The sequence below is a fragment of the Mesorhizobium sp. LNHC209A00 genome, from assembly GCF_000502915.1.
Classification (GTDB): Bacteria; Pseudomonadota; Alphaproteobacteria; order Rhizobiales; family Rhizobiaceae; genus Mesorhizobium.
In genome coordinates this window covers 1-54,844 of the sequence record NZ_AYWT01000019.1, presented here as the reverse complement: position 1 = coordinate 54,844, position 54,844 = coordinate 1, and the positions used below count along the sequence as shown (strand labels likewise).

The window sequence follows — 54,844 nt, the reverse complement described above, 5'->3', positions numbered from 1 at the left end:
CAGTAGGGCGCGACCTTGTAATATTCGTATGACTCGTCGCGCGCGCTCTCGCCATCCGCGCCGGCCAGTTCGTTGATCGAATGGGCAGGCGCTGCCTTCAGCTGTTCCTTGGAGAATGGTATGACATAGCCGCCTCTTGCCTCATCATAGTCGAGGCTTGCCCAGGGGATGGCGTGGTACTTCTCGCCAATGCCGAGAAAGCCGCCAAATCCGATCACCGCGAACATGATGCCGTTCGACGTCTTGTCGAGCATCACGTCCTCAATGCTGCCGATGCTGTCGCCTTGGGTGTTGTAGACGGTCGTGCCGATGACTCGTGAAGCGGCAATGGCTTCGGTGTGACCTGTTTGCGTCGTCATTGTTTGCTCCTCGTTGTCGTTAATCCGCACTTTGACAATGAGGGGCGCGGGCGAAAGTTCCCGACTTTTTTGGCGGGCTGCCCAATCACTCCGCGAGGATGAAAGTCACCTTCATATTGACGCGATAGGCTGCGATCTTGCCATCCTCGACGACGATCTTCTGATCCTGGATCCAGGCGCCTTCGACGTTCTTCAGGGTCTTCGCGGCGCGCGCAATCCCCTTCTCGATGGCGTCTTGAAAGCTTTTCCTGGACGACGAGGTGATTTCGGTGACACGGGCGACGGACATTGGCTTGCTCCTGCCAAAGCGCTCATTTGCCGGACAAGCCTACAACCGGGGCTTATTCGCTACACTTTGCTATCCTGTCGAAGGCCATGAGCCTTTCCAGCAGTGCCGGCATATCCTTCAGCGGCAGCATGTTGGGACCATCGGAGGAAGTCGAATTGTCCGGGTCCTGGTGGGTCTCGATGAACACGCCGGCAACGCCCACGGCAACGGCCGCGCGGGCCAGCGTCTCGACAAAGCGGCGCTCCCCGCCAGACGATCCGCCCTGCCCGCCCGGCTGCTGCACCGAATGGGTGGCGTCGAAGATCACCGGGGCGCCGATCTCGGCCATGACGGGCAGAGCGCGCATATCCGACACCAGCGTGTTGTACCCGAAAGAAGCGCCGCGCTCGGTGGTCAGCACATTGGCATTGCCGGAGCCGGTGATCTTGGCGACCACGTTCTTCATGTCCCAGGGTGCGAGGAACTGCCCCTTCTTCACATTGATGACCTTGCCCGTCCTCGCGGCGGCGACGAGCATATCGGTCTGGCGCGACAGGAAGGCCGGAATCTGCAGCACGTCGACATGCGGCGCCACGATCGCGCACTGTTCCTCGGTGTGGACATCGGTCAGCACGGGAAGCGAGAATTCCTTGCGCAACTCGTCGAAGACGGGAAGCGCGGCGTCCATGCCGGCACCCCGCGTTGCTGACAGCGAGGTGCGATTGGCCTTGTCGTAACTCGTCTTGTAGACGAGGCCGATGCCGAGCCTGCCGGTCAGCTCCTTCAGCGTGCCGGCCATATCGAAGGCGTGCTGGCGCGATTCGAACTGGCAAGGGCCGGCGATCAGCGCCAGCGGTCCGGTATTGTCGAAGACGACGTTGCCGACGGTTACCGACGAATTGGGCGCCAGGGGGTTGCTCATGGGATCTCCCGAAAGATGAAAGCCGCGCCCTGCCCGGATGCCGGCCGCACGATGATGTCATTGCCCGACATATCGTGCTGGATGGCATTGGCCGCAAGCAGGCGTGCGGTGGCGCCAATGTCGGGGATCGAAAAAACCACGGCGGCGAAGTGCAATTCTGATGGCGTACCGGCCGTTATTCCGAAGCGCGCCGTGAAAGCAGCGGCGTCCAGCACGGTCAAGCCCGCGTTCGGCAGATGAAAAACGCCGTCGTGCGCATCGGCGGCCTGATCATTGACCGCCACTGAAATCAGCCGATGCTGCTCGGCGGAAGCGCTGCTGATTGCAATCACCTCGACAATTCCGTCGACCCCATTGGGGTGAGCCTGCAAGGCTCCTCGGTCTACTCTCGGCGCGTTGATGCGCTGACAGGCAAAAAGAAATGCGTCCGTTTGGCCAGGAGCCGCGGCAAAGGCGAGCTTGAACGACGCCGTACGGCTATTGCCCGCCGAATCGGTGAAGGCTCGGGAGAAGCTCAGCTTGTCTCCCGCCGACAGACCCGCTTCGACATAGCGTTCATGGTCGCCATCCGCATTGTCCGTGCCGAGGACCACCGCGGAAAATCCCTCGTTGCCACGACTTTCGCGATAGAGGCGATCCCGCGCAACGAAGACATTGCCCTCGGCAGCCGCCTCTGTCGCAGCCTGTTTACGGCCAATCGCAAGCGGCTCCAGATAGGAGCCGTCGGCGAGGAAAACGCAGCAGTTTTCCGTGCCAAACGGATGGATTCCGGTCGGAGCGACGACGAAGCCAAGGGCGTTAAGCCGGGCACGCGCCGCATCAAGGCTCTGCGTCGGCAGAACCAGATGATCGAGCGGATGAATGCCTGACGAGGTCATGGAAGCGCGATGTGCATCATTCGGAAGAACGGTTCAAGACTTGATCGCAATGCCGCCGGCGGCGGCCCCGCAACAACCACCTGGAAGAGTCTTGGACATTCGCTTCCGCCGCTATTGGACTTGACGTGAGGCTATCCCCCGCACGGAATCAGCTTCGGGCCACGACATCAGCGGAATAGCGCAGCTCGCGCAATGGTTTGACCTTGCTGGTGGTCTGCGCATAGAGCGGGTGCGCCTTGTAGGCTGCCAGCGCCGTGTCATCGGCGAATTCCGCGTAGACGACGACATCGACTTCATCCGAGAGCGGGTCGACCTTGGTGTTCAACGTGACCTCGAAGAGGCTGGAATGAGGAATGTCACCAAGCGCCAGCAGTCCGGTGCGAACTGCTTCCACATCTTCCTTGCGCCGCGCGCTGAAGAAAACGATATGCCGGATCAATCCCGCCTCCTCGATCTGAAATGTCGAGCTCTTTTGTGACGGCGGTCTCTTTGCGTCAACCGGTCATGGCGCCACGCGTCCTTGCGACGCGCCTCGATCGGGCTGGCCCTCGTCTCACCGCGGTTAGCACCCCAACTGAGGCGCCAGGCTGCTATCTCAAGAAGGATATCAGGCTTTTCCGGTGACGTAGCGCACTACATGGGAGAGTTCTCTGACCGTGACGTCAAGATACCGGCCCTGATTGTAGAGACCGTCCCAGATCAGAAAGAACGCGATGGCGGCAATGACAATCACATAACGCATGGCCAAAGCTATCGCACTAGCGCTGCGGCTGCCATAGACGTTTTCGATTTCGGGCAGCAGCCTGACGCAAGGCGGCGGATGCCAGCCACCCGCGTGGCACAGTCCAGCTCTTGGCATGCCTCTTGAAGTTCCGCCTCATGGCGTGGAAGATTGGCGCAGGCATTCATCGGAAAGCGCTGAAGCTCGGGCTAAGGGTCGCGCGCTTCGTTTGAGCGCGCCTGTCGCCGGATCCGCAGGCTACCCGGTACAAGGCAACGGCGTTCGAACCCGGCGAATGAACCAAGAGAACCGCGGCTCGGCAATTGCGCCGGCACCACGGAGATCCAGGGGCATGGAATGGCACACGGGGAACAGGATGGCATAGCGCCGGGCGACGTGGTCAGGCTCGACGAGTTCAATTTCGCCGAGAGCGTCAAGGGCCTGCCGGCCAAAGCGCGCATGGTGCTGTCGGCGGCGATGAACCTGCCGCGCGGTTCGCTGAAAGTCTGGATGCCGGACGGCCGCGCCGTTCTCGTCGGCGGCAAGGCGCCGGGGCCCGATGCCGAACTGGTGCTCAAGAACTGGCGCCTGCCGGGCCGCGCCTTTTCCGGCGGCACAATTGGTGTTGCCGAATCCTATATGGACGGCGATTGGGAAAGCCCTGACGTCACCAGCTTCCTGGAATTGTTCGTGGTCAACTCCGCCTTCGGTGAGAGGGTTGCCGGCGGCGCCAGCTGGCTCATCAACACAGTCCAGCGCATCCGTCACTGGTTCAACGAGAACACACGCACGGGATCCAAGCGTAATATCTCGGCGCACTACGATCTCGGCAACGCCTTCTACAAGGAATGGCTCGACCCGAGCATGACCTATTCCTCGGCGCTTTACGCCAATGGCGTCAACGATCTCGAGAGCGCCCAGGCCGCCAAATACCGGGCGCTGGCCAGGGATACGGGCGTAGGCGCGAAGGATCATGTGCTGGAGATAGGCTGCGGTTGGGGCGGCTTTGCCGAATTCGCCGCACGCGAAATCGGTTGCCGAGTCACCGGATTGACCATCAGCCGCGAGCAGCACGACTTCGCCAAGGCGCGCATCGCCAAGGCCGGCCTTGCCGAGAAGGTCGACATCAAGTTGCAGGATTACCGCGACGAAATGGGCACCTACGATCGCATCGCCTCGATCGAGATGTTCGAGGCGGTCGGCGAGAAATACTGGCCGGTGTTCTTCTCCAAGATGAAGGACTGCCTGAAGCCCGACGGCATGGCTGGACTGCAGATCATCACCATCAACGAAGCCGCCTACGACACCTATCGCGCCAGGCCGGATTTCATCCAGCGCTACGTTTTCCCGGGCGGCATGCTGCCGACGCCGTCCATCTTGAAATCACTTGGCGCCGCGCACGGCCTTGCCCATCTGCGCGAACGCGTTTTCCCCGAGGACTATGCCCGTACGCTTGCCGAATGGCGCCAGCGTTTCCGAGGGTCGTGGGAGAAAATCGTACCGCTCGGTTTCGACGATCGCTTCAAGAAGCTCTGGGAGTTCTACCTGCACTATTGCGAAGCCGGCTTCCGAGCCAGCTACATTGATGTGCGCCAGGTGGTCTACAAGGCGTAGCCTGTGCGGGCGGCATTTCCACCGATGCGCTGGATCTTGTCATGCCGGTAGTCAAGGGGCGATTCGTGCCGCCGGCCCCTCCAAGGATCTGACATGCGGCCAAGGCTGACCGCACCAGTTTTTGACGGCCTGATCAGAGAAGGATGCGATATCTGGCAAAGCCAGCTTCGCCCTCGCCGGCAGGTTCGATCTTAAGCGACTTCACATCGGCGATGAAGTCCTTTGCCTTGACGCCGGTGTCGAAGACGACGCTGGTTCCCGGCAACGGCGCGAACGACCAGTTATCGTCGGCCGACGGGTTGATGGTGCCCTGGCTGACGATGTATCGAACGATGACATCGCGGTTGGTGTCCGGCGCCTCGTAGATGATCTTCGAGGCATTGATGTCAGGGAAATTGCCACCGCCGCCGGCCCGGTAATTGTTGGTCGCGACAACGAATTTCGCTGCCGGATCAATGGGTTTTCCGTCGAACATAAGCTCAACAATGCGATTGGAACCGGCATTGGCGATGCCGCCCTTGGAATCGTATTTCGGCGGCTGCGACAGGTCTATCCTGTAGGTGACGCCGTCGATCACGTCGAAATTGTAGGATGGAAAATCAGTGTTGATCAGAACCTGGTCGGCCTTCCCGGCCTCGATTCGGTTGAAAATGCCGGCCGACATTTCCAGCCATTCCTTGACCTGAGCCCCCGTAATTTCCACGGCGCGCACCGTGTTGGGATAGAGGTAGAGGTCGGCGACGTTCTTGATCGCGATGTCGCCCGCCGGCACGTCGGTATAGTAGTCGGCGCCGTTGCGTCCACCGGCTTTGAACGGGGCCGCCGCCGATAGCAACGGCACGTCCTTCCACTGTGTGCTTTTCAATATGTCCTTCAGGTACCAGGTTTGCGCCTGGCTGACGACCTGTACCGACGGGTCGTCCGCGACCAGCGCGAAATAGGAATAGAGCGGCGCGGACGTCTTGCCGACAGGGCGGCGTACATAGGCGAGGGTCGCTTGGTGGTCTTGCTCGAGAGCGGCGATGATGCGCTTGTCGTCCGGGACGGTCGGCTTGTTCTTGCTGTCGACACGCTCGAAGATGGGCCGCGCCTCCGATGTCGCCGAGACCACTTTCCACTTCGACCCGTCGCGCTCCAGCATCAGGTCGATCAGGCCCATATGCGAGCCCCAGAAACCGCCCATGACGGCGGGCTTGCCCTGCAGCGTCCCCTTCTGTGCGTCAACGCCCTCGAGCGCCTGGAAATCTTTCTTGCCGGGGAAGACCAGATGCTGGTGTCCGGTGAAGACCGCGTCGATGCCTTCGACGCCTGCGACAAAGAACGAGGCATTCTCCATCCTGTCACCCTGCTTGACGTCGATGCCGGAATGCGAGAGCGCGATGACGATGTCGGCGCCCTCCTCCTTCATCCGCGGCACCCACGCCCTCGCCGCTTCGACGATGTCGCGCGTCTTGACGTTGCCTTCGAGGTTCTTGAGGTCCCAGACCATGATCTGCGGCGGCACGAAACCGATGATGCCGACCCTGATCGGCTGTTCCGCGCCTGACCCGTCCTTGATCTTCTTGTCCAGGATTATGTAGGGCTTGAGGTAGAGCTTGTCGTCGCGCGGGTTGGCGGCAAGCTCGGTACCCCGGATCAGATTAGCGCAGACGAACGGGAAATTGGCGCCGGCCAGCACCTTGTCCAGAAAGGACAGGCCATAGTTGAATTCGTGATTGCCTAGCGTCGAACACTCGTAGCCGAGCAGGTTCATGCCTTTCATGATCGGATGGAGATCGCCCTCCTTCAGGCCCTTCTCATAGGCGATGTAGTCGCCCATCGGGTTGCCCTGCAAAAGGTCGCCATTGTCGATCAGCATCGAATTGGCGGCTTCCTTGCGCACCGCGTCGATGAGGGAGGCCGTGCGCGACAGGCCCATCGTGTCATTGGCTTTGTCGGCGTAGTAGTCATAAGGCAGCACGTTCACATGGATATCGGTGGTTTCCATGATCCTTAGATGCGCCTGGTTGGCCTGCGCCCGGGCGGAGAAGGGGTGAAGCACGATCAGCGCCCCTGTGGCGGCGGCCCCCGCCAGGAGACCACGGCGAGAGACGGGATGGAGCAGTTGCGACATGTTTTCTCCTTCTTCGACGACCTGACGAGCCCTGCCCCGAAGCGAACTTCGCGCTGAAATCAGCTCAAGTCCACTCAAGAAGTCGCGCGCATCGGCACGCCAATCCATCAGCAACAGATGACGGCCGGATGAAAGGCGCGGTGAAGAAAGTCAGGTCTTGTCGTCGTCGCCCTGGGTGATCAACCGGGCGCTGCGCTGGCCTGTGACGTAGATCCAAAGCCAGCTCAGCGAAACCGCCAGCCGGTTGCGAAAGCCGATCAGGAAATAGATATGGGCAATGCCCCACAGCCACCATGCGAGCCAGCCGGTCAGCTTGATCCAGCCGAAATCGATCGCGGCGACGCGCTTGCCGATCGTCGCCAGATCGCCGGCGTGCTTGTAGTGGAAAGGCCGCGGGCTGGTGTCGCCGGCAAGCCTGGCCTTGACGGTCGCGGCAACATGCCGTCCCTCCTGCTTGGCGGAAGGGGCCACGCCGGGCACCGGCCGCCCGTCGGGCCGCAGCACGTGGGCGGCGTCGCCGATGACAAAAATCTCCGGGCTGCCGGGCACGCTGAGATCAGGCTCGACCAGCACTCTGCCCGCCCGATCCGCTTTCGCTCCCAGCCACTCGGCGGCTGGCGAAGCGGCAACGCCAGCTGCCCACAGGATCGTGCGGGCCGGTAGAACCGTGTCGCCAAAAACCACGCCGTCGGCATCGCAGCGCGTAACGGCCCGGCCGAGCTCGACCGAAACGCCAAGCCGTTCCAGCTCCTTCCCGGCGTAGTCGGAGAGCTTTGGCGCGAAATTGGCCAGAATGCGGTCGCCGGCCTCGATCAGCACCACGTGCGTCTGGCGCGTATCGATGTTGCGGAATTCGCCGCGCAGCGTGTCTTGTGCCAGTTCGGCAATGGTTCCGGCGAGTTCGACCCCGGTCGGCCCGCCGCCGACGATGGCAATGGTCAGCAGTGCCTCGCGCCTGGCAGCGTCGGGTTCCCGCTCCGCCTGCTCGAAGGCCAGAAGAATGCGGCGCCGAATGGTGGTGGCGTCCTCCAAAGTCTTCAAGCCCGGCGCGAAAGGCTCCCACTCGTCATGGCCGAAATAGGCATGGCGCGCCCCGGTGGCGAGCACCAGCGTGTCGTAGGCGACGGCGCTGCCGTCGTCGAGCAGAACGCGTTTGCCGGCCCGGTCGACACCCGTGACATTGGCGAGCAGCGTGGTCACATCCCTGCGCTTGCGCAAGAGATGGCGGATCGGCCAGGCAACCTCCGAGGTTGCAAGCGCCGTGGTTGCCACCTGATAGAGCAGCGGCTGGAACAGATGATGGTTGCGCTTGTCGATCATGGTGATGCGCACCGGTGCGCCGGCCAGTGCGCGGGTGAATTCGAGACCGCCGAACCCGGCGCCAACGACGACGACATGATGTCTGGCATCGCTCATTTGATTCACCCCTGATGGCAAGATTGCCTGCCCTAGATGTAGGTATCTTGTGCAATGCAACAATGGCAGGACAGTGCTTGAGACTCGTCGTTCCATGTCGTGAATGCACATGTTCTATCGTATCGCGAGGTATAGCGTCATCGAACGTGAGATGAGGTGAGGCATGGCTAACGATCATGACAACCAGGGCCCGGCGCAATACTCTTCGCCGCCCTGCTTCATGCACGAGCTCGACCCTGCGTTCCAGGCACCACTCAGCGACTGGACCGACGTGCGGCGTTGGCGCAAAGCCGAGCGCGAAAGGCTGATCTCCGCCCGACTTGAAGTTTCCGCCGATGCCCGAACGGCAATGTCGCAACGCATCGCCGGCGGGCTGGATGCACTTGTCGGGGACATCGCGGGCCGCATGGTCAGCCTTTACTGGCCATTTCGCGGCGAGCCGGATCTGCGGCCCTGGATGGCGTCCGTCAATGAGCGTGGCGGCCGCACCGCACTGCCGATCGTGGTCGAGAAAGGGCAACCGCTGATCTTCCGCGCCTACAAACCGGGCGACCGGTTGGAAAAGGGCGTCTGGAACATCCCGATTCCGGCAGAGGGTGATCCGGTGCTGCCGGACATCGTCATCTCGCCCATTGTCGGCATTGATCCGGCAAGCTATCGCCTGGGCTATGGCGGCGGCTTCTTCGACCGTACGCTGGCCGCCATGCCGTTCAAGCCACTGGTCATCGGTGTCGGCTACGAAATGCAGCGTATCGCCACCATCTATCCGCAGCCGCACGACATCCCGATGGATCGGATCGTGACGGAGGCGGCCACGGTATAGGGCTCTACGCCATCTCCGGCTTCAGACCCATTGCCGTGCGGTCGACGATTTCGCGCAGGGCGAAGGACGAATTGATCTTCGTCACATGCGGCATCGCCGACAGCCATTCCTTGTGGATGCGCTCGTAGTCGACGAGATCCTTGGCCGCGATCCGCAGGATATAGTCGTACTCGCCCGACATCAGGTGGCAAGACAGCACGTTGGGGCAGCGTTTGATCGCTGCCTCGAAATCCGACAGCGTCTTCTCGAACTGGCCGGAGAGCGATATGTGGACGATCGCCGTCATCTGGTGGCCAAGGGCCGCGTTGGACAGCCGGGCGTGATAGCCGCGGATGGTTCCGGACTTCTCCAAATTGTCGAGCCGGCGAGAGCAGGCCGACTGCGATAGGCCGACCTTCTCGGCAAGCGCCGCGTTCGGCATCCGCCCGTCCTTCTGCAAAGTCTCCAGAATGGCGATATCAATCCTGTCGAGCGGCATTTTTCGTGATTCCTGCGAAAAAGCGTAAGATTTTTGCAACGACTATCGAAACCAGCCTGTTCACGCAAGCGCATTCGCAAACACCTGCACGCCGATTCATGGTTCACTCCAGCACTACAGGGAGTGAGCCCAAAAGGGCCCGGATCAGGAGAAGAAAATGCGCATCGGCTGCCCCAAGGAAATCAAGAACCATGAATACCGTGTCGGCCTAACGCCAGGCTCGGTCCGCGAATATGTCGCCCATGGCCACGAAGTGCTGGTCGAGACCGGCGCGGGCGCCGGCATCGGTGCCGATGACAACGCCTATCGCGCCGCTGGCGCCGTCATCGCCAAGACGGCCGCCGACGTGTTCGCCAAGTCGGACATGATCGTCAAGGTCAAGGAACCGCAGCCCAATGAATGGGCGCAGCTGCGCGAAGGCCAGATCCTGTACACCTATCTCCATTTGGCTCCGGATCCGGAGCAGACCAAGGGCCTGCTCGCCTCGGGCGTCACCGCGATCGCCTACGAAACCGTGACCGATGATCGTGGCGGCCTGCCGCTGCTGGCGCCGATGTCGGAAGTCGCCGGCCGCTTGTCGATCCAAGCCGGCGCCACGGCGCTGCAGAAGGCCAATGGCGGCCGCGGCGTGCTGCTCGGCGGCGTGCCCGGCGTGCTGCCCGGCAAGGTCACCGTGCTTGGCGGCGGCGTCGTTGGTCTGCACGCGGCCCGCATGGCCGCCGGCCTTGGCGCGGATGTCACCATCATCGACCGCTCGATCCCGCGCCTGCGCCAGCTTGACGACCTCTTCGCCGGCCGGATCCACACCCGCTACTCGACCGTCGAGGCGCTCGAGGAAGAATGCTTCTCCGCCGACATCGTCGTCGGCGCCGTGCTCATCCCGGGCGCCGCCGCACCGAAGCTCGTCAGCCGCGAAATGCTGTCCGGCATGAAGAAAGGCTCGGTACTGGTCGATGTCGCGATCGACCAGGGCGGCTGCTTCGAGACCTCGCACGCGACCACCCATGCCGAGCCCACCTACGAGGTCGACGGCGTGATCCACTACTGCGTTGCCAACATGCCAGGTGCCGTGCCGGTGACCTCGGCCCACGCGCTCAACAACGCGACGCTGCACTATGGTCTGCAACTCGCGGACAAGGGCCTGAAGGCTCTGGTCGATGACCATCACCTGCGCAACGGCCTCAATGTCCACAAGGGTAAGATTACCAACCGCGCGGTCGCCGAAGCGCTCGGCTACGAACTGGTCGAGCCGAAAGCAGTGCTGGCGGCTTAAGGCTTCCTTCAGTCTTCCCCGCCGGCTCGAACCGGCGGGTTTGTTCTAGAGCAATCGGCACAGGCAACAAAAAAGCGGAGCCAAAGCCCCGCTTCCTCGATATCGAGATTGCCGCCGGTTCATCCGCGGTCGGCCAATCGATCGACACTGGCTTTCTAGCGCGTATATGCGACAGCAGTACGACAGAGACTTTCTGCCGCCAATCCTAGATCTCATGCGCGCTCGACGCGGCACTGATAGCAATTGTTGCGGGCCGAGCGGACATGCACATAGGCAATGTCCTCACGCTCCAACAAAGTCTCGGCTCGTGCGGCAATTGCTGCGGTCGGGATGACGCCACCGCTGCCGTAGACGATGCGATCATCGCCGCCATAGCCGCGCACGATATAGTCTGGGCTGTCGAGGATCTCCGGCGGCTCCCCTGTCCCGGCGGCACGCTCGCATTCCTGGGCATGCAGGAAGATCGGCCCGGTTTCTGCATAGGGCTGAGGGTCTGGAAATGGCCGGTAGGCGAGGATGAGATAGACATCGCCGGCGGCGATATTCCTGAGGCAATGACGGCAGGGCATCCCGTCGCCGTCAGAGACTTTCCGCTCGGGCGTCCGGCCATAGGCATCGGGGCCGCCGCGCTGCAGGGCCCTGACATTTTCGGTCGGCAGAGCTGTGAATTGGATGGTCATCGCAAGATCTCCGGTACTGGTGACCGGAAACTATGCGCTCGCCGCCGTGCTTCCCACCCGATTCCCGCCAAGCGTCGTCAGATCGACCCTTTCGAGCTCAAGGAAGGCCACCGAAATCGGCTAATCAGTTCGACAATCCTTTGATGAATTGCCGAAGCAGCGGCAGATTCCGGCTGAGTTACGGCCGCATGACGCTGGCCGAGCGCTCGGCGAAAGGTAGGGGATGCACGACTTCCTTCTTCTGCGCGACCGGCTGGAAACCGAGCTTCTGGTAGAGCGGTAGCGCGGCCGGGTGGTCGAGCGTGCAGGTCTGCACCGTCACCCTTTTCGGCCCATATGACCATGCGGCGGCAATCGCCGAACCAAGGAACCAGCGACCGATGCCTTGACCGGTGGCATGTTCCATCATGCCGAAATAGGCGAGTTCGACTTCCTCGGGCAGATGCGGCTTGAGATCGAAGAAGCCGGCTGGCGCACCGTCGAGATAGAGCACCCTGATATCGCGATCCTCGCGGTGGATTCCGGCCGACAACTCATCGTCATTCAGCCTCAGAACATTCACCCACTGCCATTTGCGTCCCACCCGGTCCATGAGGTAGCGATAAAAATGCAAGGGAATGTCCCTGGTCTTCAGCAGCGCTACCTGGCGGTTGTAGGGTACCGGTGGCGAGACGGGCGGTGGGGCATGCATTTCGAGAAAAGTCACAGTGACCTCAATGTCCTGCAGCACGCCGTTTTCCATCAATTCATTCCTTGCCGGTCGTTGCTGGGCCGGTCGTTGCTGGGCCGGTCACGACTGGTGTATCGGACAATCCGCCCCACTCGGTCCATGAGCCGTCATAAAGCCTGTTATCGGTATGGCCAAGCGTCTCCAGCGCCAGCGTGACCACCGCGGCGGTGACGCCGGAGCCGCAGGATGTGACCACGGGTCCGGACAGGTCGATACCGGCGTCCTCGATCACTTTGCGCAAACGGTCCCTCGGCAGCAGCCTGCCGTTTTCCGAGAGCGCGGAGTACGGTACATTGCGCGCGCCCGGCATGTGACCGGAGCGGATCCCCGCACGAGGCTCGGGTTCGCTGCCGGTGAAGCGGCCCGGCCCGCGGGCATCGGCGATCTGGCCTGCCTTTGTATCGACAAGCCGGCGCATATCGGCCAGACCGACGACGCGACCGGCGTCGAAATCGGCATGAAAGACGCTTGGCGCGATCTTCGTCGGCTCGGCCGTTACCGGCCGGCCGGTCGCCTTCCAGCCGTCGAAGCCGCCGTCCAGAATATAGGTCTGGAAGACACCCATGATCCGGAACATCCACCATGCCCGCGGTGCGGAGAAAAAGCCCGGGCCATCATAGACGACAATGGTGTCATCAGCCGACACGCCCATTGAGCCGACATATTGGGCGAAATGCTGCGGCGATGCGAGCGTGTGGGGCAAGGCAGCGTCAGGATCCGAAACCGCGTCCTGGTCCAGGAAACGGGCGCCAGGAATATGAGCCGCATCATACTCGGCGCGCGCGTCGCGCTTTTGTGCAGGCAGATACCAGGAGGCGTCTACGATCGTCAGGCCCGGCTGGCCCAAGCGCCCCTGCAGCCAGTCCGCATCGACGGTAAAAGGACTATCCTCGGCCATTCTTTTCTCCTGCCGCCTTTTGACGCTGTTCAGTTCGCCGGCATAGGACCGAAGCGGATGCGGAAGCGCCTGTTCTCCCGGCCCTTCTTTTCGATCTTGCCGATGTGGATCTCGCCGATTTCGCCGGTGCTCCTCACATGGGTGCCGCCGCAGGGCTGGCTGTCCACCGAGGCGTTGTCACCGATGCAGACCAGACGGATCTTGCCGGTGCCAACAGGCGGCCGGACGTTCTTGGACTTCACCAAACCAGGGTTCGCGGCCAATTCCTCGTCGCTGATAAGCCTGGTGAAGATGGGATGATCAGCCCGCACCAGATCCATCATGCCGGCGGTTACCTCTTCCTTGGTGAAGCTGGCGTCTGGAATGTCAAAATCGACACGGCTGTCGTCCTCGGAAACCGCCGCCCCGGTGATCGGGAACGGACAGATGACGGTGAGCAGATGGCAAGCCGAGTGCATGCGCATCAGCAGATGCCGACGCTCCCACGAGATTGCCAGCTTCACCCGCTCGCCAACGGCCAGTGGCGCCTGCGCGAGCACCGGCACGTGGATGATCTCATCCTTGTTCTCGCCTGATATGGTTGCGGCGATGTCGATGCCGCTACCGTCGGCACGCTCCAACGTGCCGCTATCGCCCGGCTGGCCGCCCGAGGTGGCGTAGAAGATCGTCCGGTCGAGGATGATGCCGCCGCGCTCATTGATGGCGACGACCGTGGCATCAGCCGTCGTGAGATAGGCGTCGTCGCGAAACAGCGCTTCGGTCCTGTGCGCCATCACGCGACCTTCTCGAAGGGCACCGAAATCTTGCTCTGCAATTCCATCCAGCCTGGTACAGGCAGTTGCTTTTCGCGCAGGAATTCGGGGTTGAACAGCTTCGACTGGTAGCGCGTCCCGTAGTCGCAAAGGATCGTCACGATGGTGTGGCCCGGACCCAATTCCGCAGCCAGGCGCATCGCGCCGGCAATGTTGATGCCGGTCGACCCGCCGACGCACAGGCCTTCCTCCTGGATCAGGTCGAAGACGATCGGCAGCGCGTCCTCATCCCTGATCTGGTAGGAGAAGTCAGGCGTGAAGCCTTCGAGATTTGCGGTGATGCGCCCCTGCCCAATACCTTCGGTGATCGAACTGCCTTCGGACTTCAGCTCGCCGCTGGTGTAGAAACTGTAGAGCGCTGCGCCGAGAGGGTCGGCGAGCGCGATCTTGACGTTCTTGCTCTTTGCTTTCAATCCGAGCCCGACACCGGCCAGCGTTCCGCCTGACCCGACCGCCGAGACAAAACCGTCGACCTTGCCCCCGGTCTGGGCCCAGATTTCCTCGGCCGTCGTGCGGATATGGCCATCGCGGTTGGCGACATTGTCGAACTGGTTGGCCCAGATCGCGCCGTTCGGTTCGCTCCTGGCCATCTGCTCCGCCAGCCGTCCCGACAGTTTCACGTAGTTGTTGGGATTCCTGTAAGGCACGGCCGGCACTTCGATCAGCTCGGCGCCGAGCAACCTGATCGTGTCCTTCTTTTCCTGGCTCTGGGTATCCGGAATGACGATGACGGTGCGATAGCCCAGCGCCTTGGCGACGAGCGTCAGCCCGATGCCGGTATTGCCGGCGGTCCCCTCGACGATGACACCGCCCGGCTGCAACAGGCCGCGTTGTTCGGCATCACGGATGATGAACAGGCCGGCGCGATCCTTAACCGACTGCCCCGGATTCATGAACTCGGCCTTGCCCAGGATCTCGCAGCCAGTTTCTTCGGAAGCCTTGTTGAGGCGGATCAGGGGCGTGTTGCCGATCGCGTCGATCACTGAACGGGGCATTCGGGATTCCTTGTATGCGTGCGCCGAACCCTAGAAACCCAACGCTTAGGTTTCAAGGCAAGAATTCGTCTGGTCCAGTCGCATTTCCGGCGCTGCGGTGTATGGATGTCGCGGGGACCGGCTGGACACCCGACAGTTCATTTGCACCTGGCGTCGAGAAGCACTCTTTTCATTCGATTCCTCCACCGATAGAGCAAGACATCAACAACTCGGCAGGGCGCAGCATGACACTCTATCGGGCCGATCCGAAACACGGCGTAGCCTGGGTCACTGGCGGCAGCAGCGGCATCGGCCGCTCGCTGGCCAGGGATCTGGCGTCACAAGGCTATGCGGTGGCGGTGACAGCGCTGGACGACGATCCGATCGACACGCTCATCGTCGAGACCGCGCAGATGCCGGGCCAGGTCGTGTCCTTTCCCTGCGACGTCACCGACGAGCCGCGCATGGCAAGAACGGTCGCCGCGATCGAGAACGACCTCGGACCGATCGTGCTCGCCATCTTCAATGCCGGTAATTACATCTCGACACCCGGAGAGTCCCTCGTCGTCAAGGACTTTCGCCGCTCCTTCGAAGTCAACTATTTCGGCATCATCCATGGGCTGGTGCCTGTCGTCGAGCATATGCGGGTGCGGGCACGTGGCCATGTCGTTCTGGTCGGCTCGGTGACCGCCTATTTCGGCTGGCCGACCACGGCGGCCTATGGCGGTACGAAGGCGGCGATCAACATTCTGGCCGAGTCGCTGAAATATGATTTCGACAAGATGAACATCCGCGTCCAGGTGATTAACCCCGGTTTTGTCGACACGCCGTTGACCGAAAAGAACATGCTGCCGATGCCTGGCCTGATGCCGGTCGGCCGCGCGACGCGCCGCATGATGCGGGGAATCAAATCCGGCGGCTTCGAAGTGACCTTCCCGTACAGAACGAGCTGGCCGCTGAAATTTCTCGGCATGCTGCCAAGGCCGCTATGCCGATGGGTGATCAGCCTGACGACCAGCTGGAAAGCACGCCCACTGCATTATGAGCGCAAACCGCCCAACAAATAGATGCCCACAGGATTGGTGGCTGGGCCGCCTGAACCGCCGTTGCCTGTTCATGGCCACCACCATAGTCTGAATGTTGTTGCGTGGAGTTTGCGATGGGGCGACGGATCGTGCTTGCTGTGCTGGGCCTGATCGCCATCCTTGCACTGACCTTCCTATTGGGTCCACGCGTACCCGTCGATACCACGATCCGCTTCGATCCTTCCGCCATTGGCGACGACCCGCAAGCCTATGTGGCAAAAGTGGAGGCAGCCATACCCGGTATCCGTGATGGGCTGGAGAAGGAGATCGTCTGGGCCGACCCGATGGTGCATGCAAAGACGCCGCTATCGATCGTCTACATCCACGGCTTTTCCGCATCGAAGGGCGAGATCCGGCCCTTGCCCGACGACGTGGCCGACCAGCTCGACGCCAACCTGTTCTACACTCGCCTCACCGGCCACGGGCAGGACGGCGCGGCGATGACGCAAGGCAGCGTCAATGCCTGGATCAACGACTATGAGGAGGCGCTCGCCATCGGCCGGGCAATCGGCGACAAGGTGATCGTCATCTCGACATCGACCGGCGGCTCGCTGGCGGCCTGGGCGGCGACGCAGCCCGGGGCATCCGAGGGTGTGGCGGCCATTGCATTCATCTCGCCCAATTTCGGCGTGAAAGCATCCGGCGCCGAGATCCTGACCATGCCCTGGGGCAAGCAGATCGCCGAACTCGTCGCCGGCAAGGAACGTAGCTTCGCGCCACGCAACGCGCTGCATGAGAAATTCTGGACCACCAGATATCCGATCGCCGCGACGATGCCCATGCAGGCGCTGACCGACCTTGCCTATGGCGCGCCGGTGGAGAAGGCGACCATTCCCGCCCTGTTCATCTTCTCGGATATAGACAAGGTCGTGCGACCCGACCGCACGCGTGAGATCGCCGCGCGCTGGGGTGCCCCGCATGAGCTGGTGCCCATCGAAAGCACTGGCGATCCAGACAACCATGTCATTGCCGGCGACGCGCTGTCGCCATCCACCACCGGATTCCTGGCGCAACGGATTGCCGTCTGGATCCAAGCAGTGGCGAAGTAAGGGTCGAAGACAAAAACGACGGCTGAAGCAATGCTCAGCCGCCGTTTTATTTGTAGTCGGCACGAGGCAACCGCCGAGAACTGGCCGGTTACCGCAGGGGTTCGTTAGGCAGCCCGTGCCGCCGGACGCTTGCCGCCGAAGCGGCGCTTGTTGTTGCCCTTGAAGGGTTTTGCACCTTCCGGCTTGCGCTCACCGGCAAAGGCCGGCTTGTCGCCAAAACGCTTCTTGCTGAAACCGCTATTCGGCTTCTTCTCGCCGCCCGGCCGCCTGCCATCGCGACGGCCATTGCGGTCGCGATCGTTGGCGGGTTCGAAGCGCTCGTTCTTTTCCGCCGGATTGCGTGCCGGATCGGGGCTGCCGAGATGGTCGGCAACGATTGGCAGCTTGGTGCGGATGATGCGCTCGACCTGGCGCAGCTTGCTATTCTCCGAAGGATCGCAAAGCGTGAGCGCGATGCCATCCATACCATTGCGGCCGGTGCGGCCGATGCGGTGGACATAGCTTTCGGCTTCGTCCGGCAGGTCGAAATTCACGACATGGCTGATGCCGGGCACGTCGATGCCCCGCGCGGCGATGTCGGTCGCGACCAGAATGCGCACCGATCCATCACGGAAATCGTTCAGTGCCTTCTGACGGGCATTCTGCGATTTGTTGCCGTGAATGACGGCGGCCTTGAAGCCGTCGCGCTCGAGGTCCTTGGTCACCCGGTCCGCGCCATGCTTGGTGCGCGAAAAGATGATGACGGACTTCATCGCTTCGTCGGCGAGCATCGTCGACAGCACCTGGCGCTTCTGCTTGGTGCGGGCGAAGACGACGCCCTGCACGATCTCGGCGGCCGCGGTGCTTTGCGGCGAGACCTCGATGCGGACCGGGTTCTTCAGGAGGCCCTTGGCGAGTTCGGCGATCTCGTCCGGCATGGTGGCCGAGAACAGCGCCGTCTGGCGGTCGGGCGCGGTCGCCTTGGCGATGCGCTTGACGTCGTTGATGAAGCCCATGTCGAGCATGCGGTCGCCCTCATCCAGCACCAGCCATTTGGTGTCGGAGAGGATGAGGTCGCCCTCGCGCACCAGGTCGGTCAACCGGCCCGGGGTGGCGATGAGGATATCGACGCCGGGAGCAACCTTCTTCACCTGGCTGAAGCGCGAGACACCGCCCAGCACGAGTGCCGTCGAGACATGCGCGCCCTTGGCGAGGATCTTGATGGTGTCCTCGATCTGCACCGCGAGTTCGCGGGTCGGCGCCAGGATCAGCGCGCGGGTCGTCTTGGCGCGCCGCTTGGTGCCGAGTGCGATGATCTTCGACAGGATCGGCAGCGCGAAGGCAGCGGTCTTGCCGGAGCCGGTCTGGGCGATGCCGAAAATGTCACGGCCTTCCAGCTGCGGCGGGATCGCCTGCATCTGGATCGGCTTCGGTTCGGCGAAGCCGGCATTGTGGGTGGCCTTGAGCAGCGCACCAGTAATTCCCAGCGCCGCGAACCCGGAGAGTTCCGCGGTGTCGTTGCCGGGCAATGTGTTTTCATTGGTCAAAATAATCTTCTTTCACGCGGCCTCTGGCCGCAAACGTCAATGGCGGCAGGGCGCAACCTGCCGTCGAAAATTTGATATGAAACGACAAGGCGGGCGGACGCGGGCGTCCACTCGGCTGCGCTGTCGTGCCCGAAGGCATCATGCCACGGGGCTTTTTCGCCACTTTGTGATGTACCGGAAGAGGGGCCGATATACCGGAAAGAGGGAAAACAGACGCAACCAGTCTCATTTGTCGAGAAGGCCGGAATCTCCCGGCCCAAGCGCCTATGGGCTGCATATGGCTGAGTTCGCCCCGGAATGCAAGAGGCGCGATGCTGCGGTGCAGCAAAAACCAACCAAAAGCCGACGCTTGCACTCCCCGACTGGCATCATTACCACAAACGCAGCTTCCGATTGTGGGGACCGAACGATGAAGGACGTGCTGAAGGAACTCGAGCGACGGCGCGACATCGCCCGGATGGGTGGCGGCCAAGCCCGTATCGATGCGCAGCACAAGAAGGGCAAGCTCACCGCGCGCGAACGCATCGAGGTGTTTCTCGACGAAGGCTCGTTCGAAGAATTCGACATGTATGTCGAGCACCGCTCGACCGATTTCGGCATGGAGAAGACAAAGATCGCCGGCGACGGCGTCGTCACCGGCTGGGGTACGATCAATGGCCGCCCGGTTTATCTCTTCGCCAAGGATTTCACCGTGTTCGGCGGTTCGCTGTCGGAAGCCCATGCCGAGAAGGTCATCAAGGTGCAGGAGATGGCGCTGCGCAACCGTGCGCCAATCATCGGCCTCTACGACGCCGGCGGGGCGCGTATCCAGGAGGGCGTCGCAGCCCTCGGCGGCTATGCCGAGATTTTTCAGCGCAACGTGCTTGCGTCCGGCGTTATACCGCAGATTTCTGTGATCATGGGGCCGTGCGCCGGCGGTGACGTCTATTCGCCCGCCATGACCGACTTCATCTTCATGGTGCGCGACACCTCCTACATGTTCGTCACCGGGCCGGACGTGGTGAAGACCGTGACCAATGAGACGGTGACCGCCGAGAGCCTCGGCGGCGCGTCGGTGCACACGACGAAGTCCTCGATCGCCGACGGCGCCTATGACAATGACGTCGAGGCGCTCTTGCAGATGCGGCGGCTGATCGACCTGTTACCAGCTTCCAACACGTCGGAGATCCCCGAGATCGAATGCTACCAGTCGGTCACCGACCATGACATGTCGCTCGACCGGCTGATCCCCGACAACGCCAACAAGCCCTACGACATCAAGGAATTGATCCTGAAGGTCGCCGACGAGGGCGACTTCTTCGAGATCCAGCAGAGTTTCGCCAAGAACATCGTCACCGGTTTCGGCCGAGTCGAAGGCCGAACCGTCGGCTTTGTCGCCAACCAGCCGATGGTGCTGGCCGGCGTGCTCGATTCCGACGCCAGCCGCAAGGCGGCGCGCTTCGTGCGCTTCTGCGACTGTTTTTCTATTCCCATCGTCACCTTCGTCGATGTTCCAGGCTTTTTGCCGGGCACGGCGCAGGAATATGGCGGGCTGATCAAGCACGGCGCCAAGCTGCTTTTCGCCTATGCCGAGGCGACCGTGCCGAAGATCACCGTCATCACCCGCAAAGCCTATGGCGGCGCCTATGATGTGATGGCGTCAAAACATCTGCGCGGCGACATGAACTATGCCTGGCCGACGGCGCAGATCGCCGTCATGGGGGCGAGAGGCGCGGTCGAGATCATCTACCGCAAAGACATCGGCGATGCCGAAAAGATCGCGGCCCATACAAAGGCTTACGAGGACCGCTTCCTGTCGCCTTTCGTGGCCGCCGAGCGCGGCTATGTCGACGAGGTGATCATGCCGCATTCGACCCGCCGCCGCGTAGCGCGCGCGCTACGCATGCTGCGCAACAAGGATATGCAGAACCCCTGGAAGAAGCACGACAATATCCCGCTGTGAACGGGTGTCGCGGTCATCGCTCAAATGTGGTTGATCAGCGCCCGCCTCCGGCAGCCACCAGGTCGCGCAGCACCGGCACTATCGCCAGCGGCAAATCCTCGGCGATCAACCCCGGTCCGAACCGACTGCCGGCCTCGGCATGGATCCAGACCGCCGCGCAGGCTGCTTCGAAAGCCAGCATGCCTTGGGCAAGCAGGCCGGCCGTGATGCCGGACAACACATCGCCCGATCCTGCGGTGGCAAGCCAGGCCGCGCCGTTGGAATTGATCGCCGCCCTGCCATCGGGAGCGGCGATCACCGTGTCGGCGCCCTTGTAGACGATGACGGCATTGGCGCGCGCGGCCGCCGCGCGTGCCTTGTCCAGCTTGGACGAGACATTGTCATCGGCGATGTCAGCAAACAGCCTGGCGAACTCGCCTTCGTGCGGTGTCATCACCAGCGCGGGCGCGCCCGGCCCGCGGGCGGCTTCGAACAAGATATCCGGCGCCTCACGAAACGAGGTGATCGCGTCGGCGTCGAAGACCAGGCCGCCAATTCCGGTGGACGCGGCCGCCGGCTTGCCCGACGCGAGTAGCACAAGTGCGAACGCCCGGGTTTTTTCGCCGATGCCAAAGCCGGGTCCGAGAACAAAAGCCGATAGCCGGCGCTCCCCGACGAATGCTTCAATGTCGGCAGCATCGTCGGCCTTGCGCAGCATGATCGAGGTCAGGTGCGCGGCATTGACCTGCATGGCGTTGCCCGGCGACAGAACCGTCACCGCCCCTGCCCCGCTTCGGGCAGCGGCTAGCGCTGAGAGCCGCGCCGCGCCGGTGGCGCTCGGCCCGCCGGAAAAGACGCCGACATGGCCGCGCTTGTATTTATGAGCGTCGACGGCCGGCACCGGCAAACCGCGCGACCAGAGTGCCGGTCCGTTCTCGAAGGTCTGGGGCTGGAGCCTTGCAATCACGTCATCGCCGATTCCGATACCGGCAAGCACGACCTCGCCGCATCGCTCCCGGCCGGGCAGGAGCAGATGGCCTGGCTTCTTGCGCGCGAAGGTCACGGTGAGGTCCGCCGAAAAGGACGTGCCGAGCACCTTGCCGCTGTCACCTGAAATGCCGGAAGGCAGGTCGACCGCGACAACCGGCAAATGCAGCTTGGCGGCCAGATCGACCGCCCTGGCGGCTTCGCCGGACAGCGGCTTGGACAGCCCTGCCCCATAAAGCGCATCGACCACGATCGAGCAGGGACCGGCATCAAAGTCCGATAGCGGCCGGGGTTTGATGGGGCATTCCGCGGCGGCGAGTGCCGCGTCGCTATCCGGCCTCGGCGGGCCAGACGTCCAGACCGTGGTGGCGACACCGCTGCCAGCCAGAATGCGAGCGACGACATAACCGTCGCCGCCATTGTTGCCCGGGCCGCATAACACATGGACATGCGCCGCGGAGGGATAGCGGCTGAGCACTTCGGTCGCGACGGCCTGCCCGGCACGGCGCATCAATCCAATGCCGTCGATTGGACCTGCTGCAATTGTCAGCCGATCCGCCTCGCCCATCTCGGCGGACGTAAGAAGTTCGTGGCTCATGGATTGCCGATCCGCATTCGATCAAGCATTGTCCAGTTTTCGGCTCGACGCAAACGGGGAGGAGTTGGCGCTGTCATGACCACGTCGACCGGCGCGAGGATTGCAAGCACGGATCTGCCCGCAGGATGAGCAATTTGCCCGAATATTGGGCAGACATGCACAGTCGTGCCGGGTAGGCTGCAGCCATCCATGCCGCTTCCGATGCAGCGAATGACGCGAATTTGCATCCGGGGGTGACATGACTTTGAAATCGTATGACACCGCTTCTGTTCCCTGCGACTGGCACAGTTCGTGCTTGATTGAGACGCAAGCGGGGGCTCACAACCCGTTTTTTTGGCAGTGGAGGCCACTTTTTACATGAAAAAGATCGAAGCGATCATCAAGCCATTCAAGCTGGACGAAGTGAAGGAAGCGCTTCAGGAGGCCGGACTGCAAGGCATTACCGTTACCGAGGCCAAAGGCTTCGGCCGCCAGAAGGGTCATACCGAACTCTACCGCGGCGCTGAATATGTCGTCGACTTCCTGCCCAAGGTGAAAATCGAGGTCGTGCTCGGCGACGATGCCGTGGAAGGCGCGATTGAGGCTATCCGCAAGGCGGCCCAGACCGGCCGCATCGGCGACGGCAAAATCTTCGTCTCCAACATCGAGGAAGTGGTGCGCATCCGCACCGGCGAAACCGGAATGGACGCGGTTTGATCCGAGCCGGCCGTCCTCTAAGAAACGTCATCCATCAAAAAACGTCAGCACACAGGGATACATGACATGACGACAGCCAAAGACATCATGAAGCAGATCAAGGACAACGACGTTAAATTCGTCGACCTGCGCTTCACCGACCCGAAGGGCAAGCTGCAGCACGTCACCATGGATGTCGTCGAGGTCGAGGAAGACATGTTCGCCGACGGTGTAATGTTCGACGGCTCCTCGATCGCAGGCTGGAAGGCCATCAACGAATCCGACATGGTGCTGATGCCCGACCCGGACACCGTCCACATGGACCCGTTCTTCGCGCAGTCGACCATGGTCATCCTGTGCGACATTCTCGATCCGGTCTCCGGCGAATCCTACAACCGCGACCCGCGCGGCACCGCCAAGAAAGCCGAGGCCTACATGAAGTCGGAAGGCATCGGCGACACCATCTATGTCGGCCCGGAAGCCGAGTTCTTCGTGTTCGACGACGTGAAATACAAGGCCGATCCCTATAACACAGGCTTCAAGCTCGATTCGACGGAACTGCCGTCGAACGACGACACCGATTACGAGACCGGCAATCTCGGCCACCGTCCGCGAGTCAAGGGCGGCTATTTCCCGGTGCCGCCGATCGATTCGGCGCAGGACATGCGCTCCGAAATGCTGACCGTACTCGCCGAAATGGGCGTGCGCGTCGAAAAGCACCACCACGAGGTCGCCGCCGCCCAGCACGAGCTCGGCATCAAGTTCGACGCGCTTGTCCGCAACGCCGACAAGATGCTGATCTACAAGTACGTCGTGCACCAGGTCGCCAATGCCTATGGCAAGACGGCCACCTTTATGCCGAAGCCGATATTCGGCGACAACGGCTCGGGCATGCACGTCCACATGTCGATCTGGAAGGGTGGCAAGCCGACCTTCGCCGGCAATGAATATGCCGGCCTGTCGGAAAACTGCCTGTTCTTCATTGGCGGTGTCATCAAGCACGCCAAGGCGATCAATGCCTTCACCAACCCGCTGACCAACTCCTACAAGCGACTGGTGCCGGGCTATGAAGCGCCGGTGCTGCTTGCCTATTCGGCGCGCAACCGCTCGGCCTCCTGCCGCATCCCGTTCGGCTCGTCGCCGAAGGCCAAGCGCGTCGAGGTCCGCTTCCCCGATCCGGGCGCGAACCCCTACCTGGCGTTCTCGGCGCTGCTGATGGCCGGCCTCGATGGGATCAAGAACAAGATCCACCCGGGACAGCCGATGGACAAGGATCTCTACGACCTGCCGCCGAAGGAACTGAAGAAGATCCCGACCGTCTGCGGTTCGCTGCGCGAAGCGCTCCAGAGCCTCGACAAGGACCGCGGCTTCCTGAAGGCCGGCGGCGTCTTCGACGACGACCAGATCGACAGCTATATCGAGCTCAAGATGGCCGAAGTGATGCGCTTCGAGATGACCCCGCATCCGGTCGAGTACGACATGTACTATTCGGTCTAGGAATCCGCTCGAACAATGTTTCAAGGCCCTTGAAGGTTTTCCCCCTTCAAGGGCTTTTTGCCGAAAAGGCTCATCGATGGATTGCGTGCGGCCAGCCACGCAACGATGGCCAACTTCCTTTTTTGGGGGACGCAATCAATCGCCAGGAGCGAGCGGCACACTGCCTCAGGCTGCAATGCCCGCTCGTCCGGCGCCCCCGCCAATGCCGTCGTTCACGAAACCCCCGCCCCGTTCGAACAGCATCGCTTGGCGTAACCCCAAGGCCACGAATACGCATGCCGCGGCGTGGCCTGTCAACGCCGCCACACGGAGGCATAAATCGCCGATTTCAATGTATGAACAGTGGCTTATATAAAGGATCGCTGGCGTACGGACCGAGCTGAAACAGGCTGTTTTCCGGGCTTTTTCAATGAAAACTTGGAAATGCACGAGACGAGTGGCGGCAAGGAGCGTCAACCAAAGCCCCTCGTTTCGGTGGAACCGCTCGTTGTTTTTCAACCTGACTTTTTTTGGGGGAATTCGCCGCTCCGGGGCAGTCGGTGAAGATGCTGACCGCGCGTGGCGTCATGTCGGGTCGGTAAAAAGAAAGGCCCAGGCGCTTCCGCCCAGGCCTGTATTGCAAGAACATCCATCTGCCGCGCATTGATGCGCGCCGTAAAACGGATCATGCGGCGGCAGAAATCTCTGCGCTCGCCGAGACCGAAGCGATCGTCTTCAGGATCTGCGAGGCGATCTGGTAGGGGTCGCCCTGCGAGTTCGGACGACGGTCTTCCAGATAGCCCTTGTAATCGTTCTTGACGAACGAATGCGGGACGCGGATCGAGGCGCCGCGATCGGCGATGCCATAGCTGAACCTGTTCCACGGCGCGGTCTCGTGCTTGCCGGTCAAACGTTTGTCGTTGTCCGGGCCGTAGACGGCGATGTGGTCCATCAGGTTCTTGTCGAAAGCCGCCATCAGCGCTTCGAAATAGGCCTTGCCGCCGACTTCACGCATATAGGCGGTCGAGAAATTGGCATGCATGCCCGAGCCGTTCCAGTCGGTGTCGCCGAGGGGCTTGCAGTGGTATTCGATGTCGATGCCGTACTTTTCGGTCAAGCGCTGCATCAGATAGCGGGCCATCCACATCTGGTCGGCGGCCTTTTTGGAACCCTTGCCGAAAATCTGGAACTCCCACTGCCCCTTCGCCACTTCGGCGTTGATGCCTTCATGGTTGATGCCGGCCGCGAGGCAGAGATCAAGATGTTCCTCGACGATCTGGCGCGCAACGGAGCCGACATTCGAATAGCCGACGCCGGTATAGTACGGCCCCTGCGGTGCGGGATAGCCGCTCTCGGGGAAGCCGAGCGGACGGCCGTCCTTGTAGAAGAAATACTCCTGCTCGAAGCCGAACCAGGCGCCTTCGTCGTCGAGGATGGTGGCGCGCTTGTTAGATGCATGCGGCGTAACGCCGTCGGGCATCATGACTTCGCACATGACGAGCACGCCGTTGGTGCGGGCCGGATCGGGATAGACCGCGACCGGCTTCAGCACGCAATCGGAGCTGTGGCCCTCGGCCTGCTGCGTCGAGGACCCGTCGAAACCCCACAGCGGCAGTTGCTCGAGCGTCGGGAACTCAGCGAATTCCTTGATCTGCGTCTTGCCGCGAAGATTCGGGACGGGGGTGTATCCATCGAGCCAGATATACTCGAGCTTGTATTTGGTCATTCTAGAGCCTCTCGTTGCTTGGACACCGCAAGCAGGCGGATGTCGATGCATGGCCGAAACAGGCCGGCCTGCCGATGGATAAAAAGCAATTCGTGTGCCACTCGGCTGTCGCAGGGTGCGGCAAAATGATCATGCCCAGGCAGTTATTTTAATGAGCCGCCTCAGCAATGCATGCGGATGATCCAGGCGGCAATACTGCTTAAATCATAGGCAAATCATGATCTTTTCATAGGCATATTGCCTAGATGACTCGCAGGACCTATTTTGATGAGAGCTGAATCAATGAGCCTCTGAAAAAGCAGGGAGACCGGCAATGCAAGTCACGCAATCGCGACCGTCGGCGAAAATCCTGATGTTCCCGCTGGCAGCGCGCAGGTCTGCCTTAAATTTAAGCGCCAAGGCCAAATTCGCGGCAGAGCTTGCCGCGCTTCGCGGCGAGCACGCCGATTTCGATGGCTGGTACCACGAGGCCGCCGTTGAGGAAGAAGATCCGCGGCGGAAGAGCTGAACCCTTCCACGTCGATCTTGAAGAAAAAGCCCGGCGCGATCGCTCGCGCCGGGCTTTTCGTTCTGGCCTACCGACTATTCCTTGGCGCGCAGGTCGGTTCCGAGCGTGTCCTTGACGAAGATCATGCCGATGATCAGCGTCATCGCCGCGATGACCACCGGATACCAAAGGCCATAGTAGATATCGCCCTTGTAGGCGCTGAGCGCAAACACCGTCGCCGGCAGCAGGCCGCCGAACCAGCCATTGCCGATGTGGTAGGGCAATGACATGCCCGTGTAGCGAATGCGAGTCGGGAACATCTCGACAAGGATCGCCGCGATCGGTCCATAGACCATGGTCACGAACAGGACCAGGATGAACAGGATGCCGATCGTCATCGGCCAGTTAACCGCCGCCGGATCGGCGAACATCGCAAAGGCACCGCCGCCCGGTATGTTGTAGACGGTGACCTCGGGTGCGCCCGCTGCCTCATCGGCGGTCAAGACCTTGTCCTTAACCGCCTGATCGGTCGGAACCGCTGCCTTCTCGCCGCCGCGGATGGCGGCTGCGTCGAGCTTAAGTTCAGGATTGGCTGCGATGAAGGCATCGAGTTTCTGGTCCGCGACCTTGATCGCCGCTCGCTTCAGCGGATAGCCGCCGTCCTGCAAGGACATGTTGACTGCCTTGACGAAGGCGGCTTCCTTAGCCTTGGCCTGATCGCCGGCGGCGACCGCATCGTAAGACGCCACTGTCTCTGTACCGATTTTGACTGACGCGGGCGTCCCGGCCGCAGCCGTCGACACCACTTCATAGGGAACCGAGTTCTTGGTCAGGAACGAAGTCGCGATGTCGCAGGACGTCGTGAACTTCGCCGTGCCCACCGGATTGAACTGGAACTTGCAGTCGCCGGGAGCTGCCGTCACCGTTGCCCGAGTGCTCTGCTGAGCCTTGGCGAGCGCCGGATTGGCGGCCCAGGTCAACGCCTTGAACAGCGGGAAGGTACAGACGATAGCCAGCGCAAGACCAGCCATGATGATCGGCTTGCGGCCGATCTTGTCGGAGAGCCAGCCGAAGACGACGAAGAAGATCGAGCCGATAGCCAGCGCGATGGCGATCATGATGTTGACCGACTGCGCGTCGACCTTCAGCACGTTCTGCAGGAAGAACAGCGCGTAGAACTGGCCATTGTACCAAACCACGGCCTGACCGGCGGTGAGGCCGAGCAGCGCCAGGAGCGCGATCTTGGCGTTCTTCCACTGACCAAAGGCTTCCGAGAGCGGCGCCTTTGAGCCCTTGCCTTCGTCCTTCATCTTCTGGAAGGTCGGAGACTCCGAGAGTGACAACCGGATCCAGATCGAAACGGCGAGTAGCAGGAAAGAGACGATGAACGGAATGCGCCAGCCCCAGGCGGCGTAGGTCTCCTTGCTCAGCGATCCCTGCACGATCAGGATGACGATCAGCGACAGGAACAGGCCGAGCGTCGCTGTTGTCTGGATCCATGAGGTGTAGAAGCCACGGCGGTCATCGGGTGCATGTTCGGCGACATAGGTCGCCGCGCCACCATATTCGCCGCCCAGCGCCAAACCCTGCAGCATGCGCAGGACGATAAGGATCACCGGAGCCGCGATGCCCAAGGTTGCATAGCCGGGGAGCAGACCGACCAGGAAGGTCGACAGGCCCATGATCGTCATTGTGACCAGGAATGTGTATTTGCGGCCGACGAGGTCGCCGATGCGACCGAACAGCAGCGCGCCGAACGGGCGAACCAGAAAGCCTGCGGCAAAGGCCAGCAGTGCGAAGATGTTACGCGTTGCCTCGGGAATGGTCGGACTGAAAAAGGTTGAGCCGATGAAAGCCGCCAGTGAGCCGTAGAGATAGAAATCGTACCATTCGAAAACAGTGCCCAGCGAGGAAGCGAAGATGACTTTCTTCTCCTCCCGCGTCATGCCGCGGCTCGTTCCGCCGGCGGTCGATGCCATTGCCATAGGGTTTATCCTCCCGTGAGACCTCGATGCTGTGCGCCGACGTCCGCGTTCTCCTCCGAACGCGGACTCAAAGACGCAGCCAACACAGGGAAAATGGCAGAAAGGGCGGGGAAAGGGCACCGCGACGATGGGATTATGACTTTCGTATTAGGTGCAGTGCGAAGGCGGAGCGAAGCGCTCAGGCCCGCAGTGCTTCGAGCAAGCCGACGGCGGCCATCATGTCCCGTTTGCGAGCGGCGCGGCGCGCGACGGCTTCGGCGTCCTGTCCCCACTGTGCGGTCTGCCAGTCCTCGTCGACATGGCCGGCGGCCCAGGCCTGCTCGCCGTCTAGCTCGCCGAAATCGACCGCCAAGGCCAGCAATGCCGAGCCGGTCAACGACGTCATGACATGAATGGCGGCAAGGCGCAGCGGTTCGGCGCGTTGCGCCAGATGGCTGCCCAGCACCGCAATGGTTTCGCGCGGTTGCTCGACATGGATGATGCCCTCGGCAAGGTTGAAGCGGGCCCCAAGTGCCGCGCGGGCCCAGTCGATGACGGGATCCCACTGCTCGTTCTGCCGCTCGACCAGCCCTTGCGGGGCATCGGCGCGATAACAGAGCAGATCCGACGAGGCAAACCGCAGAATGTCTTCCAGAACCGCCTGCGGATCGCTGGCCACGCCATCGATGGCGGTGTTGACCAGCCGCATAACCGGCATCGTCATCGGATTGATCGTCTCGCCCTGTTCCGCGAACTCGCCGGCAACCAGCGTCGCGGCCGCCTCGGTTGGCAGCGCCAGCAGCGCTTTGCCCGGCGTGCGCACCGGCTTGCCGTCGAGATGGATGGCAAAGCCACCTTCCACCGGCGCGACCGAGACCTTCTTATACAAGCGCTTGGGCAGCGGCGTCTTCATCTGAATCTGGGCGCGACGCACCGGATCCGGATCGGAAAGATACTTGCCCGCTTCGAGGTCGTTGAGGATATCACGCATGAAGTGCCTTTCTTACACCGGTATCAGCTTGCGTGCCGGCCGGTTGACGATGACCAGGCCGGCCGCAATCAAGCCAAGTGCAAGAAAAATGCGAATGGTCAGCGGCTCGTTCAAGATGATCGCACCGCTTAAGACACCGAAGACCGGCGACAGGAAGGTGAAGCTGGACAAGCCCGAGGCCGGATAGCGGCGCAGCAGCCAGAACCACAACACATAGGTGAAGGCGACGATATAGATCGCCTGGAAAAGCAGCGCCAATGTCGGCAACAGGGAGGGATCGCGCACCGGCGGGCCGGCAAGAGGCAGCACCATCACGCCAACGATCGCAGCGCCGGCGAGTTGATAGAGCAGCAGTTTTTCCGCACTCGCCTCGACCAGTTTCGATCGTTTGATTAGGATATTGGTCAGGGCCCAGAACAACCCCGAACCGAGGCTCAGGAGATCACCGAACAGCATGTCTCCGCTACCGCCGAGCTTATCGGAAAAGACCGCGGCAAGACCGGCGAAGGCCAACAGCAGTCCGAGGAACTTGCGCATGGTGATCTGTTCGCCGAGCAGGAAATGGCCGCCGATCAGCATCCAGAACGGCATTGAGTTGACCAGCAAAGTATTGCGCGCCACGGTCGTATGCTCCAGGCCAACGTAGAGACAAAGGAACTCGACGCCGAAAAGCAAGCCGACCGCGATACCCGCCGGCAATGTCCCATCCCTGGTGAACAGCGCAATGCCGCGCCAGCGACACCAGAGAAAGACGCAGAAACCACCGATGACCGAACGCGCGATCGAGAGGAAGACGGGGTCGTAACCGGCATAAGAGACCTTGGCGGCGACGTAGTTCAGTCCCCAGGAGAATGTCAGGCCGACCATGATCGAGGCGGCGGCCATGTCGACCGCGTCGCGCCGATCGAGCGCATCGGTGGCGCCGCTCACGGTTAGTCCTCCGCGCTGGCGTCATCGAAGCCGATCAGGTTCCAGCTCTGGCGCATGTGCGGCGGCATCGGCGCGGTGACGTCGATGACGCCCTTGTCCGGGTGCGGGATAATGATGCGGCGCGCGTGCAGATGCAGCCGGTTTTGAATGCCGCCAGGAAAATCCCAGTTGGTGTCGGCCTCGAAGTATTTCGGGTCGCCGATGATCGGGCAGCCAATATGGGCGGCATGGACGCGAAGCTGGTGTGTGCGGCCGGTATAGGGTTCCATCTCCAGCCAGGTCATGGTCTGCGCCGCCTGCTCGATGATGCGATAATAGGACACGGCGTGGTCGGCGCCTTTCTCGCCATGCGCGGCGATGCGCACGCGGTCGCCGTCCGGCGTAGCCTCCTTGATCAGCCAGGTCGAGATCTTGTCCTCGCGCTTGGGCGGCACGCCCTTGACCAGCGCCCAGTAGGTCTTCTTGGTTTCCCGCGCCCGGAACGCCTCTGAAAGCTTCATCGCGGCCAGCCTCGTGCGGGCCACCACCAGCACACCCGACGTGTCGCGGTCGAGCCGGTGCACCAGCCGCGGCTTCTCGCCTTTCTGGCTGCGCCATGCTTCCAGCATGTCATCGACATTGCGGGTAACGCCGGAGCCGCCCTGAACGGCGAGGCCCGCCGGCTTGTTGAAGACGAAGACCTTGGGATCCTCGTGGATCAGCATCTTGGCGAGCACATCGGCGTCGCCCTGGTTGCGGATCGAGTGGCCGGTGAGCGCGCTCTCGCCCTTCTTGTCTACCTCGAGCGGCGGAACGCGAACCATCTGCCCTGGCTCGACGCGGGTGTCGGCCTTGACCCGGCCGCCATCGACGCGGATCTGGCCGGAGCGCAGCAGCTTCTGTAGATGGCCGAAGCCAAGGCCCGGGAAATGGGTCTTGAACCAGCGATCGAGCCGCATGCCCGCCTCGCCGGCCTCCACCGTGATCTGTTCAACGCCTGCCATGTCTTCTTCGCTTATCCGTTTCCCGAGCAGGGCTCTTGGCCTGCGCTTGGCGCGGCAATAACATTATGAAACGGTTCTTGCGAGCCAAAGTCCCAGAAACAGGGCAATGATCGCGCCAACGACGCTGGCAAGCGCATATCCGAACGCCGGCAGTGTCGAGCCGCGTTCCCACAGGGCCGCGAAGTCGAGCGAAAAGGCGGAGAAGGTGGTGAAGCCTCCAAGAATGCCGGTAGCAACGAACAGCCTGACCTCATTGGACCCGCCGCGACGCGCAAGGATGGCGATGAACAGCCCCATCGCAAACGAGCCGACGATGTTGATCGCCATCGTGCCCCAGGGATAGTTGGGACCGACGAGGCGCAGCGCGCCCATGCTGGTCAGATGGCGGATGCCGGCGCCGATGCCGCCGCCGACGGCTACGAGAAGCAGATTGAACATAGAACGTTACTGCCTTTGCACGCGTGGCGGCGTCAATCCCTCAAGTTTGCGACGGCGCTCCGGAACGCGCTTGCAACTCGCGCAACTTCACATCGGCCAGCTACCGGAAACGCAATCGATCCGACGTCACCATTGGGGCGGTTGCCAGCTTGGGTATTTCTTTTGAAATTCACTATAAAGAGCGTCGACCTCGACTTTGCTGACCGGACGCATCTGCTCATAGAGATAGCCGTCGACCCCCTCGGAGAGTTGATAAGAGGCCAGGCGCCTGTATGCGGCGCCAATGCCCCTGCCTTCGAGGATATATTGGTTTGGCATCGTGACGCAGATCTGCGCGCCCTGCTGCAGGTGGGTAACGGGCGGGTCGGTAACGACTATAAATTTAGATTTCAATGCTTTCGGCCCGAATTCATCACGGCTGTCCACTTGACAAGTCGGCTCCAGGTGTGAGGACAAACCAGGGTTCATTCCAAGCAACAGCCAATCGTTCATGACCGAACCTGAAGCAAACACCGCAAAACGATCATCGGGTTCCATCTTGGCGAGAAGGTCATCAGCGAGCCGCTTATATTCAGGCAGATTGTCGAGGTGAAGAGGAAGCGTGGCTTCCCTGGCGTACACGTAGCTGATCGGCGACAGCAGTTGTCGACCGCTCGGCAAGAAGGTGCCCAAGAACGCCAGTCCAGCGGCAACGGCTATACTAGCTGCCGTCCATCGCGCCCTCAGCGTTGACCCCGAAACGATCGCGACGATTGCCTGAGCATAGGCAGGAAAAAGCCAAAGAAATATAGGCATCGAATGATGGCGATCCGGATCCTGCGTCCGGGTAAACAGAAAAAAGGTGAGCGCCGAGGCAACGGCACAGAACAAAGAGAAGCGGTTGCCGCGTACAACAGAGAAATAAAGGCCCACCAGGATCAATAGCCAGTTTGCATAGCTGAGCCTGGATCCAATTTGCTCGAGTTGGGAGAGGAAATTCGTCTTGTATCCGGCGTAGAGCTCGCCGTAGTTGGTCCCCAAAATCTCGAGGATCAGGGGCAGCTGGAAAATCCATGCCGCTCCGGCAACAACGAGAACCGCACACAAGCCTCCCAACACGGCTTTCCAGAGGGCCGGAAAGTCCCGGTTCATTGCGATCCGCGGTAAAAAAAAGAATGCCGCGGAAATTGCGACCGCCACGGCGGAATACGCATACCAGCGGCGCAGCATGAACGCCAACCACAGATATCCACCGACCCGTACTCCGCTGGCCACCGGCTCCTGCGTGAGGAATTTTGATTTCCAAATGAAATAGGTTGCCGCGACTAGCGCCAAGGAACCGGCAATGTCCGGCATCCCGCGAAGTGTCGCCGCCCAAAATGGTGTGTAGAGAACGGCCGCAACCCAAACGGCAAACCAGCTTCGTGGCGAACGCTTCGCGGGGACCGCCTCGAGATAGCTTATTCTACCTATGAAGAGAGCAGTCGGAACCAGGTAAACCGCAACAACCGCAGCGATGTATGAAAATCTCGAGCCGCCGAAGACCGTGTAGAATGGCATCAGCGGCGCCAAAATCGCCACACTGTAACTGTCCTTCTGGATAGATGCCCGCAATTGGCGCAGCCACTGGACGGGATTCTCAACCAGGAAATCACCCTGCTGGTTAAACACCTTGAAATAGGCGTCATAATCCCAATAATAGACTGGATCTTCCAGACCTATGTATATTGCTACAAAAGCAACGCACAGCAATGCTGTGCATATATAAAGCCCGCCCCAAAGCCAACCGCTCCTGAGATTTTCCACTTGGGTCACCGAAGCGAAATTGCGAAACCGACCAATCCGAGCCAAGATATTTGCCGCCGCTAATGTACAACAAAAAACCGCTTGCAGATTACGAAGCATCAGATTCGCGCAACAACGACAAGCTACATACTTCAGCGCATTTCGGTTGTGAGCGATCACAGCGATTGGCAAGGCACGCCACGCGCATATGGAGAAGGCCGTGGCCTGCGCTCGGATGGGGTCGCTTGAGCAGCATTGAAATGCAATCGATACAAGGTGACTACTCAGGCGCGGTCCAATGCGGATATTTCTTCTTGAACTCGCTGTAGAGGGCGTCGATTTCCACTTTGCTGACCGGGCGCATCCGCTCGTAGAGGTAGCCGGCAACACCGCCGGACAGCTGATATGCCGCAATGCGCTTATAGGCAGCACCGATGCCTTTTCCTTCGAATATATATTGGTTCGGCATCGTGACGCACAGTTGCGCGCCCCATTGCAAATGAGTAACCGGTCGGTCGGTGACGACCGCATACCTTGATTTCAATGCTTCCGGTACGAACTGGTCGCGACTATCCACCTGGCAAGACCACCCGACGTAAGGGAGAAGGTTTCGGTCCATGCCAAAAAGCAGCGAGTCGCTCAGGACCGAGCCCGACGCAAAGACGGAAAACCGATCCTCTGGTCCCATTTTGCTTGTAAGATCGGCAATAAGCCGTCTGTATTCGGGAAGATTGTCGAGATGCAGGGGGAGTGTGGCTTCCTTGGCAAAAACGACGCTGACCGGCGACAGCAGCTGACGACCTATCGGAAAAAAGGTGCCCAAAAAAGCGAGTCCAGCGGCAACGGCAATGACGGCGGTTGACCATCGCGCTCTCAGCGCCGACACCGAAACGATTGCAACGATCGCTTGGCCATAGGCGGGAAAGAGCCAAAGAAACATCGGCATCGAATGGTGCCGTTCCGGATCCTGCGTTCGGGTGAAAAGGAAAAACGTGAGTACCGAGGCGACAGCGCAGAACAAGACAAACCTGTTGCCTCGCGCAACGGATAAGCAAAGGCCCACCAGCACCAAGAGCCAATTCAGGCAACTGAGCCTGGAGGCCATTTCGCCAAGTTGGGTGACGAGATCCGTCCTGTACCCGCTGTAAAGATCGCCATAGCTGGTTCCCAGAATCCTGGCGATCAGCGGAAGCTGAAAATTCCACGCGCTTCCCAGGATGACGGCGAGCGCGCACATGCCCCCCAACATGGCTTTCCGCAGCGCAGGGAAATCCCGATCCTTGGCAACCTGCAACAGACAAAAGAAAGCCGCGGAAATAGCGACCCCCATCACGCTATAGGCGTACCAGCGGCGCAGCATGAACGCCAACCACAGGCACGCGCCGGCGCTCATTGCGCTGATCACAGGTTCACGGGTCAGGAACTTCGACTTCCAAAGAATCCAGGTCCCCGCGGCAAGCGCGAAACAACCGGCAATGTCCGGCAGCCCACGAAGCGTTGCCGCCCAGAACGGCGTGTAGAGAAAGACCGCGATCCAGACGGCAAACCAGCCTCGGGACGGAGACGTCGCGGAGACCGCTTCAACGTAGCTCATTCTTGCTATGACAAGAATCGTCGGGACAAAATAGACTGCGACTATTGAGGCCATATAGGAAAGTCGTGAGCCGCCAAACACCAGGTAAAACGGCATCAGAGGCACCAAAATCGCCGCACTGTAGTCGTCCCTTTCGATGGAGATGCCTACATGACTCAGCCATTCCAGAGGGCTCTTGACCAGGAGCGCGCCCTCCCGGTTGAACGTGTTGAAATAGGCGGCGAAGTCCCAATAGTAGACGGATTCTTCGAGGTTTATGTAGACGACGCAGACAGCAACACCCAGCAATGCGGTGGCTATGTAGGTTGCCGTCCAGAATCCGAAGACCTTGTCGCTTGTCACCTGAGGCCGCCAAGAGAGGGAGAGATAAGAACCGTTGCGATCAAACGGGAAAGCGCTGGCACAGCCAAGAGCCATTCCGGCAAATGCGCACCCCATGAGAATCACAGGATGAATATTGAGCTCGAAACGGATGTATACTTGAACAAGCGGACGCCGCAAGCGTGGAGCGCGCCTTTCCAGGAGGTCCGCCGGACATCAGCGCCCTGCAATGAATGGCCGAACTCACACCTGCAGGCGTCAGAACGCTGCCGGTATCCCCGGCAGCGTTGACGAATTTCGGCTCAGGTCGTTCCAATCTTCTTCGGTTTGGTCGAGCCAATCATCTTCCAGTTCTTGTAGAACATCGAGTTGATGCGCTCGACGCTCACCGAGACGACCGCAAGCATGCCAGCGATCAGGCGGGGCACCGGGGACGGCCTGATAATATCCATGAACACGCAGTAGCGGCGGCCATCATACTCGTTGACCGAACGATGCAGCAGCGTGTCGTCGAAAATGAACTGCGGATTGTCGTACCAGTAGTTCTTGACGTTGCCGCATTCGACGAAAATCTCCGCTTTCACCGGGATCAGATTGTAGAGGATACGCAGGCTGAGCCGCAGCGGCCCGAAATGCCAGGAGGTCGATTCGCGCTTGCTGAAGACGGAAACGGCAATCGTCTTGATATATTTGAAGTCCTTGTTGAATTCCTCGACGTTGTCGATCCTGTGCTTGCCGTACCACTGGTAGACATACATGCCGCGCCGGCCGGCGCCGAAATTGGCGTCGATGTCGGCGATGATCTCATCCTTGCGCGCCTTGAAGACATCAAGGACCTCATTGACCTCACGCTGATAGTCGGCGGGAAACTGCTCCAGCTTCCACACGCCCGGATTTCTGTAGCACAGGAGATCGACCAGCAGGTTGAAGGGGGACAGCAGCCAGGTGAAGAGCCCGTTGCCCAGGAAGTAGCCGCTGAACAGCGCCAAATCCTTCCTATCGTTGCGCAACACGTCGATCAGACCACAGACGATGAAGATCGTCGTTAGGATCGGGATGAAATAGAAGCCAAGGGCGAGAAGAGGGATGGCAATGGCGAATTTGCGAAGGGATTTGCGAAGGGTTTTTGTCATTTTTCCACGCGCGAAGCGCGATCCTGTTGCGAATGAGGTGCCCAATAATGGCAACGGCCACCGCCCGACCGTGCGCCTTGATAAGGTTTTTTGGATCACCGCACAACGGCCATGGTATCTGGCCGGGCTGGGTGCGGCCTTGTCGAAACCTCAAATGGCAGTGACGTCAGGATGGCGACCGACACGCGCTCCTCCTCTGGCCGGCTCGGGCGCTTCGGCGATGGTATCAACATGACGCTAGCGGCGAGCAGCCCATGCAGGAGAACCGAAGCGGACGACCAGGGCGAGGCCGCGTTTTGCGCCGATAGGGCCACCGGGCTCCGCAAGCCCGGCTATTCCCGCTCTTTGCGCAGCTTTGCCCAGTAGTCGAGCCGCTTCCTGATGTCGCGCTCGAAACCACGCTCGGGCGGATCGTAGAAGGTCTGGCGGCCCATCTTTTCCGGAAAATAATCCTGGCCTGAAAAGGCATCTGGCTCATCATGGTCGTAGCGGTAGCCGGCGCCGTAATCCTCTTCCTTCATCAGCTTGGTCGGCGCGTTGAGAATATGCTTCGGCGGCAGTAGCGAGCCATGTTCCTTAGCGGCCCGCATGGCAGCCTTGAAGGCAGTGTAAACGGCATTGGATTTGGGCGCGGTGGCGAGATAGACGGTGGCCTCGGCAAAGGCGAGTTCCCCCTCCGGAGAGCCGAGATAGTCGTAGGCATCCTTGGCCGCGTTGGCGACGACCAGGGCCTGCGGATCGGCCAGCCCGATGTCCTCCATCGCCATGCGAACCAGCCGGCGGCCTAGATAGAGCGGATCCTCCCCGGCATCGAACATGCGCGCGAGATAGTAGAGGGCGGCATCGGGATCCGAGCCGCGCACCGACTTGTGCAGCGCCGAGATCAGGTTGTAATGGCCATCCTGGCCCTTGTCGTAAATCGGCGCACGGCGCTGGACGATTCGCTGCAGCCCTTCGGGATCGAATATCTCGCCAGGTTTGGCCGCGCGCCAGACCTCTTCTGCCAGTGTCAGCGATGCGCGTCCGTCGCCATCGCTCATACGAATGAGCATCGTGCGCGCTTCATCACCAAGCGGCAGCGCCCTGCCCTCCGCCTCCTCCGCCCGCGTCATCAGCTTGGCGATGCTGTCCTCACCCAGCGAATGAAAGACCATGACCCGCGCGCGCGACAACAAGGCCGCGTTGAGTTCGAAGGACGGGTTTTCTGTGGTGGCGCCCACCAGCACGACCGTCCCATCCTCCATGACGGGGAGGAATGAATCCTGCTGGGCGCGGTTGAAGCGATGTATCTCGTCGACGAAAAGCAAGGTCTGGCGGCCGTTGGCACGGCGCAGCTTGGCCGCCTCGAACACTTTCTTCAGGTCGGCGACACCGGAAAAGACCGCCGATATCTGCTCGAAGGCAAGGCTGGTCTCGCCCGCAAGCAGCCTCGCCACCGTGGTCTTGCCGGTGCCTGGCGGCCCCCAGAAGATCATCGATCCCAGCGAGCCGGAGCCGATCAGCCGGGTCAGCGCGCCATCGGGCCCCGTCAGATGTTCCTGGCCAACGACCTCGCCGAGATTTTTCGGACGCAACCTGTCGGCCAGCGGCCGTCCGGGCGGCACCTTTTCCGGTTCGTCAACGCTGAACAGATCGGCCATGCACTTCCTCAGAGCAATTCCAGGAAAAGTGTGAAGCGATTTTCCGTCCGGGATTGCGTCAAAACTTCCGTCCGGGATTGCGTCAAAACAAGGATATAGAGCAGGTCGGCGTTTTGGTGAAACACCGACCTGCTCCAAGTTTGGAGCGCGATCCCTTCAGGGTCGAACTCAGTAACGCAAAACCTGGCGCAGTATCTGCCCGCCGCGCTCGACGGTAAAGCGCCACCAGCGCGTATCCTGCTGGGCGACCTGCACCAGCACCGCGGCGGTGTCGATGGTGGTGCCGTTGACCTCGCGCACGATGTCGCCTGGCTGAAAGCCGAAATCGGCGGCCGGCGAATCGCGATTGATATCGATCACCGTCACGCCCTTGAGATCGGTGCGCAAGCCAAGCTTCTGGGCAAGCCGCGGCGACAGTTCCGAAACCTTCGCGCCCGAGAACGGGCTGCGGCCATGCAGCGTCACTTCCGAGGCTTTCGCCCCCGCCGGCGCGCGCTCCAGCGCAATGTCCATCGCCGCTTGCTGACCCTTGGTCAGGATCGCGAAATTCGCCTTGGTGCCGATCGACAGCGTCGCCATGCGGTAGTCGAGCGCCTCGATGCTCTCGACCGGCTTGCCATTGATCTGCAGCACGACATCGCCCGGCTTCAATCCTGCCTTGCCGGCGGGACCCGTCACGTCGACGGAGGAGACCAGCGCGCCGGTCGGCTTTTCCATGCCCAGCGATTCGGCGATCTGCGGCGTCACCGCTTCGAATTCGGCGCCGATATAGGGCCGTTCGAAGAAATCGAGACCGGCCTTGGCGGCATCGGCGAAAGCCCGCACCATGTTGGCGGGGATGGCGAACCCGATGCCGATCGAGCCGCCGCTGCGGCTGTAGATGGCGGTGTTGATGCCGATCAGCTGGCCGCCCATGTTGATCAGCGCGCCGCCAGAATTGCCGGGGTTGATGGCGGCGTCTGTCTGGATGAAATAACCCGAATCCGAAACGCCGATATGGCTGCGGGCAAGCGCGGAAACGATGCCGCTGGTTGTGGTCTGGCCAACACCGAACGGGTTGCCGATGGCCAGCACCAGGTCACCGACCTCGAGCGCGTCGGAATCCCCGATGGCGATGACCGGGAACGGCTTGTCGGACTCGATCTTGAGCACGGCGAGATCGAGCGTCTCGTCCTTCAGCATCACCTTGCTGGTGAATTCGCGGCCGTCGGCGGTCGCCACCTTGACCTCATCGGCATCCTTGATGACGTGGAAATTGGTCACGATGACACCGCTCGGATCGACGAGCACGCCCGAGCCGAGCGAAGACTGCGCACGCGGCTGGGCACGGCCGAAGAATTCCTCGAAGAATGGATCGCCTTCGAAAGGCGATGTCACCTTGGCGGTCTGCGAGGCATAGACGTTGACCACCGCGGGTGCCGTCTGCTTGACCAGCGGCGCGAATGAAAGCTGGACCTCCTCCCGGCCGAAAGGCACGCGCTTGTCCGGACCTGAAGTGGCATTCTCGCCTTCGACGCCATGCAGCAAGTCCGTCAACACGTCGGAGAGGCCTGGATCGGCGGGCTTGGCAGCGTCTTCGGCCAGCGCCTGCCGAACTGCCGGTGTGGCTGCGAACACCATGAAGGCGCAGAGCAGAACAAAGGACAGTCTTTTGGCGCGCATTACGAATCCTCCAAGCGAGTTCGGGCGCATTGTCCCGACGAATGTGCAAAATGAAAGGCTAAGCCGCTGAAATCCGATTATTTTCGCGGCAGTCAATCGTTTTGGGCACGCCTTGGCGCACGCCGTTATGAAAAAGGGGCCCGCAGGCCCCTCTAATTCACTCCGAAAAGGCGAAGCCTTATGCGGCTGCGACTTCGTCCGTGCCTTCGGCTTCGATGCGGGCGCGATCGCCGGCGCCCTTGGCCGAGGTGTCGCGATCGACGAACTCGATGACCGCCATCGCGGCATTGTCGCCGTGACGGAAGCCGGCCTTCATGATGCGCAGATAGCCGCCGTTGCGGGTGGCATAGCGCGGGGCGATGGTGTCGAACAGGCGCTTGACGACGCCTTCATTGCCGATCTGCGCGATCACCTGGCGGCGCGCGTGCAGGTCGCCGCGCTTGCCGAGGGTCACCAGCTTCTCAACGATCGGACGCAGGTCTTTCGCCTTCGGCAAGGTGGTGACGATCTGCTCGTGCTCGAGCAGCGACACCGCCAGGTTGGCGAACATCGACTTGCGGTGGCTAATGCTGCGGGCGAAGCGGCGGCCTTTAAAACCGTGGCGCATGGCTCTTTTCCTTCTTCAGTTGTTCAAGAGGCCACGGCCTCCGAGGGTTTTCCGCATGACCGTCGGATCGAGCGGCTCACGCCGCTGATCCTTGGAATTCATGCTCAATACTGGTCTTCGTAACGCTTGGCGAGGTCTTCGATGTTTTCCGGCGGCCAGTCCGGCACTTCCATGCCGAGGTGCAGACCCATCGCCGCCAGCACTTCCTTGATCTCGTTCAGCGACTTGCGGCCGAAGTTCGGGGTGCGCAGCATCTCGGCTTCGGTCTTCTGGATGAGATCGCCGATATAGACGATGTTGTCGTTCTTCAGGCAGTTGGCCGAACGCACCGAAAGCTCGAGTTCGTCGACCTTCTTGAGCAGCGCCGGGTTGAAGGCGAGCTCGGTGACGGCTTCGGCGGCGACTTCCTTCTGCGGCTCGTCGAAGTTGACGAACAGGCCAAGCTGGTCCTGCAGGATGCGGGCGGCGAAAGCCACCGCGTCCTCGCCCGAGATTGAACCGTCGGTCTCGATGGTCATGGTCAGCTTGTCATAGTCGAGAACCTGGCCCTCGCGGGTGTTCTCGACCTTGTAGGAGACCTTCTTCACCGGCGAATAGAGGCTGTCGACCGGGATCAGCCCAATCGGCGCGTCCTCGGCGCGGTTGCGCTCGGCAGGCACGTAGCCCTTGCCGGTATCGACGGTGAATTCCATGCGGATTTCAGCGCCTTCGTCCAGCGTGCAGATGACGTGGTCGGGATTGAGGATCTCCACGTCGCCAACCGTCTGGATGTCGCCGGCAAGAACCGCACCCGGGCCCTGCTTGCGAACGACCATGCGCTTGGGGCCATCGCCCTCCATGCGGATGGCGATTTCCTTGATGTTCAGGACGATGTCGGTCACGTCCTCGCGCACGCCGGCGATGGACGAGAATTCGTGCAGAACACCGTCGATCTGCACGGCGGTGACGGCCGCCCCGCGAAGCGAAGACAGAAGCACGCGGCGCAGCGCGTTGCCAAGCGTCAGGCCAAAGCCACGCTCGAGCGGCTCAGCGACCAGCGTGGTCAGCGTCTTCTTCTTCGACGAGAACTCGATCTTGTTCGGCTTGATCAGTTCCTGCCAATTTTTCTGGATCATGATGCTTTCCTTCCGTTGACCCGCCACCATCCAATCGTGGCGGGCGACCTGGAATACCGCGGAGGAACGCCCTTGGGCGCTCACGCGGCGTTCGATAAATTGCTTAGACGCGGCGCTTCTTGCGCGGGCGGCAGCCATTGTGCGGGATCGGCGTCACATCACGGATCGAGGTGATGGTGAAGCCGGCCGCCTGCAGGGCGCGCAACGCCGACTCACGACCGGAGCCCGGTCCGCAGACCTCGACTTCGAGCATGCGCATGCCGTGTTCCTGGGCCTTCTTGGCAACGTCCTCGGCAGCCATCTGGGCGGCGAACGGGGTCGACTTGCGCGAGCCCTTGAAGCCCTGGGCACCGGCCGACGACCAGGCAATCGAATTGCCCTGCGCGTCGGTGATGGTGATCATCGTGTTGTTGAAGGTCGAATTGACGTGGGCAACGCCCGACGAAATGTTCTTGCGTTCGCGACGGCGAACACGAGCGGCTTCCTTGGCCATGATAGTCCTTTCAGTTGATCTCTACACCGCCGTAATGCCAGCGGCTCCACCTGGAAAAGTGAGAAGTGAATTAGTGAGTAGTGACAGTGCAGGCGTCAACGCCGCAATTCACTACCCGCCACCAGCTACTCAGTCTCTTACTTCTTCTTGCCGGCGATCGACTTGGCCGGGCCCTTGCGGGTACGTGCGTTGGTGTGCGTGCGCTGGCCGCGAACCGGCAGCGAGCGGCGGTGACGCAGGCCGCGATAGCAGCCAAGGTCCATGAGCCGCTTGATGTTCATCGACACTTCGCGACGCAGGTCGCCTTCGACCTGGTAGTCGCGGTCGATGGTCTCGCGGATCTGCAGCACTTCCGCATCGGTCAGCTGGTTGACGCGACGCTCGGCCGGGATGCCGACCTTGTCGACGATCTCCTGGGCGAACTTCTTGCCAATGCCGTGAATGTACTGAAGCGCGATGACGACGCGCTTGTTGGTCGGAATGTTGACGCCGGCTATACGAGCCATGTTCTTCTCTTCTCCATGTGGGCCGGACAAGCCGGCATTATTCAGATTGCCCCGCGTCCGGTGGAGGCCGGCCCTTGCGGGAGTTTCCAGTTCAAAGCGACTGCCCTGCCCTTGCGGACAGGCAAAGCGCGCATCTGATAGGAAGACGGGCCGCCATACCGCAGCAAGCCATGTCCGTCAAGCTTAATCTTTAAATTCCCTTACCGCGCCTTCTCGGCCGCGGCGAGCACGGCTTCAATCTCGGCGGTTACCGCGTCGATACTGGCCATACCGTCGACAGTCTTGAGCTTGCCTTTGGCGTAATAGTAGCCGGTCAGCGGAGCGGTCTTCTTGTAGTACTCCCGCAGGCGCTCCTCGAACACGGCGGGATTGTCGTCCTTGCGAACCGGCTGGCCGGCGGCCTTTGCATCATCGGCGCGCTTGACGATTCGACCAACCAGGGCCTTGTCGTCGACAACCAGTTCAATGACGGTGTCGAGACCAATGCCACGCTCTGAAAGCATCGATTCAACCGCATCGGCCTGCACCAGCGTGCGCGGATAGCCGTCGAGGATAAAACCCTTGGCGCAGTCAGCCTGATCGATACGCTCGGCGACGATGGCGTTGACGATGGCGTCGGACACCAGCTCGCCGGCATCCATCACCGCCTTGGCACGCTTTCCGACCTCGGTACCGGCCTGAACGGCGGCACGCAGCATATCACCCGTCGAGAGCTGCGGTATGCCGTGTTTTCCTACCAGTCTTTGTGCTTGTGTCCCCTTGCCCGCTCCTGGCGGCCCAAGCAAAATCAACCTCATCTGGCTTTCTTCCCCCCGCGCAGCTTCGACTTCTTGATCAGGCCTTCATACTGGTGCGCGATCAGGTGACCCTGAATCTGCGCAACCGTATCGAGCGTGACACTGACCACGATCAGAAGCGATGTGCCACCGAGGTAGAATGGTACGCCAGTCGCCGAGATCAGGAACTCCGGCAACAGGCACACCAGCACCAGATAGATGGCGCCGACGACAGTGATGCGGGTGAGAACGTAGTCGATGTAATCGGCGGTGCGCTCGCCCGGACGGTAGCCCGGGATGAAGCCCGAATGCTTCTTGAGCTGGTCGGCGGTGTCCTTCGGGTTGAACACGATCGCTGTGTAGAAGAAGGCGAAGAACACGATCATGGCCGCATAGAATGCCATGTAGAGCGGCTGGCCGTGGCCAAGCGAGGCCAGGATGGTGCTGGCCCAGGCCGGCATGTTGGTCGTCTGCGAGAAGCCGGCGACGGTGGCCGGCAGCAGAAGCAGCGACGACGCGAAGATCGGCGGGATAACGCCCGAGGTGTTGAGCTTAAGCGGCAGATGCGAGGTGTCGCCCTGGAACATGCGATTGCCGACCTGGCGCTTCGGATACTGGATCAGCAGGCGGCGCTGGGCGCGCTCGAAGAACACGATAAGCGCGATGACGACGATGGCCAGCACGATGATCGCCAGGATCAGACCGGTCGACAGGGCGCCGGTACGGCCGAGCTCCAGTGTGCCGGAAATGGCATGCGGCAAGCCGGCGACGATGCCGGAGAAGATAATCAGCGAAATGCCGTTGCCGATGCCGCGCGCGGTGATCTGCTCGCCCAGCCACATCAGGAACATGGTGCCGCCGACCAGCGTGACGACGGTGGAGATGCGGAAGAACATGCCGGGATCGCTGACGATGCCGTTGCCGTTCTCCAGTCCCACCGAAATGCCATAGGCCTGCACCAGCGCCAGAAGCACGGTGCCGTAGCGCGTGTACTGGTTGATGACCTTGCGGCCCTGCTCGCCTTCCTTCTTCAGCGCTTCCAGCGAGGGAATGACCGAGGTCATCAGCTGCATGATGATGGAAGCGGAGATGTAGGGCATGATGCCGAGTGCAAAGATCGCCATGCGCTGCACGGCACCGCCGGCGAACATGTTGAACATGCCGAGCACGCCCTTGCTCTGCGAGGAGAAGGCCTGGGCGAAAGCGTCGGGATTGATGCCGGGAAGCGGGATGTAGGTACCGAGGCGATATACGAGCAACGCGCCGATGGTGAACCAGATGCGTTTCTTAAGGTCCTCCGCCTTGGCGAAGGCCGAGAAATTCAGATTCGAGGCTAGTTGTTCAGCAGCCGAAGCCATGCCTGATTCTCCGCTTGGTAACGCTTGATGGCCCGTGAGGTCAGGCGGTGCGTTTCACCGAAGCTCACGAGATAAGCTCCGGGCTGTAAACATGCAAGCGGCCGCGTCGACGCGGCCGCTAAATTGAGCAGGTCAAAGCGCGATCGGAAGCAAAAACGGATACCACTCTTGCCGCCCGCGCTTCAAATTGCCGTTACTCGGCGGCTGCCTTTTCCGGCAGCTTGACCGAACCGCCGGCCTTTTCGATCTTCTCGATCGCGGCCTTGGAGGCGCCGGCGACGTCGAAGGCGAGTTTGGCCTTGAGTTCGCCATCGGACAGCACGCGCACGCCATCCTTGACGCGACGGATGACACCGGCGGCGACAAGCGCCTCGGCCGTCACGGTCGCCTTGACGTCAAGCTTCTTGGCATCGACGGCTTCCTGGATACGGGCCAGCGAGACAACGGTGAAGCTCTTGGCGAAGATGTTGTTGAAGCCACGCTTCGGCAGGCGCCTGTAGAGAGGCATCTGGCCACCCTCGAAGCCGTTGACGGCGACGCCGGAGCGCGCCTTCTGGCCCTTGACGCCGCGACCGGCGGTCTTGCCGGAGCCGGAGCCGATGCCGCGGCCGAGACGCTTCTTGGAGTGCGTCGCGCCGTCCTTGTCACGCAGATCATTGAGTTTCATCTGGGTTCTCCTGCGCTCTTGCTCAGCCCTCGTCCACGACGCGGACGAGATGCTGGACGGCAGCGATCATGCCGCGCACGGAAGGCGTATCTTCCAGCGTGCGCTGCTTGTGCATCTTGTTGAGGCCGAGGCCGACCAGCGTTGCGCGCTGTTCTTTCGGGCGGCGGATCGGCGAACCGATCTGCTCAACGGTGATGGTCTTGGTTGCTTTCTTGGCCATGGTCAAAATCCCTGGTCAGATCGACTATTCTTCAGCCGCAACGGCGGTGCCGCGGCGGGCCTGAAGGGTCGAATACTTGATGCCACGCGCGGCAGCCACATCCTTGGGATGCATCTGGCTCTTCAGCGCGTCGAAGGTGGCGCGAACCATGTTGTACGGGTTCGACGAACCCATCGACTTGGCAACCACATCGTGCATGCCCAGCGTCTCGAAGACGGCGCGCATCGGGCCGCCGGCGATGATGCCGGTACCCTGCTTGGCAGCGCGCAGCAAAACGCGGCCGGCGCCCCAACGTCCCTCAACGTCGTGGTGCAGCGTCCGGCCCGAGCGCAACGGCACGAAGATCATGTCGCGCTTTGCGGATTCAGTTGCCTTGCGGATAGCTTCCGGCACTTCGCGCGCCTTGCCGTGACCAAAGCCAACGCGGCCCTTCTGGTCGCCGACGACGACGAGTGCGGCAAAACCAAAGCGACGGCCGCCCTTGACGACCTTGGCGACGCGGTTGATGTGGACAAGCTTGTCCACCATCCCGTCATCGCGTTCTTCACGATCGCGGCCGCGGCCGCCATCCCTACGTTCCTGTGCCATATCCTGTTCCTTGTTCTTTTCCGGAAGCACGGGTTGCTGATTGCCGGCGCCGCTTTGGGTCGCCGACGGTGAAAGTTATTTCTTCCTTTGCATGATCTTATCCGAAAAGTCTGGAACTTTCGGAGGTCATGCTTAGAAGCTGAGACCGCCTTCGCGGGCCGCTTCAGCCAGTGCCTTGACGCGGCCGTGATAGATGTAGGCGCCGCGATCGAAGACGACTTCCTTGACGCCGGCCTTGGTGGCGCGCTCTGCAATCAGCTTGCCGATCGCAGCGGCGGCAGCAGTGTCAGCGCCGGTCTTGAGCGAACCCTTGAGGTCCTTCTCGAGCGTCGACGCGGCGGCGATGGTGTGGCCCTTGGCGTCGTCGATGACCTGGACGTAGATGTTCTTCGACGTGCGATGAACCGACAGACGCGGACGCTCGCCGGCGACTTTCTTGATCTGACGGCGCACGCGCTGCGCTCGGCGCTGGATGGATTCCTTGATAGCCATGATAGTTCCTTGCCTTCAAAAAACGGGGGCCGCCATATGCGGTAGGCGAAGCGCCTCCCGCGACCGCTCCCCGCGGCGTTAACTTCCGTGGCTTGGTCCCTGTCCGAAAAGTCTGCAACTTTTCAGGGCCAAGCCGATTACTTCTTCTTGCCTTCCTTGCGGACGATCTTCTCGCCAGCGTAGCGGACGCCCTTGCCCTTGTAGGGCTCGGGACCGCGGTATTCGCGGATCTCCGCCGCGACCTGGCCGACCTGCTGCTTGTCGATGCCGGCCACGGTGATTTCAGTCGGCTTCGGCACGGTGATCGTGATGCCGGCCGGCGTCTCGTAGACGACATCATGGCTGAAGCCAAGGGCTAGTTGCAGGTTCTTGCCCTGCAAGGCGGCGCGATAGCCGACGCCGGTGATCTCGAGCTTCTTCTCGAAACCGTCCTTCACGCCCTGCAGGATGTTGACGATCTGCGTGCGCGACATGCCCCACTTGGAGCGGGCGGTCTTGGTCTGGTCGCGCGGCTGGACAGCGATTTCGCTGCCTTCCATCTTGACCAGGACTTCGTCGTTCACCACGAACTTCAGCTCGCCCTTGGGGCCCTTCGCCGTCACGGTCTGGCCATTGACGGTCGCGGTCACGCCCTGCGGCAGCGAAACGGGTTTCTTTCCAATACGAGACATCAGGTTGTCCTCGTCACTTCTCTTGTTTCAGGTCTCTGTCTTCGGGAACGATCCGAAGACCGAATTCCACGTGCGGTAAGCTGCCGGATCAGAAGATCTGGCAGAGGATCTCGCCGCCGACGTTCTGTTCGCGTGCTTCATGGTCGGCCATCACGCCCTTCGGTGTCGAAAGGATGGCAATGCCGAGGCCGTTGGCCACGTGCGGGATCGACTTGGCCGAGACGTAAACGCGGCGGCCGGGCTTCGATACGCGGGCGATTTCGCGCACCACCGGGGCACCGTCGAAATACTTCAGCTCGATTTCGATCTCGGACTTGCCGTTATCGAAGTCGGTCTGGCTGTAGTCGCGGATATACCCTTCAGCCTTCAGCACGTCGAGGACGCGGGTGCGCAGACGCGAGGCCGGCGTCGAGACACTCGACTTCTTGCGGCCATAGGCGTTGCGGATGCGGGTCAGCATATCGCCGAGAGGATCGCTCAATGACATATTATGTCCTCCTTACCAGCTCGACTTGACCAGGCCCGGGATCTGGCCGTTATTGCCGAGATCCCGAAGCGCGATGCGCGATACTTTGAGCTTGCGATAGTAGGCGCGCGGGCGGCCGGTGACTTCGCAGCGGTTGCGGATGCGGATTTTGGCCGAGTTGCGCGGCATGGCGGCAAGCTTGAGCTGAGCGCGGAAGCGCTCTTCCATCGGCTTGGATTGATCCATGATGATCGCTTTGAGCGCAGCGCGCTTGGGACCGTACTGGTCTGCAAGCTTGCGGCGCCTGTTGTTCTTCTCGACTGAGCTGGTCTTTGCCATTTCAGATTTTTCCTTTTCTCGCTGCCGTTACTGGCGGAAGGGGAAGTTGAAGGCCTTGAGCAAAGCCCTGGCTTCGTCGTCCGTCTTCGCAGTCGTACAAACGATGACGTCCATGCCCCAGATCTGATCAACCTTGTCGTAATTGATCTCCGGGAACACGATGTGCTCCTTGATGCCCATGGCGTAGTTGCCACGGCCATCGAAGCTCTTGGGGTTCAGTCCGCGGAAGTCGCGGACGCGCGGCAGCGCGATGTTCACGAGGCGGTCGAGGAACTCGTACATGCGTTCCTTGCGCAGCGTGACCTTGGCACCGATTGGCATCTTCTCGCGAACCTTGAAGCCCGCGATCGAATTGCGGGCGCGGGTGACGACGGCCTTCTGGCCGGCAATCATCGCCAGGTCCTCGGCCGCGACCGAAGGTTTCTTCGAATCGGCGGTCGCTTCGCCCACACCCATGTTCAGCACGATCTTATCGAGGCGCGGAACCTGCATCTCGTTGTCGTAGCCGAACTGCTCCTGCAGCGCCTTGCGGATGGTCTCGTTGTAGACCTGCTTGAGGCGCGGCGTGTTGTTGGCAGTCGCCTGCTTGGTTTGAGCCTTAGCCATTGATGACTTCTCCCGAGCGCTTGGCGACGCGCACCTTCTTGCCGTCCTTCTGGAAGATGAAACCGACGCGGGTCGGCTTGCCATCCTTCGGGTCGGCCAGCGCGATGTTCGACAGCTGGATCGGCGCTTCCTTGGTGATGATCCCGCCCTCTTGGGACTGGGACTGCTTCTGGTGACGACGGATCATGTTGACGCCGCGCACCAGCGCGGTGTCATCCTTCGGCTGAACCGAGAGGACTTCGCCCGAACGGCCCTTGTCCTTGCCGGCCAGCACGACGACCTTGTCGCCTTTTCTAATCTTTTGCATTGGTCCGGCTCCTTACAGCACTTCAGGCGCGAGCGAGATGATCTTCATGTGGTTCTTGGCGCGAAGTTCGCGCGGAACCGGTCCGAAGATACGCGTGCCGATCGGCTCTTTTTTGTTGTCGACGAGAACGGCCGCGTTCTTGTCGAAACGGATCACGCTGCCGTCCGGGCGGCGGATGTCCTTGGCCGTGCGAACCACGACCGCCTTCATCACATCGCCCTTCTTAACGCGGCCGCGCGGAATGGCTTCCTTGATCGACACCACGATGATGTCGCCCACGGAAGCGTATTTCCGCTTCGAGCCGCCCAGCACCTTGATGCACATGACACGACGCGCGCCGGAATTATCCGCCACGTCGAGGTTTGTTTGCATCTGAATCATGACTGGCCGCCTTCTTCTTTTCTAACGGGATGGGCTCGAAGCCCCTCCCCGGTCTGTCCAAAATTCGTTTGTTTACGCCTGATCCGAGGAAACGACGATCCAGCGCTTGTCCTTCGAAATCGGCTTCGATTCCTGGATGAACACCTGATCGCCAACCTTGTGGGCGTTGTTCTCGTCGTGCGCCTTGTACTTCTTGGTCATGCGCACGGTCTTCTTCATCACGGGATGCGTGAAGCGCCGTTCGACCTTGACGACAACCGTCTTCTCGTTCTTGTCGCTGACGACGGTGCCCTGCAGAATGCGCTTTGGCATGGTTTTCGTCCTTAAGCCTTCTTGGCCGCGGACTTTTCCGCAGCGATGGTCTTGATACGCGCAATGTCCTTGCGGACCTGCCTCACGCGCGCGGTCTTCTCGAGCTGGCCGGTGGCCTTCTGGAAGCGCAGGTTGAACTGCTCCTTCTTCAGGCTGGCCAAGTCGTCGGTCAGTTGGTCCTGGGTCTTGGTCCGGATGTCTTCGGCTTTCATGATCAGCCCGTCCTTATTCTGCGATGCGCTGTACGAAGCGCGTCCTGACCGAGAGCTTGGCCGCGCCGAGACGCAGCGCCTCACGGGCGGTTTCTTCATTGACGCCGTCGATCTCGAACATGATGCGGCCCGGCTTGACGCGCGCCGCCCAGTAATCGACCGCGCCCTTGCCCTTGCCCATGCGGACTTCGGTCGGCTTCGACGTGACCGGCACGTCCGGGAAAATGCGGATCCAGACGCGGCCGGCACGCTTCATTTCGCGAGTGATCGCGCGGCGGGCCGCCTCGATCTCACGCGCGGTGACGCGGTTCGGCTCAAGCGCCTTCAGCCCGAAACCACCGAAATCCAGGTTGGTGCCGCCCTTTGCGGTACCATGGATACGGCCCTTGAACTGCTTGCGGAACTTTGTGCGCTTTGGCTGCAGCATCGTTCTAACTCCAAATTCCTAAATGTCTCAGGCGTTTTCGCGACGACGACCGCGTTCGCGATCACCACCACCGCCATGCGCGGCATCACCCTCGGTCGCGCGACGTTCCGAAGCCATCGGATCGTGCTCGAGGATCTCGCCCTTGAATACCCAGACCTTGACGCCGCAGATGCCATACGCCGTGTTCGCCTCGGCCGTGCCGTAGTCGACATCGGCGCGCAGCGTGTGCAGCGGCACGCGACCTTCACGGTACCATTCCATGCGCGCGATCTCGGCGCCGCCAAGACGGCCGGCGCAGTTGATGCGGATGCCTTCGGCACCGAGGCGCATGGCCGACTGAACGGCACGCTTCATGGCGCGGCGGAACGCGATACGGCGCTCGAGCTGCTGGGCGATCGACTGGGCGACCAGGGTCGCGTCGATCTCCGGCTTGCGCACTTCAACGATGTTGAGGTGCGTCTCGGACTTCGTCATCTCCATCAGCTTCTTGCGAAGCTTCTCGATGTCGGCGCCCTTCTTGCCGATGATCAGACCCGGGCGCGCGGCATGGATGGTGACGCGGCACTTCTTGTGCGGACGCTCGATCACGACCTTCGAGATCGCGGCCTGCTTGAGTTCCTTCTCAAGATACTTGCGGATCTTGATGTCCTCATGCAGCAGCTTGCCGTACTCGCCGGTGTTCGCGAACCAGCGCGAATCCCAGGTGCGGTTGATGCCGAGGCGAAGACCGATCGGATTGACTTTCTGGCCCATTATGCGGCCTCCCCTTTTTCTTCGACTTCACGAACGACGATCGTGAGGTGCGAGAACGGCTTCTCGATACGGCTGGCGCGACCACGGCCACGAGCGTGGAACCGCTTCATGACGATCGACTTGCCGACATAGGCTTCCGCCACTACCAGCGCATCGACATCAAGGTCGTGGTTGTTTTCCGCGTTGGCGATTGCCGATTCCAGCGTCTTCTTGACCGTGCCGGAAATCCGCTTGGCCGAGAATTCGAGATCGGAAAGCGCTGTCGCGACCTTCTTGCCGCGGATCAGCGCGGCAACCAGGTTCAGCTTCTGCGGGCTGATACGGATCGTGCGCAACACGGCGCGCGCTTCGTTGTCAGCAAGCCTGCGCGGAGCTTTGGCCTTGCCCATGATTATTTCCTCTTCGCCTTCTTATCCGCGCCGTGACCGTAATAGGTCCGGGTCGGAGCGAATTCACCGAACTTGTGACCGACCATGTCCTCGTTCACCGAAACGGGAACATGCTTCTGGCCGTTGTAGACACCGAAGGTGAGGCCGACGAACTGCGGCAGGATGGTGGAGCGACGGCTCCACATCTTGATCACCTCATTGCGACCGCCTTCACGAACCTTGTCCACCTTCTTGAGAAGGTAGCCGTCAATGAAGAGATCGGAAGAGCACACGTCTGAACTCCNGGTCGCCTTGTTGGACCGCGTCTTCTTGCCCTTGGTCGGCTTGCCCCACGGGCTGACCGGATGACGGCCACCGGAGGTGCGGCCTTCACCACCACCATGCGGGTGGTCGACCGGGTTCATGGTCACGCCGCGATTGTGCGGGCGCTTGCCACGCCAAACCGTGCGGCCGGCCTTGCCGTCGTTGATGTTGCCGTGGTCCGGATTGGACACGGCACCGACGGTGGCCATGCAGGAGCCGTGAACGACACGCTGCTCGCCCGAGTTGAGGCGCAGGATCGCCATACCCTGGTCACGGCCGACCAACTGGCCGTAACCACCTGCCGACCGGGCGACCTGGGCGCCCTTGCCCGGCTTCAGCTCGATGTTGTGGACGATGGTGCCGACCGGCATCGAGGCCAGCGGCATCGCATTGCCCGGCTTCACGTCGACCGCTTCGCCAGCCACGATCTTGTCGCCAGGAGCCAGACGCTGCGGAGCGATGATGTAGGACAGCTCACCATCATCATACTTGATCAGTGCGATGAAGGCGGTGCGGTTCGGATCGTATTCAATGCGCTCGACCGTGCCGACAACGTCGAACTTGCGACGCTTGAAGTCGATGATGCGGTACGAACGCTTGTGGCCACCACCGATGAAGCGGGCGGTGATACGGCCGTGGTTGTTGCGGCCGCCCGACTTGGTCAGACCCTCGGTCAGGCCCTTGACGGGCTTGCCCTTATAGAGGCCCGAGCGGTCGACGATGACCAGCTGGCGGGTGCTCGGCGTTACCGGGTTGAATTTTTTCAGTGCCATTGTTGTTGTCCTCGCGGCCTTGCTCAGAGACCCGTCGCGACGTCGATCGACTGGCCGTCGGCCAGCGTCACGATCGCCTTCTTGACGTCGCTCTGGCGGCCGATCGTGCCGCGGAAGCGCTTGATCTTGCCCTTGCGGACAAGCGTGTTCACGGCCATCACCTTGACGCCGAACAGCGCTTCGACGGCGGCCTTGATTTCGGGCTTCGACGCCTTCTTGGCGACGTTGAAGACGACCTGGTTCTGCTCGGAGGCCATGGTCGACTTTTCAGTGATCGCCGGCGAGACGATCACGTCGTAGTGACGAAGGTCGGTCATTTAAAGCGCTCCTCGAGAGCCTCGACGGCGGCCTTCGAAAGGACCAGCGTGCCGCGGCGCAGAATGTCGTAGACGTTGATGCCCTGGATGGGCAGCACGTCGATGTTGGGGATGTTGGTGGCTGCCAGCTTGAAGTTCTTGTCAAGCTCGGCGCCGCCAATCACCAGGGCGTTGGTCAGGCCCAGTGTCGCGAAATTCGCGATCAGCGCCTTGGTCTTGGCCTCGGTCAGCTTCAGCTCGTCGATGATGATGATCGACGCGCTCTTGGCCTTGGCCGAAAGGGCATGCTTGAGGCCAAGCGCACGAACCTTCTTGGGGAGTTCATGCTCATGGCTGCGAACGACCGGGCCGTGGGCCTTGCCGCCGCCGCGGAACTGCGGAGCGCGTGCCGAGTGGTGACGGGCGCGGCCCGTACCCTTCTGCTTGTACATCTTGGCACCGGTGCGCGCGATTTCGGCGCGGCCCTTGGCCTTGTGCGTGCCCTGCTGCTTCTTGGCAAGCTGCCAGCGCACGACGCGCTGCAGAATGTCCTCGCGCGGATCAAGGCCGAAAATTCCGTCGGAAAGTTCCACCTTGCCGGCGTCTTTGCCGCCGAGCGTTGTGATCTTGAGATCCATTATTCCGCTCCCTCTGTGGCCGGAGCCTCGTTCTTAGCAGCTGCCTCAACGGCGCGGATCGCGGCGGGCTTCGGCGCATTGGCCGGCAGTGCCACCTTGGCCGCGTCGCGGACCAGGATCCAGGCGCCCTTCGATCCGGGAACCGCGCCGCGGATCAGGATCAGGCCGCGGTCGGCATCGGTCGAAACGACCTCGACATTCTGCGTGGTGACCCTGACGTCGCCCATGTGACCAGCCATATGCTTGCCCTTGAACACCTTGCCCGGGTCCTGGCGCTGACCGGTCGAACCGTGTGTACGGTGCGAGACCGAGTTACCGTGGGTCGCGCGGCCACCACCCATGTGGTGGCGCTTGATGACGCCCTGGAAACCCTTGCCGATCGTCGTGCCCGTCACATCGACCTTCTGGCCGGCGACAAAATGGTCGACGGTGATCTCGGCGCCGATGTCGATCATGTTGTCGGCGGAGACGCGGAACTCAGCGACCTTCGCCTTCGGCTCGACGGAGGCGGTCGCGAAATGGCCGCGCATCGCCTTCGACGTGTTCTTCACCTTGGCGAGGCCAACGCCGAGCTGAACGGCGGTGTAGCCATTCTTCTCCTGCGTGCGCTGTGCCACGACCTGGCAGTTCTCCATCTGGAGAACGGTGACGGGAACATGTTCCCCGGCATCATTATAGATGCGGGTCATTCCCACCTTCTTTGCAATCACACCTGAACGCATCGGTTCAATTCCTTTAGAGTTCCGGGCCAGGGGCACCGCCCCTTACCGCGCTCTCATTCCCTTAGAGCTTGATCTCGACGTCGACGCCGGCGGCCAGATCGAGCTTCATCAAAGCATCGACCGTCTGCGGGGTCGGATCGACGATGTCGAGCAGACGCTTGTGCGTGCGCATCTCGAACTGCTCGCGGCTCTTCTTGTCGACGTGGGGCGACCGGTTGACCGTGAACTTTTCGATCCGCGTCGGCAGCGGAATGGGGCCGCGGACGTTTGCCCCGGTGCGCTTGGCCGTCGACACGATTTCCTTCGTCGAGGCGTCGAGCACGCGGTGATCAAACGCCTTCAGGCGGATGCGGATATTCTGTCCGTTCATGCGTCACTTCCTTGTTCTGGCGCGGCGCGGGCAACTCCGGCGCCCGCGACAGATCGGTTTAAGTCCAAATTACTCTTTGATGGTGACGACGATGCCGGCACCGACGGTGCGGCCGCCTTCACGGATGGCGAAGCGCAGCTTCTCTTCC

At 61.4% G+C, this 54,844-nt stretch carries 61 protein-coding genes and 2 pseudogenes (1 of these 63 cut by a window edge); 9 read left to right on the top strand and 54 right to left on the bottom strand.

What is annotated here, in order from left to right:
• The 6 genes from X739_RS139655 to X739_RS1000000171245 form a co-directional block, all read right to left on the bottom strand.
• Window positions 1–359, bottom strand: the 5' portion of a protein-coding gene (locus X739_RS139655; RefSeq protein ID WP_015317938.1) for a PRC-barrel domain-containing protein. It extends 7 nt beyond the left edge of the window; the window shows 359 of its 366 coding nt (coding positions 1–359); it begins with the start codon at window positions 357–359; the stop codon falls past the left edge of the window.
• 85 nt (window positions 360–444) lie between these two features.
• Window positions 445–648 (bottom strand): dodecin family protein, encoded by a 204-nt coding sequence (locus X739_RS139660; protein ID WP_015317939.1) that lies wholly within the window; start codon window positions 646–648, stop codon window positions 445–447.
• Between the two features lie 52 nt (window positions 649–700).
• The gene (kdsA, locus tag X739_RS139665; protein ID WP_023796044.1) at window positions 701–1,549 is read right to left on the bottom strand and encodes a 3-deoxy-8-phosphooctulonate synthase; all 849 of its coding nucleotides are present in this window, start codon (window positions 1,547–1,549) and stop codon (window positions 701–703) included.
• Window positions 1,546–2,427 carry a VOC family protein gene (locus tag X739_RS139670; protein ID WP_023796043.1) on the bottom strand — a complete coding sequence of 294 codons (882 nt, stop codon included), beginning with the start codon at window positions 2,425–2,427 and terminating at the stop codon, window positions 1,546–1,548. The genes kdsA and X739_RS139670 overlap by 4 nt, the downstream gene beginning before the upstream one ends.
• Before the next feature lie 148 nt (window positions 2,428–2,575).
• Window positions 2,576–2,866, bottom strand: coding sequence for a Dabb family protein (locus tag X739_RS139675; protein WP_023796042.1), 291 nt, complete (start codon window positions 2,864–2,866; stop codon window positions 2,576–2,578).
• Window positions 2,867–3,034: 168 nt separating this feature from the next.
• On the bottom strand, window positions 3,035–3,169 hold the full coding sequence (locus X739_RS1000000171245) for a hypothetical protein (protein WP_023773660.1): 135 nt from the start codon (window positions 3,167–3,169) through the stop codon (window positions 3,035–3,037).
• Between the two features lie 336 nt (window positions 3,170–3,505).
• Here X739_RS1000000171245 and X739_RS139680 point away from each other — a divergent pair, with 336 nt between their 5' ends.
• Window positions 3,506–4,762, top strand: coding sequence for a cyclopropane-fatty-acyl-phospholipid synthase family protein (locus tag X739_RS139680; RefSeq protein WP_023796040.1), 1,257 nt, complete (start codon window positions 3,506–3,508; stop codon window positions 4,760–4,762).
• A 133-nt stretch (window positions 4,763–4,895) separates the two neighbouring features.
• Here X739_RS139680 and X739_RS139685 read toward each other — a convergent pair whose 3' ends face one another.
• On the bottom strand, window positions 4,896–6,875 hold the full coding sequence (locus tag X739_RS139685) for a bifunctional 2',3'-cyclic-nucleotide 2'-phosphodiesterase/3'-nucleotidase (RefSeq protein WP_023796039.1): 1,980 nt from the start codon (window positions 6,873–6,875) through the stop codon (window positions 4,896–4,898).
• 150 nt (window positions 6,876–7,025) lie between these two features.
• Window positions 7,026–8,291: an NAD(P)/FAD-dependent oxidoreductase gene (locus tag X739_RS139690; protein WP_023796038.1), complete on the bottom strand. Its 1,266-nt coding sequence runs from the start codon at window positions 8,289–8,291 to the stop codon at window positions 7,026–7,028.
• A gap of 163 nt (window positions 8,292–8,454) precedes the next feature.
• Between X739_RS139690 and X739_RS139695 the strand changes: the two genes are divergently transcribed.
• Entirely contained in the window at window positions 8,455–9,114 is a 660-nt protein-coding gene (locus X739_RS139695) for a 5-formyltetrahydrofolate cyclo-ligase (RefSeq protein ID WP_023796037.1), read from the top strand.
• Window positions 9,115–9,118: 4 nt separating this feature from the next.
• Here X739_RS139695 and X739_RS139700 read toward each other — a convergent pair whose 3' ends face one another.
• Complete coding sequence (locus X739_RS139700; protein ID WP_015317948.1) at window positions 9,119–9,592, bottom strand: Lrp/AsnC family transcriptional regulator; 474 nt, start codon at window positions 9,590–9,592, stop codon at window positions 9,119–9,121.
• 157 nt (window positions 9,593–9,749) lie between these two features.
• Here X739_RS139700 and ald point away from each other — a divergent pair, with 157 nt between their 5' ends.
• A complete protein-coding gene (ald, locus tag X739_RS139705; RefSeq protein ID WP_023773655.1) occupies window positions 9,750–10,865 on the top strand; it encodes an alanine dehydrogenase in 1,116 nt (371 codons plus the stop codon).
• A gap of 212 nt (window positions 10,866–11,077) precedes the next feature.
• On the opposite strand, the gene X739_RS139710 is transcribed toward ald, so the two are convergent.
• The 5 genes from X739_RS139710 to X739_RS139730 form a co-directional block, all read right to left on the bottom strand.
• A complete protein-coding gene (locus tag X739_RS139710; protein WP_023773654.1) occupies window positions 11,078–11,545 on the bottom strand; it encodes a DUF1203 domain-containing protein in 468 nt (155 codons plus the stop codon).
• A gap of 178 nt (window positions 11,546–11,723) precedes the next feature.
• On the bottom strand, window positions 11,724–12,287 hold the full coding sequence (locus X739_RS139715; RefSeq protein ID WP_023773652.1) for a GNAT family N-acetyltransferase: 564 nt from the start codon (window positions 12,285–12,287) through the stop codon (window positions 11,724–11,726).
• A 4-nt stretch (window positions 12,288–12,291) separates the two neighbouring features.
• Complete coding sequence (sseA, locus tag X739_RS139720) at window positions 12,292–13,173, bottom strand: 3-mercaptopyruvate sulfurtransferase (protein ID WP_023773651.1); 882 nt, start codon at window positions 13,171–13,173, stop codon at window positions 12,292–12,294.
• Between the two features lie 29 nt (window positions 13,174–13,202).
• Window positions 13,203–13,946, bottom strand: coding sequence for an alanyl-tRNA editing protein (locus X739_RS139725; protein WP_023773650.1), 744 nt, complete (start codon window positions 13,944–13,946; stop codon window positions 13,203–13,205).
• The gene (locus tag X739_RS139730; RefSeq protein ID WP_023773648.1) at window positions 13,946–14,980 is read right to left on the bottom strand and encodes a cysteine synthase A; all 1,035 of its coding nucleotides are present in this window, start codon (window positions 14,978–14,980) and stop codon (window positions 13,946–13,948) included. Before X739_RS139730 ends, X739_RS139725 begins: the two co-directional genes overlap by 1 nt.
• 224 nt (window positions 14,981–15,204) lie before the next feature.
• Here X739_RS139730 and X739_RS139735 point away from each other — a divergent pair, with 224 nt between their 5' ends.
• Together X739_RS139735 and X739_RS139740 are read left to right on the top strand one after the other, a co-directional pair.
• The gene (locus X739_RS139735) at window positions 15,205–16,026 is read left to right on the top strand and encodes an SDR family oxidoreductase (protein WP_023796036.1); all 822 of its coding nucleotides are present in this window, start codon (window positions 15,205–15,207) and stop codon (window positions 16,024–16,026) included.
• A gap of 92 nt (window positions 16,027–16,118) precedes the next feature.
• A complete protein-coding gene (locus tag X739_RS139740; protein WP_023773646.1) occupies window positions 16,119–17,093 on the top strand; it encodes an alpha/beta fold hydrolase in 975 nt (324 codons plus the stop codon).
• A gap of 104 nt (window positions 17,094–17,197) precedes the next feature.
• Here X739_RS139740 and X739_RS139745 read toward each other — a convergent pair whose 3' ends face one another.
• Window positions 17,198–18,619, bottom strand: a complete 1,422-nt coding sequence (locus X739_RS139745; RefSeq protein WP_023773645.1) for a DEAD/DEAH box helicase — start codon at window positions 18,617–18,619, stop codon at window positions 17,198–17,200.
• Between the two features lie 409 nt (window positions 18,620–19,028).
• Between X739_RS139745 and X739_RS139750 the strand changes: the two genes are divergently transcribed.
• Window positions 19,029–20,561: an acyl-CoA carboxylase subunit beta gene (locus X739_RS139750; RefSeq protein ID WP_023773644.1), complete on the top strand. Its 1,533-nt coding sequence runs from the start codon at window positions 19,029–19,031 to the stop codon at window positions 20,559–20,561.
• 34 nt (window positions 20,562–20,595) lie between these two features.
• Here X739_RS139750 and X739_RS139755 read toward each other — a convergent pair whose 3' ends face one another.
• On the bottom strand, window positions 20,596–22,125 hold the full coding sequence (locus X739_RS139755; RefSeq protein ID WP_023773643.1) for a bifunctional ADP-dependent NAD(P)H-hydrate dehydratase/NAD(P)H-hydrate epimerase: 1,530 nt from the start codon (window positions 22,123–22,125) through the stop codon (window positions 20,596–20,598).
• A 357-nt stretch (window positions 22,126–22,482) separates the two neighbouring features.
• Here X739_RS139755 and X739_RS139760 point away from each other — a divergent pair, with 357 nt between their 5' ends.
• Window positions 22,483–22,821 (top strand): P-II family nitrogen regulator, encoded by a 339-nt coding sequence (locus X739_RS139760; protein ID WP_006205430.1) that lies wholly within the window; start codon window positions 22,483–22,485, stop codon window positions 22,819–22,821.
• A 66-nt stretch (window positions 22,822–22,887) separates the two neighbouring features.
• Window positions 22,888–24,297 carry a type I glutamate--ammonia ligase gene (gene glnA, locus X739_RS139765; RefSeq protein WP_023773642.1) on the top strand — a complete coding sequence of 470 codons (1,410 nt, stop codon included), beginning with the start codon at window positions 22,888–22,890 and terminating at the stop codon, window positions 24,295–24,297.
• A 664-nt stretch (window positions 24,298–24,961) separates the two neighbouring features.
• On the opposite strand, the gene X739_RS139775 is transcribed toward glnA, so the two are convergent.
• Window positions 24,962–26,002 carry a glutamine synthetase beta-grasp domain-containing protein gene (locus tag X739_RS139775; protein WP_023773640.1) on the bottom strand — a complete coding sequence of 347 codons (1,041 nt, stop codon included), beginning with the start codon at window positions 26,000–26,002 and terminating at the stop codon, window positions 24,962–24,964.
• A 313-nt stretch (window positions 26,003–26,315) separates the two neighbouring features.
• Between X739_RS139775 and X739_RS139780 the strand changes: the two genes are divergently transcribed.
• On the top strand, window positions 26,316–26,510 hold the full coding sequence (locus X739_RS139780; protein WP_023773639.1) for a DUF2735 domain-containing protein: 195 nt from the start codon (window positions 26,316–26,318) through the stop codon (window positions 26,508–26,510).
• Between the two features lie 74 nt (window positions 26,511–26,584).
• Here X739_RS139780 and X739_RS139785 read toward each other — a convergent pair whose 3' ends face one another.
• From X739_RS139785 to X739_RS1000000168610, 37 genes and pseudogenes are all read right to left on the bottom strand, one after another.
• The gene (locus X739_RS139785) at window positions 26,585–28,474 is read right to left on the bottom strand and encodes an MFS transporter (protein ID WP_023783952.1); all 1,890 of its coding nucleotides are present in this window, start codon (window positions 28,472–28,474) and stop codon (window positions 26,585–26,587) included.
• Window positions 28,475–28,652: 178 nt separating this feature from the next.
• Window positions 28,653–29,444, bottom strand: coding sequence for an ATP12 family chaperone protein (locus X739_RS139790; RefSeq protein ID WP_023773638.1), 792 nt, complete (start codon window positions 29,442–29,444; stop codon window positions 28,653–28,655).
• Between the two features lie 12 nt (window positions 29,445–29,456).
• Window positions 29,457–30,329 (bottom strand): DMT family transporter, encoded by an 873-nt coding sequence (locus X739_RS139795; RefSeq protein ID WP_051410234.1) that lies wholly within the window; start codon window positions 30,327–30,329, stop codon window positions 29,457–29,459.
• A gap of 47 nt (window positions 30,330–30,376) precedes the next feature.
• Window positions 30,377–31,357 (bottom strand): RluA family pseudouridine synthase, encoded by a 981-nt coding sequence (locus X739_RS139800; RefSeq protein ID WP_015317967.1) that lies wholly within the window; start codon window positions 31,355–31,357, stop codon window positions 30,377–30,379.
• Between the two features lie 63 nt (window positions 31,358–31,420).
• Window positions 31,421–31,795, bottom strand: a complete 375-nt coding sequence (crcB, locus tag X739_RS139805) for a fluoride efflux transporter CrcB (RefSeq protein ID WP_023773637.1) — start codon at window positions 31,793–31,795, stop codon at window positions 31,421–31,423.
• 126 nt (window positions 31,796–31,921) lie between these two features.
• Window positions 31,922–33,679, bottom strand: a complete 1,758-nt coding sequence (locus X739_RS139810; protein WP_245273953.1) for a hypothetical protein — start codon at window positions 33,677–33,679, stop codon at window positions 31,922–31,924.
• 160 nt (window positions 33,680–33,839) lie between these two features.
• A complete protein-coding gene (locus X739_RS139815) occupies window positions 33,840–35,654 on the bottom strand; it encodes a hypothetical protein (protein WP_245273952.1) in 1,815 nt (604 codons plus the stop codon).
• A gap of 122 nt (window positions 35,655–35,776) precedes the next feature.
• On the bottom strand, window positions 35,777–36,607 hold the full coding sequence (locus X739_RS139820; RefSeq protein WP_023773634.1) for an aspartyl/asparaginyl beta-hydroxylase domain-containing protein: 831 nt from the start codon (window positions 36,605–36,607) through the stop codon (window positions 35,777–35,779).
• Window positions 36,608–36,939: 332 nt separating this feature from the next.
• The gene (locus X739_RS139825; RefSeq protein ID WP_023796033.1) at window positions 36,940–38,247 is read right to left on the bottom strand and encodes a replication-associated recombination protein A; all 1,308 of its coding nucleotides are present in this window, start codon (window positions 38,245–38,247) and stop codon (window positions 36,940–36,942) included.
• Window positions 38,248–38,415: 168 nt separating this feature from the next.
• Complete coding sequence (locus X739_RS139830) at window positions 38,416–39,909, bottom strand: DegQ family serine endoprotease (protein WP_023773633.1); 1,494 nt, start codon at window positions 39,907–39,909, stop codon at window positions 38,416–38,418.
• A 178-nt stretch (window positions 39,910–40,087) separates the two neighbouring features.
• Window positions 40,088–40,516 carry a 50S ribosomal protein L17 gene (gene rplQ / locus X739_RS139835; RefSeq protein WP_023773632.1) on the bottom strand — a complete coding sequence of 143 codons (429 nt, stop codon included), beginning with the start codon at window positions 40,514–40,516 and terminating at the stop codon, window positions 40,088–40,090.
• A gap of 104 nt (window positions 40,517–40,620) precedes the next feature.
• On the bottom strand, window positions 40,621–41,631 hold the full coding sequence (locus X739_RS139840) for a DNA-directed RNA polymerase subunit alpha (protein WP_006205443.1): 1,011 nt from the start codon (window positions 41,629–41,631) through the stop codon (window positions 40,621–40,623).
• Between the two features lie 103 nt (window positions 41,632–41,734).
• Window positions 41,735–42,124, bottom strand: coding sequence for a 30S ribosomal protein S11 (rpsK, locus tag X739_RS139845; protein ID WP_006205444.1), 390 nt, complete (start codon window positions 42,122–42,124; stop codon window positions 41,735–41,737).
• A gap of 137 nt (window positions 42,125–42,261) precedes the next feature.
• Window positions 42,262–42,630 carry a 30S ribosomal protein S13 gene (rpsM, locus tag X739_RS139850; RefSeq protein ID WP_006205445.1) on the bottom strand — a complete coding sequence of 123 codons (369 nt, stop codon included), beginning with the start codon at window positions 42,628–42,630 and terminating at the stop codon, window positions 42,262–42,264.
• A 200-nt stretch (window positions 42,631–42,830) separates the two neighbouring features.
• A complete protein-coding gene (locus X739_RS139855; RefSeq protein WP_023773631.1) occupies window positions 42,831–43,427 on the bottom strand; it encodes an adenylate kinase in 597 nt (198 codons plus the stop codon).
• Window positions 43,424–44,764: a preprotein translocase subunit SecY gene (gene secY / locus X739_RS139860; protein ID WP_015317976.1), complete on the bottom strand. Its 1,341-nt coding sequence runs from the start codon at window positions 44,762–44,764 to the stop codon at window positions 43,424–43,426. Before secY ends, X739_RS139855 begins: the two co-directional genes overlap by 4 nt.
• Before the next feature lie 193 nt (window positions 44,765–44,957).
• Window positions 44,958–45,431 carry a 50S ribosomal protein L15 gene (gene rplO, locus X739_RS139865; RefSeq protein ID WP_015317977.1) on the bottom strand — a complete coding sequence of 158 codons (474 nt, stop codon included), beginning with the start codon at window positions 45,429–45,431 and terminating at the stop codon, window positions 44,958–44,960.
• A gap of 22 nt (window positions 45,432–45,453) precedes the next feature.
• Complete coding sequence (gene rpmD, locus X739_RS139870; RefSeq protein WP_006205449.1) at window positions 45,454–45,651, bottom strand: 50S ribosomal protein L30; 198 nt, start codon at window positions 45,649–45,651, stop codon at window positions 45,454–45,456.
• A 24-nt stretch (window positions 45,652–45,675) separates the two neighbouring features.
• Window positions 45,676–46,239: a 30S ribosomal protein S5 gene (gene rpsE / locus X739_RS139875; protein ID WP_006333394.1), complete on the bottom strand. Its 564-nt coding sequence runs from the start codon at window positions 46,237–46,239 to the stop codon at window positions 45,676–45,678.
• Window positions 46,240–46,371: 132 nt separating this feature from the next.
• Window positions 46,372–46,731: a 50S ribosomal protein L18 gene (gene rplR / locus X739_RS139880; RefSeq protein WP_015317978.1), complete on the bottom strand. Its 360-nt coding sequence runs from the start codon at window positions 46,729–46,731 to the stop codon at window positions 46,372–46,374.
• 137 nt (window positions 46,732–46,868) lie between these two features.
• Window positions 46,869–47,402, bottom strand: a complete 534-nt coding sequence (gene rplF / locus X739_RS139885) for a 50S ribosomal protein L6 (protein ID WP_013895694.1) — start codon at window positions 47,400–47,402, stop codon at window positions 46,869–46,871.
• Between the two features lie 88 nt (window positions 47,403–47,490).
• Window positions 47,491–47,889, bottom strand: coding sequence for a 30S ribosomal protein S8 (gene rpsH / locus X739_RS139890; protein ID WP_006205453.1), 399 nt, complete (start codon window positions 47,887–47,889; stop codon window positions 47,491–47,493).
• Between the two features lie 12 nt (window positions 47,890–47,901).
• Window positions 47,902–48,207 carry a 30S ribosomal protein S14 gene (gene rpsN, locus X739_RS139895; protein WP_013895695.1) on the bottom strand — a complete coding sequence of 102 codons (306 nt, stop codon included), beginning with the start codon at window positions 48,205–48,207 and terminating at the stop codon, window positions 47,902–47,904.
• Window positions 48,208–48,234: 27 nt separating this feature from the next.
• Window positions 48,235–48,813 (bottom strand): 50S ribosomal protein L5, encoded by a 579-nt coding sequence (gene rplE, locus X739_RS139900; protein ID WP_023773630.1) that lies wholly within the window; start codon window positions 48,811–48,813, stop codon window positions 48,235–48,237.
• Window positions 48,806–49,120 (bottom strand): 50S ribosomal protein L24, encoded by a 315-nt coding sequence (rplX, locus tag X739_RS139905; protein ID WP_006205456.1) that lies wholly within the window; start codon window positions 49,118–49,120, stop codon window positions 48,806–48,808. Before rplX ends, rplE begins: the two co-directional genes overlap by 8 nt.
• Before the next feature lie 12 nt (window positions 49,121–49,132).
• Complete coding sequence (rplN, locus tag X739_RS139910; protein ID WP_006205457.1) at window positions 49,133–49,501, bottom strand: 50S ribosomal protein L14; 369 nt, start codon at window positions 49,499–49,501, stop codon at window positions 49,133–49,135.
• A gap of 72 nt (window positions 49,502–49,573) precedes the next feature.
• Window positions 49,574–49,813: a 30S ribosomal protein S17 gene (gene rpsQ / locus X739_RS139915; protein WP_010909280.1), complete on the bottom strand. Its 240-nt coding sequence runs from the start codon at window positions 49,811–49,813 to the stop codon at window positions 49,574–49,576.
• Between the two features lie 11 nt (window positions 49,814–49,824).
• Window positions 49,825–50,025: a 50S ribosomal protein L29 gene (rpmC, locus tag X739_RS139920; protein ID WP_006205459.1), complete on the bottom strand. Its 201-nt coding sequence runs from the start codon at window positions 50,023–50,025 to the stop codon at window positions 49,825–49,827.
• Between the two features lie 13 nt (window positions 50,026–50,038).
• The gene (gene rplP / locus X739_RS139925; protein ID WP_006205460.1) at window positions 50,039–50,452 is read right to left on the bottom strand and encodes a 50S ribosomal protein L16; all 414 of its coding nucleotides are present in this window, start codon (window positions 50,450–50,452) and stop codon (window positions 50,039–50,041) included.
• Between the two features lie 27 nt (window positions 50,453–50,479).
• Window positions 50,480–51,205 (bottom strand): 30S ribosomal protein S3, encoded by a 726-nt coding sequence (rpsC, locus tag X739_RS139930; protein ID WP_013895697.1) that lies wholly within the window; start codon window positions 51,203–51,205, stop codon window positions 50,480–50,482.
• Window positions 51,205–51,594, bottom strand: coding sequence for a 50S ribosomal protein L22 (gene rplV, locus X739_RS139935; RefSeq protein ID WP_010909277.1), 390 nt, complete (start codon window positions 51,592–51,594; stop codon window positions 51,205–51,207). The genes rpsC and rplV overlap by 1 nt, the downstream gene beginning before the upstream one ends.
• A 284-nt stretch (window positions 51,595–51,878) precedes the next feature.
• A pseudogene (gene rplB, locus X739_RS0135660) lies at window positions 51,879–52,670 on the bottom strand (50S ribosomal protein L2); the annotation flags it as partial.
• A 23-nt stretch (window positions 52,671–52,693) separates the two neighbouring features.
• Window positions 52,694–52,987, bottom strand: a complete 294-nt coding sequence (locus X739_RS139940; RefSeq protein WP_010909275.1) for a 50S ribosomal protein L23 — start codon at window positions 52,985–52,987, stop codon at window positions 52,694–52,696.
• Entirely contained in the window at window positions 52,984–53,604 is a 621-nt protein-coding gene (gene rplD / locus X739_RS139945) for a 50S ribosomal protein L4 (protein WP_015317984.1), read from the bottom strand. Before rplD ends, X739_RS139940 begins: the two co-directional genes overlap by 4 nt.
• Entirely contained in the window at window positions 53,604–54,326 is a 723-nt protein-coding gene (gene rplC / locus X739_RS139950) for a 50S ribosomal protein L3 (protein WP_031252460.1), read from the bottom strand. Before rplC ends, rplD begins: the two co-directional genes overlap by 1 nt.
• Window positions 54,327–54,387: 61 nt before the next feature.
• Window positions 54,388–54,696: a 30S ribosomal protein S10 gene (rpsJ, locus tag X739_RS139955; RefSeq protein WP_010909272.1), complete on the bottom strand. Its 309-nt coding sequence runs from the start codon at window positions 54,694–54,696 to the stop codon at window positions 54,388–54,390.
• 69 nt (window positions 54,697–54,765) lie between these two features.
• Window positions 54,766–54,844, bottom strand: a pseudogene (locus X739_RS1000000168610) (elongation factor Tu); the annotation flags it as partial.

Excerpts from the sequence above, each read along its gene's own strand:
- X739_RS139660 (WP_015317939.1), bottom strand. The coding sequence starts at position 648 with ATGTCCGTCGCCCGTGTCACCGAAATCACCTCGTCGTCCAGGAAAAGC.
- kdsA (WP_023796044.1), bottom strand. The coding sequence starts at position 1,549 with ATGAGCAACCCCCTGGCGCCCAATTCGTCGGTAACCGTCGGCAACGTC.
- X739_RS139670 (WP_023796043.1), bottom strand. The coding sequence starts at position 2,427 with ATGACCTCGTCAGGCATTCATCCGCTCGATCATCTGGTTCTGCCGACG.
- X739_RS1000000171245 (WP_023773660.1), bottom strand. The coding sequence starts at position 3,169 with ATGCGTTATGTGATTGTCATTGCCGCCATCGCGTTCTTTCTGATCTGG.
- X739_RS139680 (WP_023796040.1), top strand. The coding sequence starts at position 3,506 with ATGGCACACGGGGAACAGGATGGCATAGCGCCGGGCGACGTGGTCAGG.
- X739_RS139685 (WP_023796039.1), bottom strand. The coding sequence starts at position 6,875 with ATGTCGCAACTGCTCCATCCCGTCTCTCGCCGTGGTCTCCTGGCGGGG.
- X739_RS139690 (WP_023796038.1), bottom strand. The coding sequence starts at position 8,291 with ATGAGCGATGCCAGACATCATGTCGTCGTCGTTGGCGCCGGGTTCGGC.
- X739_RS139695 (WP_023796037.1), top strand. The coding sequence starts at position 8,455 with ATGGCTAACGATCATGACAACCAGGGCCCGGCGCAATACTCTTCGCCG.
- X739_RS139700 (WP_015317948.1), bottom strand. The coding sequence starts at position 9,592 with ATGCCGCTCGACAGGATTGATATCGCCATTCTGGAGACTTTGCAGAAG.
- ald (WP_023773655.1), top strand. The coding sequence starts at position 9,750 with ATGCGCATCGGCTGCCCCAAGGAAATCAAGAACCATGAATACCGTGTC.
- X739_RS139710 (WP_023773654.1), bottom strand. The coding sequence starts at position 11,545 with ATGACCATCCAATTCACAGCTCTGCCGACCGAAAATGTCAGGGCCCTG.
- X739_RS139715 (WP_023773652.1), bottom strand. The coding sequence starts at position 12,287 with ATGGAAAACGGCGTGCTGCAGGACATTGAGGTCACTGTGACTTTTCTC.
- sseA (WP_023773651.1), bottom strand. The coding sequence starts at position 13,173 with ATGGCCGAGGATAGTCCTTTTACCGTCGATGCGGACTGGCTGCAGGGG.
- X739_RS139725 (WP_023773650.1), bottom strand. The coding sequence starts at position 13,946 with ATGGCGCACAGGACCGAAGCGCTGTTTCGCGACGACGCCTATCTCACG.
- X739_RS139730 (WP_023773648.1), bottom strand. The coding sequence starts at position 14,980 with ATGCCCCGTTCAGTGATCGACGCGATCGGCAACACGCCCCTGATCCGC.
- X739_RS139735 (WP_023796036.1), top strand. The coding sequence starts at position 15,205 with ATGACACTCTATCGGGCCGATCCGAAACACGGCGTAGCCTGGGTCACT.
- X739_RS139740 (WP_023773646.1), top strand. The coding sequence starts at position 16,119 with ATGGGGCGACGGATCGTGCTTGCTGTGCTGGGCCTGATCGCCATCCTT.
- X739_RS139750 (WP_023773644.1), top strand. The coding sequence starts at position 19,029 with ATGAAGGACGTGCTGAAGGAACTCGAGCGACGGCGCGACATCGCCCGG.
- X739_RS139755 (WP_023773643.1), bottom strand. The coding sequence starts at position 22,125 with ATGAGCCACGAACTTCTTACGTCCGCCGAGATGGGCGAGGCGGATCGG.
- X739_RS139760 (WP_006205430.1), top strand. The coding sequence starts at position 22,483 with ATGAAAAAGATCGAAGCGATCATCAAGCCATTCAAGCTGGACGAAGTG.
- glnA (WP_023773642.1), top strand. The coding sequence starts at position 22,888 with ATGACGACAGCCAAAGACATCATGAAGCAGATCAAGGACAACGACGTT.
- X739_RS139775 (WP_023773640.1), bottom strand. The coding sequence starts at position 26,002 with ATGACCAAATACAAGCTCGAGTATATCTGGCTCGATGGATACACCCCC.
- X739_RS139780 (WP_023773639.1), top strand. The coding sequence starts at position 26,316 with ATGCAAGTCACGCAATCGCGACCGTCGGCGAAAATCCTGATGTTCCCG.
- X739_RS139785 (WP_023783952.1), bottom strand. The coding sequence starts at position 28,474 with ATGGCAATGGCATCGACCGCCGGCGGAACGAGCCGCGGCATGACGCGG.
- X739_RS139790 (WP_023773638.1), bottom strand. The coding sequence starts at position 29,444 with ATGCGTGATATCCTCAACGACCTCGAAGCGGGCAAGTATCTTTCCGAT.
- X739_RS139795 (WP_051410234.1), bottom strand. The coding sequence starts at position 30,329 with ATGGCCGCCGCCTCGATCATGGTCGGCCTGACATTCTCCTGGGGACTG.
- X739_RS139800 (WP_015317967.1), bottom strand. The coding sequence starts at position 31,357 with ATGGCAGGCGTTGAACAGATCACGGTGGAGGCCGGCGAGGCGGGCATG.
- crcB (WP_023773637.1), bottom strand. The coding sequence starts at position 31,795 with ATGTTCAATCTGCTTCTCGTAGCCGTCGGCGGCGGCATCGGCGCCGGC.
- X739_RS139810 (WP_245273953.1), bottom strand. The coding sequence starts at position 33,679 with ATGCTTCGTAATCTGCAAGCGGTTTTTTGTTGTACATTAGCGGCGGCA.
- X739_RS139820 (WP_023773634.1), bottom strand. The coding sequence starts at position 36,607 with ATGACAAAAACCCTTCGCAAATCCCTTCGCAAATTCGCCATTGCCATC.
- X739_RS139825 (WP_023796033.1), bottom strand. The coding sequence starts at position 38,247 with ATGGCCGATCTGTTCAGCGTTGACGAACCGGAAAAGGTGCCGCCCGGA.
- X739_RS139830 (WP_023773633.1), bottom strand. The coding sequence starts at position 39,909 with ATGCGCGCCAAAAGACTGTCCTTTGTTCTGCTCTGCGCCTTCATGGTG.
- rplQ (WP_023773632.1), bottom strand. The coding sequence starts at position 40,516 with ATGCGCCACGGTTTTAAAGGCCGCCGCTTCGCCCGCAGCATTAGCCAC.
- X739_RS139840 (WP_006205443.1), bottom strand. The coding sequence starts at position 41,631 with ATGATCCAGAAAAATTGGCAGGAACTGATCAAGCCGAACAAGATCGAG.
- rpsK (WP_006205444.1), bottom strand. The coding sequence starts at position 42,124 with ATGGCCAAGGAAGCCGCTCGTGTTCGCCGTCGCGAACGCAAGAACATT.
- rpsM (WP_006205445.1), bottom strand. The coding sequence starts at position 42,630 with ATGGCTCGTATAGCCGGCGTCAACATTCCGACCAACAAGCGCGTCGTC.
- X739_RS139855 (WP_023773631.1), bottom strand. The coding sequence starts at position 43,427 with ATGAGGTTGATTTTGCTTGGGCCGCCAGGAGCGGGCAAGGGGACACAA.
- secY (WP_015317976.1), bottom strand. The coding sequence starts at position 44,764 with ATGGCTTCGGCTGCTGAACAACTAGCCTCGAATCTGAATTTCTCGGCC.
- rplO (WP_015317977.1), bottom strand. The coding sequence starts at position 45,431 with ATGAAACTCAATGATCTGCGTGACAAGGACGGCGCGACGCACTCCAAG.
- rpmD (WP_006205449.1), bottom strand. The coding sequence starts at position 45,651 with ATGGCCAAGAAAGCAACCAAGACCATCACCGTTGAGCAGATCGGTTCG.
- rpsE (WP_006333394.1), bottom strand. The coding sequence starts at position 46,239 with ATGGCACAGGAACGTAGGGATGGCGGCCGCGGCCGCGATCGTGAAGAA.
- rplR (WP_015317978.1), bottom strand. The coding sequence starts at position 46,731 with ATGGCTATCAAGGAATCCATCCAGCGCCGAGCGCAGCGCGTGCGCCGT.
- rplF (WP_013895694.1), bottom strand. The coding sequence starts at position 47,402 with ATGTCTCGTATTGGAAAGAAACCCGTTTCGCTGCCGCAGGGCGTGACC.
- rpsH (WP_006205453.1), bottom strand. The coding sequence starts at position 47,889 with ATGTCATTGAGCGATCCTCTCGGCGATATGCTGACCCGCATCCGCAAC.
- rpsN (WP_013895695.1), bottom strand. The coding sequence starts at position 48,207 with ATGGCAAAGACCAGCTCAGTCGAGAAGAACAACAGGCGCCGCAAGCTT.
- rplE (WP_023773630.1), bottom strand. The coding sequence starts at position 48,813 with ATGGCTAAGGCTCAAACCAAGCAGGCGACTGCCAACAACACGCCGCGC.
- rplX (WP_006205456.1), bottom strand. The coding sequence starts at position 49,120 with ATGCAAAAGATTAGAAAAGGCGACAAGGTCGTCGTGCTGGCCGGCAAG.
- rplN (WP_006205457.1), bottom strand. The coding sequence starts at position 49,501 with ATGATTCAGATGCAAACAAACCTCGACGTGGCGGATAATTCCGGCGCG.
- rpsQ (WP_010909280.1), bottom strand. The coding sequence starts at position 49,813 with ATGCCAAAGCGCATTCTGCAGGGCACCGTCGTCAGCGACAAGAACGAG.
- rpmC (WP_006205459.1), bottom strand. The coding sequence starts at position 50,025 with ATGAAAGCCGAAGACATCCGGACCAAGACCCAGGACCAACTGACCGAC.
- rplP (WP_006205460.1), bottom strand. The coding sequence starts at position 50,452 with ATGCTGCAGCCAAAGCGCACAAAGTTCCGCAAGCAGTTCAAGGGCCGT.
- rpsC (WP_013895697.1), bottom strand. The coding sequence starts at position 51,205 with ATGGGCCAGAAAGTCAATCCGATCGGTCTTCGCCTCGGCATCAACCGC.
- rplV (WP_010909277.1), bottom strand. The coding sequence starts at position 51,594 with ATGGGCAAGGCCAAAGCTCCGCGCAGGCTTGCTGACAACGAAGCGCGC.
- X739_RS139940 (WP_010909275.1), bottom strand. The coding sequence starts at position 52,987 with ATGACCGACCTTCGTCACTACGACGTGATCGTCTCGCCGGCGATCACT.
- rplD (WP_015317984.1), bottom strand. The coding sequence starts at position 53,604 with ATGGATCTCAAGATCACAACGCTCGGCGGCAAAGACGCCGGCAAGGTG.
- rplC (WP_031252460.1), bottom strand. The coding sequence starts at position 54,326 with ATGCGTTCAGGTGTGATTGCAAAGAAGGTGGGAATGACCCGCATCTAT.
- rpsJ (WP_010909272.1), bottom strand. The coding sequence starts at position 54,696 with ATGAACGGACAGAATATCCGCATCCGCCTGAAGGCGTTTGATCACCGC.